We start from the raw sequence: 57,450 nt of genomic DNA on the forward strand, positions 1-57,450 counted from the left end.
GGCGGGCGGGGAGCTCGACATCGCCGACCTCGCGACCTTCGACCGGCTGACCACGGGCGAGCGCGCGACCGCCGGCCTCGCGTTCCACCGCGAGGTCGACTGTCTCGTGGACCTGGCGCACCTGGTGGCGACGGACTTCTTCGACCGGCCGCAGCTCTACCGCGACGTGAGCGACGAGCTCGCGGCGGACCTGGCCCGGCTGCGCGCCCGCTCCGGCTGCGACGAGCTCGTGCCGTCCCGGGAGCAGCGGGCCGCCGTCTACTCCGGGGTCTTCGGGCCCGCCGAGGCGACCGGCCCGGCGCCGTGCTTCGCCGGGATGCGGGACCAGCTGCTGGCCGCGGCGGCCGCCTTCGCCGAGCGGGTGTACGACACCGGCGCCGACATGCTGCGGGCGGCCGTGCGCGTCATGCACGTCTACCTCCGCGACTACCTGCTCGACGTGACGGGCGCCTCGGTGCGGTGGAGCCGTACCCAGGCCCTGCCCGCCGTGACCGAGGGCCTGAGCTACCGGATCCTGCGTGACCCCGGGATAGCGGCCCGGTTCGGCGTCAACCAGCCGCCGGCGCCGCAGTGGCCCTACCGGCCCGACGCCAACGGCGCCAAGCTGGTCGAGGAGGCGTCCGGGCAGCTGGGTGGCGGGCAGCGGATCACCCGGGGAATGTTCAACGACCGGCAGCAGGTGGCGCTGCGCGGCGCCGAGGGGCTGGCCGCCGTCATCGACTACGACGGCAACCCCGACCCGGCCCGCGTCGACGTCCTGATCCGCCGGTGCTACACCTGGTACGCCGCGCGGGGGCGGGTCCTGCACCTGCCGGAGCCGGCCCCGGCCCCCGTCGCCGCGGCCACCGACGGCAACCGGAGCCTGTACGACGGCGCGAGGGCCACGCTGCCGAGCATGCTGTCGTGATGAGGGCCCGCGGGTTCGTCCTCAACCGGGACACCGGCGAACCGCTGGCCGGCGTCAACGTCGTGGTCACCGCCGGCGCGAACGGCGACTCGCGGCCGGTCAGCCTGCTCACCACCGACGACGCCGGCTACGTGTCGTTCGACCTGGACGGCGCCGGGGCCGGCCCGGTCTCGCTGGAGGTGGTCGGGCAACCCGGGACGGCGGCCCGGCTGCCGGAGGCCGGGACCGCGGGCGGGACACCGGACGGCGCCGTGGTGCTGCGGGCGGACCCGGCCCGGCTCGACCGGGTGCCCCGCGCGGCGCGCCGGGGCATCCCGAGCCCGGACGGCCGCGACTGGGAGCTGTCGCCCGCCTCCTTCGTCACGCCCCGGACCCTCGCGCTCGGCGAGGACGACTGCACCGTGCCCGTCCGGTCGGCGCTGCCGCTGCAGCAGATCAGCTTCTTCCAGGTGGTCCGCAAGCCGGTCGCCGGGCCGGGCGTGCAGGTCGCCGAGATCGACCCGCCCCGGATCCTCGACCTGATCGGGCCGGTCAGCGCGGTCACCCCCGCGCCCGTGGCGCTGCCGTGCGACATCCTCGAGTACGAGCAGACGTGGCAGGACATCGGCGAGTCGCTCGGCACGATCCTCTACAGCCTGCCGCTGGCGCCGTGCGAGAGCGTCAAGATCGCCGTGATCGAGGCCGAGCGCAGCGACCAGGCGGCCCGCACCGACGCGGTCACCGCCGGCGAGAGCCTCGACCACTCGTTGTTCCGCGACCGGTCGATCGCCGAGACGGTCAAGGGCGTGCTGCGCGAGTCGCAGGGCGGATCGTCGTTCATGGCGGGACACGCGGGGGCGTACAGCGGGTCCTGGGCGAACGTGGGGAACTTCGGCGCCACGCACAGCCTGGGCTTCGCCACCACCAACTCGTGGGGCAAGCGGCAGCTCAAGGCCGAGTCGGCGCAGGACCTGCACGACACCACGATCCAGGCCACGGACGTCGTGCGCACCCTCAACAGCACCGTCATCGTGCAGGGCACGCAGGCCGAACGGCACCGGCTGGAGACCCGCACGGTCACCAACCACAACCACTGCCACGCGCTCACGGTGCAGTACTACGAGGTGCTGCGCCGGCTCAAGCTGACGACCCGGTACGTGCGGACCCGGCCGGGCGTGCTCATCCCGTACGCGATGCTGGTCCTCACCAAGCCCTATCCGACGGTCTCCGTGCACGACGACCAGATGGGGCATCCCTTCAAGGTCGTCGACGATCCGGAGCGCGGCGACCTCCATCTCGTCAACCGGCTGCGTCCCATGCTGGAGGGCGCCCTCGTCACCCCCGCCCTCGACGCCGGCTTCGAGGCCGTCCGGCGCCTGCTGTTCTACGACACCGCCGCCGCTCCACCACCGGCGACCACGACCCCGGACGCGGGCGGCGACTACGAGTTCACCCGGCTCAACGTCACCCTGACCCGGGGCCGCTGGGGCACCGACACCGACGTGGTGAGCCTGAAGGTGCGCCTCGCCGGCCTGCACGCGGGCGACATCCGCTACGCGCTGTTCTCCGGCGAGCGGCTGACCGACCGGATCGTGCTCAAGAGCTCCGAGCTCTGGGGCGACGACGAGGACCTCGACGCCGAGCCCAAGGCGATCGGGCCCTTCAAGCTCAAGCTCAACAGCCCGGCCCGCCGCTCCCACGTCGCGGAGTGCGAGCTGCACTTCGATCCCGGCCGGGGCGGGTCGGACTTCTCACTGCGCGGCTTCCGGGTGGCCGCCCTGCGCCCCGACGGGCAGGAGGACGTCCTCGTCGAGGAGGCCGTCGACCGCTACTTCGACGGCGCCGGGGTGGAACCCTTCGACATCCGCGCCCTGCCCGCCGCCCCGGCCGCGACCGAACCGGCGGCGGCCGACCCGGCCGTGGCGGCGGCCCAGCGCCGCGGCACCGACGTCTCCCTCGCCTGGGAGCTGATCACCCACCTGCACGAGCACCGCGACCTCTACGGCCCCCGCCTGGTGGCCATGATGGAGCCGATGTGGTTCGCCCAGGCGCTCGACCAGGCCTTCGGGCTGGACTCGCCCCGGGAGGACATCGACTCGCGCCCGCTGGCCGTCAGCGGGCAGTACCTCCTCTTCGCCTATCGCGGCGACGAGGCCGGCCCGGCCGGTCCGGAGCCCGCGGCCCAGCCGGAGCCGACCGTGGTGAGCCTGCCGACGCGCGGGATGATGGCCGAGGCGCAGCTGGGCACCTGCAACGCGTGCGAGAAACGCGACGTCACCCGCTTCTGGGACTGGCAGGAGTCGCCGTGCGAGCAGGCGCCCGCGATCGAGGGCGTCTCCCCGGGGTTCCGCGGGCAGGCCCCGGACGTGACTCCGGCGACCCTGCCGCCCGCGGTCGTCCAGATCTCCCAGCCGCCCACCGCCCCCGACCCGGTCGGCCTGGCGGCGGCGCTCACCCTGCTGGGCAAGGGCGACGCCTTCCGCGACATGGCGGGCACCACCGAGCTCCGGCAGCTGCTGTCCGGGCTGGCCAGCGGGGCCATCGACCTGGCGAAGGCCAAGGAGCTGGCCAAGGAGGTGCAGAACAAGCAGGCCGCCGCCCCGGCGACAGCCGCCCCGGCCGCCCCGGCCGCTCCCCGGACGCCGGCCGAGCGCTACGACGAGCACCAGGTGCTGCGGGCCGACGTGGACGCCGGCACCCTGACGCCCGAGGACGCCCGCCGCATCGTGCTCGCCGGCTGGTGGCGCGACCGGAGCCCCGAGCCGGCCGGCCCCGGCGCGGGAGCGGACGACCCGACGCTGGAGAGCATCCGGGCCAAGGTCGAGAGCCTGATCAAAGGGGGCCACGCCCTCGGTATGCACACCGCCGCGGACAACCTCGAACACTGGTACCGCGGCGGCGGCGTCCCGCGGCTCATGCCGAGTGACGTGCTCGTCAAGGAGCCGACCGTCGCCCGGCACCTGAGGATCAGTCATCTGGCCCGCTTCGCCCGGGGCGCCGAGGAGCGCCTGCGGTCGGGGACGCTCCAGGTGGGCGGCACCGCGAGAATGACCTGGCACGACCTCTACGTCTCGCCGGGCCTCACCGAGCTGTTCTGGGCGCTCGGCAGCTTCCAGCTGCAGTCGGAGGTCACCGTCGGCGCGCACGCCGTCCCCGGCGACCCGGCGGCCGTGCTCATCCGGGTCGGCGCGTGGCGCGTGCACGGCTGGGACGAGTACAACTTCGACGCGACCAAGGCGGCCTTCGTCCAGGGCTACGGCGACATCCAGGACGCCGAGCTGGACCGGCTCCGGGCGGCCGGCATCGCCCACGACTACGCCGTCACCGTCCTTCCCTTCGACGGCCTGACCGTGCTCGGCGCCCAGGAGTTCGCCGTGCCCAAGTGACGGTCAGCCCGGCCAGGTGACGGTCGTCGGGTAAGGCTCGCGCTGGGGCACGCCGGCGGCTCCGGTGCTGCTCACCCCTGACACCGTCAGTCCGGGGCGGTCACCGTGGCGGCCAGGTCCCGGATCGCGCCCGGCCCGTCGTTGCGGGCGGTCGCCACCAGGCGGCTCGTCGCGCCGGACTGCAGGCCGTCGGGGGCCGTGAGCGTGAAGTCGACGGCCGGCTGCTGCGCCACGGTGAGCGGGCGCCCGTCGTGCCGGATCGTCACGCGTTTCGCCGTGCTGACCGGCGCGACGAGGGTGTTCCCGGCGTACGACCACCGCACCGGCCGCCCGTCGACGGTGACACCGCGCGGCCGGAAGACCCCGGCGAACTCGACCGTGTACCGGCGGGCCGGGCCCGGGCCGATCGTCAGCGCGCCGGGCTCCGAGCGCCAGGCCGTCCGCGTGAAGTCGCCGGTGCGATAGCCGAGCCCGTCGCCCGCGTCGTCGTAGACCTCGCAGTCGCCGAGCCGTGCGGATAGATCGTCAGGCGCAGCTCGTCGCCGGGCTGGTGCGCCACGTTGACGCTGTCGTCGGGGGCTCGGGCGATGACGCCGCCCCCGCGCACGTACACGGGCATGTGGTCGGGCGTGGTGGCGACCGTGCGGGTGGCGGGGCCCCGGAACGTCGTACCGGTGAAGAAGTCGGTCCACACGCCCGGCGGGAACCAGACCTCGGCCGTGGTGCTCAGCCCGGCACCCGGTGCTCGCGGAAGGCCGGCAGCAGCTCGTTCTCGTAGTCGCCGGTGCTGTACGCCTGGTACTTCGAGAACCACGTGCCGAACGCCCACTTCGGCGGGAGCAGTGAGGGGCCGGTGAGCGTCCGCAGATCGGCCAGCCCCGGCCGTAGCCGAACAGATAGCCGTTCTGGTAGGTGCCCGTCCGCTGCGGGCGCGCCGTGACCCAGCCGTCCGCCGTGGTCAGTGCGGTGGCGGTGTCGTCCAGGAGGTACCAGCCGCCGCGGTTCAGCATCCCGGCGTGCAGCCGCAGCTGCTCGACCGGCCCGGCCTGCCCGTCGTAGTAGTCCAGCCCCGGTACCAGCCGCCGAGCGCGTCGTCGCGGGCCGGCGTGCCGAACTCTGGGTGCACGCTGCGGCCGGCGACCTCGAGGGTGGTGCTGGCCGGCGTGACCCCGCCGGGCGCCGCTGTCATCGTCCGATCATCCAAACTGGTCGATCCGCAGCCCGGGCCAGACCGTCTCGTCCAGGAAGTCCTCGACCGCGGTCGCCACCCGCCCCAGCACCTGGGCCGAGCCGGCCAGGCGCCCGGGGACGTACAGGCCGTGGTCGGCACCCTCGATCTCGGTCACGTGCGGAGTCAGCTCCCGCGCCAGCACGCCGTCCCAGCTCGGATCCGCTGTGCCGCCGACCAGCAGGAACGGCTCGGTGGCGGCGCGCAGGGCGGCGACCACGGTGGGCTCGAAGAACAGCGGCGTCAGCCAGACCGCCGGCAGGCCGCGCCGGGCCACCTGGGGCGCCGCGTAGGTGCCGAGCGACTTGGCCAGCACGACCGTGCTCGCCCCGGGCAGCTCCTCCGCCGTCCGGTCCAGCACGGCTGCCGCCTGCCGGTCCACCCAGGCCGGCCGCTCCTCCTCGGGCAGGTCGATGAGCTCCTGCGGCCGTTCCCACTGGTGGGCGACCCGCTCGGCCCCCGCCCGCTCGGCGGCGTCGCCGGCGAACATGAGCGGCGGCGCGTACGGGCCGAGGAACGCCCCCGGGAAGATCACTGCGGATCGATCATTCATGCCCGGAAGGATAGGGTGTGCCGCTGTCGCACCGCCCTGGGTGAAACGCGGGAATCGGCTAGATTTTCGGCCTGTCGACACAGGCGACAGCAACATCGCGTCGCAACGGGTGCTGCGGGCGACGGGGTTCACGGGCGGCGGGCAGGCGTATTCGCTGACTCTGTAGCACGCGCGCGCCTCGGCCGATCGGCCGAGCGAGCGAGCCCGGATCTCCGGCCCGCGGCGGATGGCCGCCGATGATCACGCACGAGACGCTTCCCCGGCGCCGCGGTCCCGTGGCGCGGTGCGGAACGGCGTCGCGGGATCGCGGCGCCGGACGGGGGAGAGCGACGATGGCGACGATCGTGCGGCCGGGGCGGCGGGCGTTTCTGCGCGGGGGCCTGCTGGCCGTTGCCGGAGCGGGGGTGGGCGCGCTGGGGGTGGCCGAGGTGCCGCGCTGGTGCGGGTGGGACAGGCCACCGCTCGGCGGCGGCTACGCGGCGGCCGCCGACACGCCCGATGCCGTCCGGCACGCCGGGGTGGCCGTGCGGTACTACGTCGAGACGACCGAGCCCGTCGTCGCTTTCACCTTCGACGACGGCCCGGGTCCCCGGTGGACGCCCATGGTGCTGGACACGCTGGCCGCGGCGGGCGTGCCGGCGACGTTCTTCATGGTGGGGCGGAACCTGCGCGAGCACGCCGGGCTGGTGCGCGACCGGCTGGCCGGGCACGAGGTCGGCAACCACTCGTGGTCGCATGACGACCTGGCCACGCGGGACCTGGCCGGGGTGACGAGCGAGCTGCGCCGCACCCACGACGTGATCGGCGAGGTCACCGGGCGGGCACCCACCCTGCTGCGGCCGCCGTACGGCCACCTGGGCGGCTCGACCCTGCTGGCCGCCGACTCGATGGGCTACGACCTCGTCCTGTGGTCGCAGCAGATGCGCGAGCGCCGCTACGCCGACGACCCCGCCGCCCAGGTGCGCGCCATCGTGGACGCGGCGCGCCCCGGCGACATCATCCTCGCCCACGACATCGGCGGCGACCACCGCCTCGTGGCCCTGCGTGGCCTGGCCGCCATGATCGACGGCCTGCGTGCCCGCGGCTTCCGCTTCGCCACCGTCTCCGGCCTGATCGCCGGCGCCGCGAACGGCCCGGCGGCCCGGCCCTAGGCCGGCGCCGCAGGTAATCGCGCAGCTCGCCGGTGAGCTTGCGCCGGTGCTCGAGGGCGTCCACCCCGCTGGGCGGCAGGGCGTCGGCGAAGACCTTCACCATCGCGTGGCGGACCGGTCTACGCAACGGTCCTAGGTCACGGTGGCGCAGATCGCGTACGCCGTGACCGTCCCGCCGAGGCCGACGTTGGTCGCGGTCCAGGCGGTCTGCGACGACGGGTAGCTGCCGCCGAGCTGGCCGCCGCTCATGTTGGCGCCGCCGCCGAGGACCTTCTTGCCGGTCGGGCAGGTGGCGACGGAGCTGGTGCTGCCGGCGGCGCCCGTCACCATCGTGTAGCCGCTCACCCCGTCGCTGCCGGCCGGGCCGGTGAGCCCCTGCGGCCCCGTCGCGCCGGTCGGACCCTGTGCCCCGGTCGCGCCGGTGGCGCCGGTGGCGCCGGTGGCGCCGGTGGCGCCGGTCGCACCTTGCGGACCCGTTGCTCCGGCAGCACCCTGTGGTCCGGTGGCCCCGGCAGCACCCTGTGGTCCGGTGGCCCCGGCCGCACCTTGCGCTCCGGTCTGCCCCTGCGGCCCTGTCGCGCCGGTGTCGCCCTGCACGCCCGTGGCGCCCTGCGGCCCCGTCGCACCCTGCGCGCCCGTGGCGCCGGTTTCACCCTGCGGCCCCGTCGCGCCGGTGTCGCCCTGAGGACCGGCCGGGCCGGTCGCACCGGGCAGGCCCTGCCGGCCCTCCGGTCCCATCGGGCCTTGCGGGCCGACCGCACCTTGCGGCCCCACGAGGCTCGCGAGAAACTCGGTCACCGTGCCGTCCGCGTTGCCGTCCAGCGACCGCCACGTGTCGAAGGCGGAGGCGCCGGTGTCGCCCCGGGCGCCCGTCGCGCCGACCAGCGAAGCCAGGAAATCGTCGAGGTTGCCGTCGTTCGTGTCGTGCCACAGGTCGAACGCGGACCTGCCGTCGAAGCCTCGCGGACCGGTCAGCGATGCAAGGAAGTCGTCCACGGTGCCGGAGTGACCGTTCGCCAGCCACAGCTGGTAGGCCGAGAACCCGTCGGCCCCGCGCTCCCCGACCAGGGACGCCAGGAAGTCACCGACCGTACCGCTGTGGCCCTCCTGCAGCCACGACGCGAACGCCGACAGTCCGTCGTTGCCGGCCGCGCCCCGGGCGCCCGTCGCTCCGGTCGCCCCGGTCGCACCGTTGGCGCCCTTGGCTCCCACGGCACCCGCCGCGCCGGTCGCCCCTGTCGGACCGGCCACACCGGCGACGCCTTGAGCCCCGGTCGCGCCGGCGACACCCCGCAACCCGGCGGCGCCGACCGGACCGACCGGACCGATGAGCCCCTGCGCGCCGAACGGTCCGATCAGGCCCCGGGGTCCCGCCGGGCCCGACGGACCCATCGGGCCGGTGGCGCCCCGGGGACCCATGGGCCCCATCGGCCCCGCCGGACCCGAGACGCCGAGAAGGCCCTGGGCGCCGGCCACGCCACGCAGCGCGTCGGCGCCACCCTTGCTGACCACCCGGTTCCAGGAGACCAGGGTCCCCTCCGGGCACCGGCGCCCACGGGCGTGGTCGACGACGCGCACGACGCCGGTCGCCTTGCTGACGCACGCGTAGACCGCATCTGCCGGCGCGGGGGCGGCCGATCCGGCCATCGCGGAGCCCGGCGAGCCGAGCACCACCGTCGCGGCCATGGCGGCACCGGCACCGGCCCGCATCATGGAGATCTTCATCGGGATCCAGCCTTGGGTCGGGGGTAGGCCGTCCTTCAAGGTCGGTGTCCGTGAGTGCGGTCTTATGACTTCTCGGGAGCGAACAGGTTGCCGGCGTGCCGGCCAGGACGTAGGTGCCCGCCCGGGGGTGTGAGGTTGCACTGCGCACCTCCCCGGGCCGGCCCGACGACGCGCGCCATCACCTGAGGCGGCTCCCGATCAGGTGCTCCACGACGCGGCGGGCGGCTTTGCGGCCGGCCCGCTGCGGAATGAGGCCCTCCTTGGCCACCCCCCGAACGGTGGCAACCACGACGCCCTCCGCCCGATCCCGGAGCACCACCGTGACGACAGCCGGGTTCAGGTTCAACGCGCCCGAACCCAGGACGGCCTGCGCCTCCGCCGTCCTCGCGCCCACGGCATCCAGGGTGCGGCCGACCAGCTCCCGGGCGGCCGGCAAGGACAGCGGAAGCTCCACCGCCGTCTCGAAGATGTCGGCCCGAATCCGGCGGGCCGCGAAGCGCGCACCCCACCCCGCGCCGCGCTTGGTGCTCTCACCCAGCGCGAACAACCCGGCGACCAGCAGTTCGTTCTCCACGGGGGTCAGACTCATGACCAGGCAGTAAAACACAGTGAGCCACCGTCGTCGCCGACAACTCAGGTCTGCCGCCGGCTGTGGCAGCCTCCGTCAGTGGTTTGCGGGCGAATATCAGCCCCGCTGCAGGAGTCGATGGACCTCAGGTCATCCGCATCGCCATCCGCAGAGTGGGGTGGGCGGCCAGCAGTCCGGGGCGTCAGCGCCGAACAGCAGCCAGCACACGACGGCGGTGGCGTAGTAGGTGCCGCGGTCGAGGTGGAAGCGGGTCCAGCCGGGGGGCGTCGTGGTCTCGCCGATGTCGAGCTCGAGCCGCCGGCCGGCTCGCCGGGCCGTCAACACGCTGCTCAGCATCGGAACCTGTGGTCAAGATCGCTGGTGCATGGTCAGGTGTCGATCGCTGCGGCATACTGCTGGTTCGGCGGACAGATCGGCACATGGGGGCGGAGGGCCCGTGCGGGAACCGTGGTGGGAGCGGGTTCATGAGGCGGCGCAGCTGCTGGCTTCGCAGGTGAATGCCGCGGTGGCCCGGGCCGCGCGGGACGGTGTCTACAGTCCGCCGCCCGGTGCGCCCGCACCCCGCCGCCGGCGCCGGCCGGCCTCGCTGCGGCATCTCGCCGAAGTCATCCGCGCGCACCGGCTCGCCCCGGGCATGTCCGTCGACAAGGACGACGTGGCGGCGGTCCTCGCCGGGGACCCGCGGGCCGTCAGTGACCCGGTGCTCGTCCTCGGGGTCGCTCGCGCCGCCCACCTCATCGCCGGGGTGCCGCTCGGCAACGCCGAGGCCGACCGGCTCGTCGTCGCGGCGGCGCACGTGGCGGCGCTGACCGAAACCGCGCGGGAGGCGGACGGGCGAGCGGCGACGCTCGTACCGGAACTCGTGCCCGTCGCTCACCATCCGGCCGAGCCCGTGATCATCGACGCGTCGTTCACCACGCGCCGCCCCGGCCGGCGCCGGGCGCTGGTCGCCGCCGTCCTCGGCCTCCTGGTGCTCGCCGGGTCCGCGGCTCTGACGGCCTCGCGCGGCACTCGCGAGCCGGAGCCGGAGGAGAAGCCGGCGCCCCCGGCGGTGACCGCGGCGACGCCCCTGGACCACGCCGACTCCCGCGACGACTACCTCAACCCGCGGCCGCTGCAGGACGCGCTCGACCACGGCTTCACCGGCATCGACGTCGACGTCGTCCTGCGCGACGGCGGGCTCCTGCTCTGCCATCACGTCGACGGCGACGCCTGCGCGGACCCGGGCGGCAATCCGATCACCGCGCGGCCCTTCGACGCGACCTATCTGCGGGCTCTGAGCTCCCGAGTGAGCGCCACCGGCGGCCGGGTGTACCCGGGCTTCCACCAGCCGGTCATGCTCTTCGTCGAGATCACGTGCGGGACGGACGCGGGCGGTTGCGCGCTGCCCGCCGATCGGGCCGCGGCGGCCGCCAGCCCGGACAACCCGCTGGTGGTCGCCCAAGCCGTCATCGACGCGCTGGTTCCGTACCGGAGCATGCTCTTCCATGTCGGCGCGGCGGTGCGGCACTGGGGTCCCGTGCAGGTCGTGCTCAGCGGGGACCACACGGGCGAGCAGTACCCGACCGCGGGCGGGGGCAGCGACTCGGTGCGCGGACTGATCGAGCGGCAGTCCGACCGGTACGCGTTCCTCGACGGCAGCCTCGGCATCGACCGCGACCAGCCCAACGCGGACCTGGTGCCGGTGATCACGTTCCCGAACCCGGACCCCGGCTGCACGCGACACGGCACCGAGCCGATCCAGCACCAGCACTGGGACCACATCATCGCGGCGCAGAGCACCGGGCACCACGTGCGGGTGTGGGATCCGGACGACTGCCCGGAACGCGGCGACTTCTGGACGGACGCGCTCTACGGCGGCGTCGACTATCTGAGCAGCAGTCACGTGACTCTGCTGGGCGACTGGCTCACCACCACGGCGGCGGGCGGCGGTGGCGGTCGGTGTGAGGTGCCCGGTCCGATCGGCGCGGAACGGTTCGTCGGGCAGTACTGCACGCTGGCCACCGGCGACGTGCCGGTCATGACCGGGCCCGACCCCAATTCCGCCCGCGCCGGGACGCTCGCGAAGGGCGGCTCGACGTGGTTCCTGGGTCAGCAGCCGGGGCAGCCGTACAGCTTCCAGGGCCGGCACAACTTCTGGTGGGCGTACACGCGGGCGGACAACGGCAAATGGGGCTGGGTCTCGCTGGTCCACTTCGCCGACGGCGTCCTCGACCAGCCGGCCGACGGGCTGCAGTACAGCTGTTACGACGTACGCCCGGGGGAGAGCGACGACTGCCACCCCCTGTGACCCGCGGCCGGGGCCGCACCGCCCCCGTGAACAGTGCGGACCCGCCGCGTCCATGCCTCGATGGTGGCCGCCCCGGCGCCGTCGATCAACAGCGAACTGTCCCCGGATCGGGCCTATCTGTCTTGCTCAGACAGATAACTGCAGCGGCGTGGTGGGCTCGCGGTGGGGCATCGACGGGGCGATCGTGCCCTCGACGAAGATGGCGTGCCACAGGCAGAACATGGCGACCGTCCAGACCTTGCGGGAGTGGTCGGCGACGCCGGCGCGGTGCTCCTGGAGGAGCTTCTGGGCGTAGCCGAGGTCGAGCAGGTGGCCGGCCTGGGAGGCGTCCATGACCGCGCCGAGCCAGTCGCCCACGGCGCCCTTCAGCCACACGCGCGTGGGGGTGGGGAAGCCGAGCTTGCGGCGGTCGCGGACGGACTCGGGGACGATGCCGCGCATGGCCTCGCGGAAGGCCATCTTGGTGCCCTTGGAGTTGTGGGGCAGCTTCAGCTCGGTCGGCAGGCCCGCGGCGGCCTGGTAGACGGCCTGGTCGAGGAACGGGACACGCAGCTCCAGCGAGTGGGCCATGGACATCCGGTCGGCCTTGGCGAGGATGTCGCCGGGCAGCCACGTGTGCAGGTCCACGTACTGCATGGACGCCGTGTCGTCCACGTCGGCCGTCTCGGCGTACAGGTGATTGGTGATCTCGGTGTGCGGCAGCGCGGTGAAGCGCATCAGCGCGGCCTTCTCCTCCGGGCCGAAGATGCGCGCGTTGCCCCAGTAACGCTCCTCGATCGGGGTGGTGCCGCGCTCCAGGAAGCTGCGGCCCTTCATGCCCTCGGGCATCACGTGGGAGAGGTTGCGCAGGCCGCGCTTCATGCTGGGCGGCAGCTTGCCGATGCCGGCCAGGGACAGCGGCTCGCGGTAGATCGTGTAGCCACCGAACAGCTCGTCGGCGCCCTCGCCGGACAGGACCACCGTCACGTGCCGGGAGGCCGTACGGGCGAGGAAGTAGAGCGGGACCAGCGACGGGTCCGCGACCGGGTCGTCGAGCAGCTGGACGATCCGCGGCAGCTCGCGGATGACGTCCTCCTCGCCGATCAGCGTCGGGGTGAGCCGCACGCCGAGCTGGTCGGCGGTGTGCTGGGCGATGTCGATCTCCGAGTACGCCTGGTCGTCGAAGCCGGCGGTGAACGCGTGCAGGTCCGGCTTGACCTCGCGGGCCAGCGCGACGATCGCGGACGAGTCGACGCCGCTGGACAGGAACGCCCCGACCGGCACCTCGGCGTGCATGTGCTTGCGGACGCTGTCGCGCAGGGCGGCCTGGATGGCGTGCTGGGCCGCCTCGGGCTGCAGGGCGAGGGGCCGCAGCGACGGGCGGAAGTAGCGTTCCATCCGGATGCCGCCGCCGGGCGTCCAGGTGAGCCGGTGCCCGGGCTGGACCCGCTTGACCTGGCGGTGCAGCGTCAGCGGCTCGGGGACGTACTGGAAGGTCAGGTAGTGCGCGAGGGCGTCGGTGTCCAGCGCGGCGCCGGAGTTGCCGCTGAAGGGCAGCAGGGCCTTGCGCTCGCTGGCGAGGAAGATGCCGTCCGAGGTCTCGAGCACGTAGAGCGGCTTGATGCCGAACTGGTCGCGCGCCGCGTGCAGGGTGCCGGTCCAGTGGTCGTACGCGACGAAGGCGAACATGCCCCGCAGCCGCGGCAGCGCGTTGGCCCCCCAGTAGTGGAACGCGGCGGCGAGGACCTCGCTGTCACCGTGCGTGGCGAAGGTCGCCTGGTGCTCGCGGACCAGGTCGGCGCGCAGCTCCCGGTAGTTGTAGATCTCGCCGTTGAAGACAAGGGTCCACCGGCCGGCGTGCGGGCCGTCGGCCGGGTAGTGCACCGGCTGGGCCGCCTCCTCGCGGTCGATGATGGCCAGGCGCTTGAAGCCGAAGGCCATGCCGTCGCGCATCTCGACCCGGGTGTCGTCGGGCCCCCGGTGGTGCATCAGCTCCAGCGCGGCCGGGAAGGCGGCGGGCTGCCCGGCGCCGGGGCGGCTGCTGATGAACACGGCAAGACCACACATCGCGTACTCCTGTCGTCGGCGACTGCGTGGCGGAACAGTAGAAACTCACCTGTGAGGAACTTGTGAGGAAGCCGTGCGGTTTCCCGGGGCCGTGGAAACCGGTCCGGATCTTCATCGGTTCTCCACATTTCTTGACGCCGCGAGTGAGAATCCCCGCGTGACCGCACGTATCCTCATCGCCGACGACGACCGCAAGCACGCCGAGCTCCTGCGCCTCTACCTGGAGCGGGAGGGGCACCAGGTGCTCACCGTGGGTGACGGCCGGGCGGCGCTCGAGGTGGCCCGGGCCCGCCGGCCCGACCTGGTCGTGCTCGACGTGATGATGCCGATCGTCGACGGCCTGGACGTGTGCCGGATCCTGCGGGCCGAGTCCGACGTCGCGATCCTGCTGGTGACGGCCCGCTCGGCGGAGAACGACATGCTGCTCGGCCTCGACATCGGCGCCGACGACTATCTGGCCAAGCCGGTCAGCCCGCGCGAGCTGACCGCCCGGGTGCGGGCCCTGCTGCGCCGCGCCGGCACGGCCGACGGGCCGTCGAGCGTGCTGCGCGTAGGGGACCTGGAGGTCGACCCCGGGCGCTTCGAGGTCCGCGTCGGCGGCGCCCCGGTCGCGCTGACGGCCAAGGAGTTCGGCATCGTCGAGCTGCTCGCCCGCGAGCCCGGCCGGGTCTTCACCCGGGGGCAGATCATCGACAAGACCTTCGGCTTCGAGCAGGACGTCTCCGAGCGTACGGTCGACGCGCACGTGGTCAACCTGCGCCGCAAGCTCGAGGAGAACCCGGCCGAGCCCCGCTACGTGCAGACCGTCTACGGGCGGGGGTACAGGATGGCCGAGCAGTGAGTTTCCGGCTGCGCATCTTCGTGCTCGTCATGGTGGTGGCGGTGACGGCGATCGGCGCGACGGCGTGGCTGACGCTCAGCCTCACCTCCCGCGAGTACGAGCGGGCGCAGCGCGACGCCGTCCGCCACGAGCAGGAGTTCGCCGACGAGGTGCAGAGCTTCGGGCTGCTGCGCGGCGGCTGGCCCGGCGTCGACGTGCTGGTCGCCGACCTGTCCGGCCGCTACCGGCTGCACGTCCAGCTGCGCACCGAGGACGGCGTCGTGCTGGCCGACTCGGACACGATCGCGGGCCGCACCGCCGCCCCGGTGCAGGCCGCCGGCATCGGCATCGACCCCCGCCCGCAGCTCGACCCCGGGATCGCCGCCGCGGCCGCCACGCCCGGCGCGGACGCCCCGAAAGCCCTCTTCACCGGCTCGCAGTCCGGCTCCCCGGCGACCCGGATGATCCGCCAGGCCGCCGAGTACCGCGCCGCGCTCCTGGCGGCCCGCTGCATCGCCGACGCGCAGGACGAGCTGACCGAGCCGCTCGGGCTCGCCCGGGCTCCGTACCTGTCGCCGGAGCAGCTGCGCGATCACCCGGACTGCGCCCGCGACGCCGAGACCAAGGTGCTGCGCGACGTCGCCTGGCTGCGGCAGCTCAGCACCCAGTGGTCGAGCTGTGCCGCGGCCACGCCCACGGCCACGTGCCTCTATCTCACGTTCACGCGCGGGGTGACGAGCTTCTCGGCCGTACCGTTGCAGCTCTATCTCGGCGTGCAGGCGGACACCTCCACCGACGCCCTCGGCCGGCCCGCGCTCCTCGGCGCCGCCGGGCTGGTGCTGCTCGCGGCCCTGGGCACCGCGCTGATCGCCCGGCAGATCAGCCTGCCCGTGCGCCGGCTCACCGACGCGTCCCGGCGGCTGGCCGGCGGCCACCTCGACACCCGCGTGCCCGCCGACGGCGGCAGCGAGCTGGCCCGCCTGTCCGCCTCCTTCAACGCCATGGCCGAGGCGGTGCAGCGCAGCGAGGAACGCCAGCGCCGGCTGGTCGCCGACGTCGCCCACGAGCTGCGGACGCCGCTGTCGAACCTGCGCGGCTATCTGGAGGGCCTCTCCGACGGGGTGATCGAGCCCAGCCAGGAGCTCTTCGCCTCCCTGCACGAGGAGACCCTGCTGCAGCGCCGCATCCTCGACGACCTGCAGGTCCTCGCGCTGGCCGAGGCGGGCGACCTGCAGTACCACCGGGTCCCGGCCGACCTGGCCGAGCTGGTCACCACCGCCGCCACCGCGCACCGGGCGGTCGCCGCCGAGGCCGGCATCGAGCTCACCGTCGACGCCCCGCAGCCCGTCGACGCGGTCGCCGACCCCGACCGGCTGCGCCAGGTCCTCGGCAACCTGCTCAGCAACGCCGTCCGCTACACCGACAGCGGCGGCACGGTGTCGGTGCGGGTCTTCGCGGCGGGCGCCGACGCCGTGCTCACGGTCCGCGACACGGGCGTGGGCATGAGCGCCGACGACGTCGGCCGGGTCTTCGACCGCTTCTGGCGCGCGGACCCGGCCCGCCAGCGGGCCACCGGCGGCACGGGCCTGGGCCTGACCATCGCCCACCAGATCGTCACCGACCACGGCGGGCGGATCGAGGTCGCGTCCCAGCCGCATTTAGGAACAACTTTCACCGTACGCATCCCGCGCCGCCCCGGGTGACCGGCGGTTTCGTCGCCGCGTCGCGTGGTATGCCGCACCGGCGCGCACGCGTCGGGAGGAGGCGGGGATGCACATCTCCGAGGGGTGGCACGACGCCCTGGTACGCCTGGTGGCCGCCGGCCGCACGGCCCAGGGCGACGAGTTCGCGGCCGTGGTCGCGGGCGCGGCGGCACCGGTGGGCGTCGACATCCGGATCTACGCCGTCGACCAGCAGCAGCGGACCCTGCGACCGGTCGGCGCGCCCGGTGATCATCTGCCGGTGGACACCACGGAGGCCGGCCGGGCGTACATGTATGTGGAGCCGGTGTCCGGCGCCGCCCGGCTGTGGCTGCCCCTGCTGGACGGGGTCGAACGGCTCGGCGTCCTCGAGGTCGTGGCCCGCGACCCGGCGGTGGATCTCGACGACCCCGGCCTGCGCGCCGGCTGTGACCTGTTCGCCCAGCTGACCGGGCACCTGTACGCGGCCAAGGTGCCCTACGGCGACACGCTGAAGCGGGCCCGGCGCACCCGCGGCATGTCCGAGGCGTCCGAGCTGCTCTGGCAGCTGCTGCCCCCGCTGACCTTCGCGTCGGCGCGCGTGGCGGTCGCCGCCATCCTCGAACCCTGCTACGACGTCGGCGGCGACGGCTTCGACTACGCCGTCGACGGTGACACCGCCTTCTTCGCGCTGTTCGACAGCGTCGGGCACACCCTGCGGTCCGGCCTGGGCACCGCCACGGTGCTCGCCGCCGTCCGCGCGGCCCGCATCGCCGGCGCCGGCCTGCCCGCCCTGGCCCGGGCGGCGGACGAGGCCCTGGCCCGGCACCTGCCCGAGATGGGCTTCACGACCGCCGTGCTCGGCACCCTGGACCTGACGACCGGCCGGCTGCACTACCTCAACGCCAGTCACCCCGCGCCGATGGTCCTGCGCGACGGCACGGTCGTGAGCCGCCTCGACCGGGGCCGGCGCCTGCCGCTCGGCCTGGGCGACAAGGACCCGGAGATCGCCGCGCTGAGCCTCGAGCCCGGCGACCGGCTGCTGCTCTTCACCGACGGCGTCACCGACTCCCGCGGTCCCGACGGCGACCTCTTCGGCGAGGCCCGGCTGGCCGCCCTGGTCGGCCGGCACACCGCGGCCGGGCTGCCCGCCCCGGAGACGCTGCGCCGGCTGTGCCACGCCACCCTCGACCACTACGCCGGCCCGCCGGCCGACGACGCCACCATGCTCTACCTCGAATGGTCCCGGGACGCGGCCCGCCAGGTGACCCCGTGAGCCCTCACGGGCGCCGCACCATCCGCGCCGCCGCGGCGGCGATCGTCGTGGCGAAGAGCAACCCACTGAGGATCAACAGGTACGCGAGCCACGCCGTCCAGCCGCGCGCGTGATAGTTCGACTGCTGGCCGAGGTCGACGACGGGCAGGATGAGATCGGCGGTGTACGCCACGGCGACGAACGGCGGCGCCTTGGCGGCCTCGGCGGCGCGCGGCGGTTCGAGCCCGAAGACCACCGTGCCGAGCAGTACGAGCACGGCCAGCCAGGCCACCGCCCGGGCCGGACGGTAGCCGTACCCCACGGTCAGGTCCTGCAGCCGCCCCCACAGCCGGCCGGTGAAGGGCAGCTGTTCGCGCTGGTGCCGCTCCCCGGCCAGGAGGACCTCGCGCGCGTCGGCGTCGCGGCCGCTTTTCCGGTACGTGGCGGCGAGCTGGCCGTACGCCTGCGGGCTGTAGCCCTCCGGGGTGCGCCGCAGCCAGCTCAGCCGATCCCCGGCCTCGGACAGCGCGTCGTACGTGAGACCGCCGAGCCGGGTCTCGTCCGGCCACGTGACGGGATCGTCGCGCAGCAGGCCGATCCGCGCGTGCCGCAGGTCGACCGCGCCCGTGGGGGTCCGCGCCGGCAGCAGCGCGAGCTCCCGGGTCTGCAGGTGCCGCAGACCGAGCACCCCGTCGAGGTGGGCCCCCGCGAAGGAGAGCCAGCTGACGACCTGCGCGTGGTGCAGCGTGACGGCGCCGGTGGCGCTGAACCCGTCGCTCAGCCTCGCGAACGCCCCGACGCGCAGGTCGGTGGCGTGCAGGGCCCGCCCGCCCGGGTTGCTGAGCTGTGCCCCCTCCAGCCGCAGGGACCCGGCGATCTCGGCGTTCGTGAGGCGGACGAGCCCGTCGCAGCGGAAGCCGTCGTTCGCGCGGACGTCGCCGTCGACCCGCATCCGGATCCCGTCCAGCATCGGCACTTGAGGGTCGCCGCCGGGCTTGCCGATGTGGGCGCCGTCGAGGATCAGCTGGTTGCTGATCGACGCGCCGGAGAGCATGACCGGCCCGGTGATCCGCGACCCGGTCAGGCGCAGATGCGCGGCGAAGGTCGCGTTCGCGGCGCTCAGGCCGGGCAGCTCGCACTCGCGGATGCTGAGCTGCCGGATGCGCGAGCCGTAGAGCTGGACCACGTTGTCGAAGCGGCACTGCACCAGCCGGACCGGCGCCTCGACGTCCGCGTAGAGCAGCCGCAGCGTGCCCGTGACCCGGGCGCCGCTCAGCCGCAGGGCCGGCATCTCGCCCTCCGCGCCCCGGACGCCGCCCAGCAGCAGGAAGCGCAGGAAGGTCGCGCTCACCCGGGGGTCGGGGAGGCGCCGGACGTTGAGGAGGCGGCCGCGCTGGAAGGCTCGCTGGACGGCGAGCTCGGTGTCGGAGGGCACACCGCGATTGTGGCGAGGGCAGGCAAGAAGTGTCGGACCCGGCCGGTAGGTTCTCGGCGTGACCGCGAACATCGACGAGTTCTACCGGGACGTCGCCACCCTGGCGCTGGGCGTGGGGGAGAAGCACGGGTTCGTGCTCGGCGGCGGCGTGGCCTGGCTGGTCAACGGCCTCGTGCGGCGGCCCACCGAGGACATCGACCTGTTCACCGACACGGCCGGTGCCGTGGAGGCCGCGGCGGCGGACGTGACCGGGGCGCTGACCGCCGCCGGCTACCAGGTGTTCCGCGAGGTCGGCGACGAGATGTTCGCGGGCATGGACGAGGACCTGCGCGAATACCACGTCGCCGACGGCCGCAAGGCGCTGCGCCTCACCCTGACCCGCCTCGACCGCCGCCGGGCCCCCGTGGTGATGGACGTCGGCCCGGTCATGCACCTCGACGACCTCGTCGCCTCCAAGGTGTCGGCCCTGGTCAACCGGCGCGAGGTCCGCGACTACATCGACGTGGCGGCGGCGCTGGAGCGCTACGACCTCGACCGGGTGCTGGAGCTGGCCCGCTCCCTCGACGACAGCCTGATCGACGAGGACGTCGCCGACGCGGGCCGCTACCTGGATCGGCTCGACGACGCCCGGTTCGCCGTCTACGGGCTGTCCGCGGAGGATGTCGCCCGGCTGCGCGAGCGCCTGGCCGCCTGGCCGCGCTGACCACGCGTGCCTGGCGGCGCTGGCCGCGCCCGCGCTGCCCGCTCAATCCGCGCGCCGGGTTCCGTCGCGGCTGCTCCCGGGGCATGCTTCGGGCATGGAGACCCTGTACGACGCGGCGGGCGGCGGGGCGGGGCTGGTGCGGCTGGCCGAGGCGTGGCACCACCGGATGCTGGCTGACGAGGTCGCCGCCCACCCGTTCCAGCGCGAGATCCACCCGGAGCACACCGAGCGCCTGGCCGCCTACTGGGGCGAGGCCCTGGGCGGGCCGCCCGTCTACAGCGAGCGGTTCGGCGGCGAGACCCGCGTGGTGCGCATCCACAGCGGCAACGGGGAGCACGACGACATGAACCGGCGCGCGATCGCCTGCTTCGACCAGGCCCTCGACGACGCCGGGGTGCCGGCCCACGTCCGGGCCCCGCTGCACGACTACTTCGCCTGGGCGACCACCACGACCATGTACCGCTACCGCGACTCGGCCCGCGACGTCCCCGCCGGTCTCACGATCCCGCACTGGACGTGGGACGGCCTCGCGGGCTGAGATCGGCTACCGTGCCCCTCTCGTGAGCGGCCACGACCGGCGGCTCGGGCGGCCGGCGCGGACGCCCGGCATGGTGCTCGGCGTGTTCGGCGACAACGGCGGAGAGGTGGAGGCGGCGTGACGGGTCTCGAGCGGGGGACGATCGAGCGCGACGGGGTGAGATTGTCGTTCCTGATCGGTGGGGAGGGGCCGCCGGTCGTGCTGTTGCACGGGCTGGCCGGCAGTGCGGAGGAGTTCGCGCCCACGGCCCGGGCGCTGCTGCCGGACCACCGCGTCGTGGCCCTGGACCAGCGCGGGCATGGGCACAGCACCCGGCGTCCGGCGGATCTTTCCCGCCGGGCGTACGCGGACGACGTGGCCGCCGTGATCGAGCACGCCGGCGGCCCGGTGACGCTGGTCGGGCAGTCGATGGGCGGGCACACGGCGCTGCTGGTCGCGGCGTGGCACCCGGAGCTGGTAGAGCGGCTGATCCTGGTCGAGGCGGGGGTCGGGGGTACGGACGATCCGGATGCCGGGCGGCGCATCGAGGACTTCTTCGCCGGATGGCCGGTGCCCTTCGTGAGCCGGGAGGCAGCCGCCGAGCACCTGGGCGGGACCCCGATCGCGCACGCGTGGGCCGCGGACCTCGATGGAGACCTGCGGCCCCGGTTCGACGCCGACGTCATGGGCGCTGCGATCGCGCCGGTGCTCGCGGCGGCCCGCTGGGACGAGTGGGCGGCGATCACGGCGGCCACTCTGCTCGTACGCGGGGAAAGAGGAATCATCCCGCAGGCGGAGGTGGACCGCATGCTGGAGCTGCAGCCGGCTGCCCGGCTCGTCGAAGTCGCCGGCGCGGAACACGACGTGCACCTGGACCAGCCGGAAGCCTGGTACGAGATCCTGCGGACGGCGGCAACCGAGCGGCAACCGTAGGCGTCCCGTTCGGCAACCCACCGGGCGGATCTTGGTCTTCGCGAGGCCAGACACACCGGAAAGGCTCCCGACATGACCCTCAGGATCGGCTCCACCATCGCCGTGTTCGCCGCCGTGATCGGCCTCGCCGGTAGCGTCGTGGCTCCCATCTACGCCGCTTTCACAGGTTAGGCAAGGTCCCTTCCGGGCCCGGCAGCGCTCCCGCTGCCGGGCTCGGTGCCGTGAACGCCATAAGATGGTCAGATCATGAATCTCACCGACCGCCTCCCCGGCACCGCGGACCCCGACGCCGTCTTCGACGCCTTCCAGACCTGGGTCGGTGAGCAGGGCCTGACGCTCTATCCCCACCAGGAGGAGGCCCTCATCGAGGTCGCCACCGGGGCGAACGTCATCCTCACCACCCCCACCGGCTCGGGCAAGAGCCTCGTCGCGACCGGCGCGCACTTCGCGGCGCTGGCCGACAAGCGGACGACGTTCTACACCGCGCCGATCAAGGCGCTCGTGTCGGAGAAGTTCTTCGCCCTCTGCGCGATCTTCGGGGCGCACAACGTGGGCATGCTCACCGGTGACGCGAACGTCAACTCGGACGCGCCGATCATCTGCTGCACCGCGGAGATCCTGGCCAACCTGGCGCTGCGCGAGGGCAAGGACGCCGACGTCGGCCAGGTCGTGATGGACGAGTTCCACTTCTACAGCGAGCCCGACCGCGGCTGGGCGTGGCAGGTGCCCCTGATCGAGCTGCCGCAGGCGCAGTTCATCCTCATGTCCGCGACGCTCGGCGACACGTCGCGCTTCGTCGAGGACCTCACGCGGCGCACCGGGCGCACGACCGCGGTGGTCGACAACGCCGAGCGGCCGGTCCCGCTCCTTTTCTCGTACGCGATGACGCCGCTCCACGAGACGATCGAGGAGCTGCTCACGACCCACATGGCGCCGGTCTACATCGTGCACTTCACGCAGGCCGCCGCCCTCGAGCGCGCGCAGGCGCTGATGAGCATCAACATGGCGACCCGCGCGGAGAAGGACGCGATCGCCGCGGCGCTGGGCAACTTCCGGTTCAGCGCGGGCTTCGGGCGTACGCTGTCGCGCCTGATCCGGCACGGCATCGGCGTGCACCACGCCGGCATGTTGCCGAAGTACCGGCGGCTCGTCGAGACGCTGGCCCAGGCCGGCCTCCTCAAGGTCATCTGTGGCACGGACACGCTCGGTGTCGGCATCAACGTGCCCATCCGGACCGTGCTGTTCACGAGCCTGTCGAAGTACGACGGGGTGCGCACCCGGCTGCTCAAGGCCCGCGAGTTCCACCAGATCGCCGGGCGCGCGGGCCGGGCGGGCTTCGACACGCTGGGCACGGTCATCGTCCAGGCGCCCGAGCACGTGATCGACAACGAGCGCGCCCTGGCCAAGGCCGGCGACGACCCGAAGAAGCGCCGGAAAGTCGTCCGCAAGAAGCCGCCGGAGGGCACGGTCGGCTACGGGCAGCCCACCTTCGACCGGCTCGTCGAGGCCGCGCCCGAGCCGCTGACCTCGTCGTTCCAGGTGTCGCACGCGATGCTGCTCAACGTCATCGCGCGCGGCGGGAACCCGTTCGAGTCGATGCGGCACCTGCTCACCGACAACCATGAGGAGCCGGCCGCCCAGCGCCGCCACATCCGCCGCGCCATCGGGATCGCCCGGGCCCTGCTCGCCGGCGGCGTGATCGAGAAGGTCGACGGCACGTACCGGCTGGTCGAGGATCTGCAGCTCGACTTCGCCCTCAACCAGGCCCTGTCGCCGTTCGCCCTGGCCAGCCTGGAGCTGCTGGACAAGGAGTCGCCCGACTACCCGCTCGACGTCGTGTCGGTGATCGAGAGCACCCTCGAGGACCCGCGGCAGGTGCTCAGCGCCCAGCAGTTCAAGGCCAAGGGCGAGGCGGTCAACGCCATGAAGGCCGAGGGCATCGAGTACGACCAGCGCATGGAGCTGCTCGAAGAGGTCACCTACCCCAAGCCGCTGGCCGAGCTGCTCGACGCCGCGTACGAGACCTACCGCCGCGGCCACCCCTGGGTCGCCGACTACGAGCTCAAGCCCAAGGCCGTCGTCCGCGACATGTACGAGCGCGCGATGACCTTCACCGAGTACGTCTCGTTCTACGGGCTGTCGCGCTCCGAGGGTCTCGTGCTGCGTTACCTCGCGGACGCGTACCGGGCGCTGCGCCAGACCGTTCCCGAGGACGCGCGCACCGAGGAGCTCACCGACCTCCTCGAGTGGCTCGGCGAGCTGGTCCGCCAGGTCGACTCCAGCCTGCTCGACGAGTGGGAGCGCCTGCGCAACCCCGGTGCGACCCCCGAGGAGGTACGCCCCCTCGACGACAAGCCGCCGGCGGTCACCCGCAACGTGCGCGCCTTCCGGGTGCTCGTGCGCAACGCCATGTTCCGCCGCGTCGAGCTCTTCGCCCTGCGCCGCCCGGACCAGCTCGCCGAGCTCGACGCCGAGTCGGGCTGGACCGCCGAGCGCTGGTCGGACGCGATGGAGGAGTACTACGCCGAGTACCCGGTCGTGGGCACCGGCCCGGCGGCGCGCGGCCCGGCGTTCCTGCACCTCGACCAGGGCGCCGGCGTGTGGAAGGTCCGGCAGGTCTTCGAGGACCCGGAGGGCGACCACGACTGGGGCATCGAGGCCGAGGTCGACCTGGCGGCCAGCGACGAGCTGGGCGCGGCGTCGATCCGCATCACGGCGGTGGGCCCGCACTGATCCGGACGGCTCGGCCCGGGCCGCTCTCACATCGCCGGTCGTGCCCCCCGCGCGGGCTAGCGTCCGGCCCATGAGAGCTGTGCAGTTCGAGTCCTACGGCCCGCCGGGTGTGGTCCACGTCGCCGACATTCCTGAGCCGCACGCGGGCCCGGACACGATCCGCATCGCCGTCCGCGCGTCGGGCCTGTCGGCGGGCGACGCGCGGATCCGCTCGGGCGCGTTGCGGGAGGTCGTGCCGATCGCGTTCCCGTACCGGACCGGCTTCGACGCCGCCGGCGTGGTCGACGAGATCGGCGCCGGCGTGACGGGGGTGCGGGTGGGCGACCCCGTCTACGGCTGGACCACGTCGGCCGGCCGCACCGCCAACGCCGACTTCGCGGTGCTGACAGTCTGGGCCCCGAAGCCGCCCGCGTGGAGCTGGGCCAACGCCGGCGGCGCCGCGGGCGCGATCGAGACGGCCGTCCGCGTGCTCGACCGGCTCGCAGTAGCCCCCGGCCGGACGGTCCTGATCCAGGGGGCGGCCGGGGGAGTGGGCACGGTCACCGTCCAGCTCGCGCTGGCCCGCTCCGCGCACGTCATCGGTACGGCCTCCGCCCCCAACCACGACCGCCTGCGCACCCTCGGAGCCGTCCCCGTGACTCATGGCCCGGGCCTGCCCGACCGCGTCCGCGCGTTGTCCCCGGCCGGCGTGGACGCGGTGATCGACTGCGCCGGCGGCGCCCTGCCCGACCTCATCGCCATCGCCGGCGACCCGTCCCGCGTCGTGACCATCGCCGACCTCACCGCCGCCGACCACGGCGTCCACCTGTCCCGCGGCCCCCTCGCCGAGCACGCCCTCAGCGACCCCGCCGTGCCCGGCCTGGACCTGCATGTGGCAGCGGAATTCCCCCTCGGCCGAGCCTCAGCCGCCCACGCCCTGAGCGACACCCGCCACGCCCGCGGCAAGATCGTCCTCGTGCACTGACCCCCGGTGCTCCTCGATCAGGGCGAGCATCCAGCCCCGGCACCGGGTCAGCATGCCGGCGGCGTCGGCGAAGGCGGCCGGCCCGGGATCGCCCCCGTCCACCACCAGCCGGCGCAGATAGGACCGGGCGATCGTCAGCTGCGTGGCGGCCGCCTCGACCGCGTTGACCAGGTCGCCGGGTCCGCCGCGCACGGCCGCGCGGGCCCCGGCGAGCGGATCGCCGCCGCCCGGCCCGCCGACCCAGTCGAGCAGCTCCTCGACCTCCGCCGCCGCCACGCTCATCCGGCCCACCGCCGTCAATGTCTCCGCGCTCAGAGCAGTCATGCGGCCACCCTCGCACCTCACCAGCCCGCGGCGGCCGCGACACGGCGGGCGACTTCGGGCGGGGGTGCGTCGCCGGCTTCGACGGTCGTGTCCTCGACGGCGGCGTGGGTGAGGATGGTGTCGAGGTCGCCGGAGCGGGCCAGGTGCCAGCGGAGGGCGTCGGGGTCGTGGTGGTGGCGGGCGGTGAGCCGGTCGCGCACGACGGCGAGGCCGACGATCAGGCGGCAGACCCGCAGGGGTACGCCCACCGCCCGCGCGTAGTCCGCCCGCTCCTCGTGGCTCTCGACGACGCCGGCCAGCACGAGACGGCGGGCGCCCGTGGCGGCGTAGTTGCGGGTAACGGCGGCCACGTTGGCGAGGGCCAGGTCGTGCCGGAACGGGTCGCCGGGCGGGCTGGGCCAGGAGTGGCGGAGGCGGTCGATGTCGATGACCGCGTGCGGGACGGCGCGGCCGGCGAGCAGGTCGCCGAGGGCGTCCGCGACGGTTGTCTTGCCGGCGCCGACCGTACCGGTGATCAGGAGGGCTTGATCCACGACAGCAGGGTAGGCCCCGCCACCACGGCGGGGCCTGCCGATTTCGTCAGAGGGTGAGTGACCAGCTGGTCAGGGTGCCGGTGTCGAGCGACGCGGCGTCCTGGACCCGCAGCTTCCAGGTGCCGTTCGCCGTCTCGCCGGACAGGTTGACACCGAAATCCTTGTCGAGGTTGTCGGCGCTGCCCCCGACCCGGCTCTGCAGCGGATACACCGTGCCGTCCGGGGCGACCAGGCTGACGATCAGGTCACCCACGTACGTGTGGGCGATGTGCACGCCCACGCTGCTGGTGCTCGACGGCGTCGACGCGCACTCGCTGATGGCGATGCCGCTCTCCACGGTGGTGTTGTCCGGGATGGCGAGGGCCGGGCTGACGCTGCCCGAGCAGCCCGGCGCGCTGCTGACGCCGATGTCCAGCGTCTTGGCGTGGGTCACCGAGGGGGTGGTGGCCTTGATCGTGGCGGTGGCGACGCCCGAGCCGGCGGTCTCGCCCGCCGTCACGGTCACGGTCGTGGACTCGCCGGCCGGGACGGTGGCCGGGTCGAAGGTGACGGTGACGCCCGCGGGGACACCGGTGGCCGTGAACGCCACGGGCTCGGCGTCGCCGCCGGTCAGCGAGGTGGACAGCGTCACCGTGGCCGACGTGCCCGGGGAGACGGCGACCGACGACGCCGAGAGGGAGAGGGCGAAGTCGTTGCCGGTCGTCGAGCAGTTCTCGTCCTGGCCGGCCACGTTGACCGCGGTCCACGCCGCCTGCACCGCGCGGTACTCGGCGCCGCAGAGGCCGTACAGGTCGGTGGCGGCCGCGAGGGTGTAGGCGCGGGCCGTGTTGGCCGGCGTGGTGGTGTTGACGTAGCTGGTGTTGGAGACGAAGTAGCTGTCCAGCGCCCGGAACCAGATCTTCGCGGCCTTCTCGCGGCCGATCCCGCTGACCGGGTCGGCCGTGCCGCAGACCGGCGACGTCCCGAAGTCCGTCGCGCCGGTGCCCTCGGCGAGGTCGAAGAAGAAGTGGTTCGCGACGCCCGAGGAGTAGTGGACGTCGACGTTGCGCGTGTTCGTCGCCCAGCAGCCGTGCGAGGCGCCGTCGAGCGCCGGGTTGTACATGTAGCGCAGCGGGGTGCTGTCGCCGTTGATGTCGATCTTCTCGCCGATGTCGTAGTCGCCCGCGTCCTCGGTGCTGTTCGCGTAGAACTCGACCATCGACCCGAAGATGTCGCTGGTCGCCTCGTTGAGGCCGCCGGACTCCCCGGAGTACGTGAGGTCGCCGGGCACCACGTTCTCGGTGACGCCGTGCGACATCTCGTGCCCGGCGACGTCCAGGGCGACCAGCGGCTGCGCGTTGCCGGTGCCGTCGCCGTAGGTCATCTGGGCGCCGTCCCAGAACGCGTTCACGTACGCGTTGCCGTAGTGCACCCGCGACGGCACGCCCCGCCCGTCGCCGAAGATGCCGTTGCGCCCGTGCACGTTCTTGAAGTAGTCGAACGTCACCGCCGCCCCGAAGTGCGCGTCCACGGCCGCCGACGCGCGGTCCGCGGGGGCGCCCGTGCCCCAGGTGTTGTCGGCGTCGGTGAACGTGGTGCACGTACCGGAGGTGCGGTTGTTGAGGTCGCACGTGGTGCCGTTGCCGCGCGTCGGGTCGACCAGCGAGAAGCCCGTCGCCGTGGCGGTCGTCTCGACGGCCACCGGACCGGAGTAGATGCTGTTGCCCGTGCCGGCGACGTTCTCGATCTCGTCGTACGTGCCGACGACCGTGCCCGTGCGCGCGTCCGTGATCACGTGGAACCGCGACGGCGTCTGACCGTCGGGCTGCCATCCCGTCACGACCGTCTCCCACGACAGCCGGCCCGTGCCGCTGCTCGCGTCGACGAACAGCTCCGGCGTACCCGTGGCAGTGATCTTGCCCTTGAAGGTGGCCGTGGCGGTGCGCGCGGTCGCGGCCGCGCCGACCGCGGGGGTCGTGCCCAGGCTCAGGGGCTTGGCCAGGCCGACCGAACTGCCCGCGTACGTGCCGTCGGCGCGCGTCCGGATGACGATGTCACCGCCGGACACCCGCAGGCCCTCGTAGGTGCGCGTGTAGCGGGTGACGCCGCCCCGGGCGTCCTTCTTGCTGCTGTAGACCTGGTACGCGTCCCGGGCCGACCCGCGGATCACGGCGGCGTGCGTGTCCAGGGCCCGCCCGGCGGCGGCCTGCGGCGACGGGTCCGGTGCGGCCTGGGCGGCCGTGGCGGTGGCCGTCAGGCCTCCCGCGGCCAGGGCGGCGGCCCCGGCGAGCGCGACTGCTCTTCTCACGTGCGTCCTCCCCACGCGACGGACATTGGTGTCCGTCAATGAACAGCACTCTGCCGGTTATTTGTTAAGAACGTGTTTCGTTCTTGTCCATCGTTGTCAGGCGGACGTCCACCGTGGACCGGCCGCCGGACGGAGGCGCACCCGTGTCGATGAGCGGAGGCCGCTGTGCCCGTCCGGACATGGCGTTCCGGGGGCGCCTGGCATGGAATGGGCGGGGTCACACGCTCGAGAAGGGGAGGCGGGACCGTGTCCATGCTGGGAGCGCGACGATCGCGGGGCGACGGCACGCAGTACGCCCGGGCGACCCCGAGCCGGGTCGAGCTGACCGAGACCTATCAGATGGAGCAGGACATCTCGAAGAACAGGTCGCTGCGGCAGGTCGGTGACGGCGCCGGCCGGATCACGATCCGGGTGCCCTACGACGGCGCGGAGTTCTTCACCCGGCAGGCCGTGGCCGACGTGGAGCGGGCGCCGGCCGGCGAGCACCGGGCCACGATCGGGCACCTGCTGCTCTCGGGGCCGATGGGCACGACCGGGCTGCTGCCCGGTGTGCGTCCGCACGGGACCTCCGGGTCGCTGCCGCTGAGCGTGCCCGTGGCGACGGCGCACGGGCCGCTCGACCTGACCGGCGACCGGCAGGAGTGCCGCATCGACCACGACTACCGGCCCGAGGACCCGTCGATCTATCCCATCGAGCTCGGCGTCCGGATCGACGACCCGGACAGCATGACGGACTTGTCCGAGGCCGTGCTGGACCGCATGACCGAGGGGCGGGAAGAACCGTCGAGGATCATCGAACGGCTCCGGCAGCAGGGCGGCTTCAGCAACGAGCTGCTGCTGCTCCTCACCGTACGAGTCTCCCTCCCGGTCCGGCCCGGGAAACCGTACCCGCGGCCGGTCGTCAAGCACATGTCGATCGCCTGGCCGGCCCTCACCTCGTTGCGGAGCACGCAGTTGCTCCGGCCCGGCGGGCACGGCCGGCTCGAGAACGTGCCGGTCCGCTACAACCCGGCCCGGGGCCGGCTGGAGTGGCAGGACCTCCCCGTGCCGCAGGTGCCGGCCGAGGGCGAGCTGCGCAGTCAGTACGTCGCCTCGGTCCTTCTGGTGATCGGGCATCCGGGCGAGCTCTACCAGCAGCGCGAGCTCGAGGTCGAGACCAGGGTGGAGATCCCTGACCATCTGCTGTCCGGCCTGGACGCCCGGCTGTTCGACGCGACCGGGCGCCCGCAGGCCCGGCCGCCGAAGCTGACCACGCGGCTCCACACGCACGCGACGGTGTACCCGGACGACATCTTCGCCGTCCGGCGGTTCCTGCCGTACCAGCAGTTCGTCTTCGACGACGTCATCCCGGACGAGCGGCGGATCACCGACATCATGACCGTCCTGCGGCACGCCCGGTTCAAGGTCGAGCGGATCCCGTCGCCGGACCCCCAGGACGACCAGGCCCCGCACTGGCTGCTCGACGCCACGCGCAGCCAGGGGCCCGACGAGCTGCGCCTGGTGCTCGCGGTCGAGGGCCGGCACACCCGGCTGGCCCGCGAGCAGATCCTGGCCGGCGCGGTCAAGATCAGCGGCGGCAAGGAGAGCGGGCAGCTCAAGGTCTCCGTGCTCGGCAGCCTGCCCGTGCACCATCAGGCCCTGACCCGCGAGATGAACGCCCTGCAGCTGGCGCTGCGTGACCGGTTCCGCTTCCAGCAGACGTCGAGAGGGTGAGCGCAGCATGACCGAGGTCCTGGTCGACCACGCACCCCGGGTGCGCTGCCACGAGTGCGGCAGCGCCGCGGTCTTCTCGGTGTGCCACCACTGTCAGCGGCCGATGTGTGAGGAGCACACTCCGGACGTTCTCCAGCAGAGTGACGGCGTGTTGCGCAAATCCGCCGGCTCCGCCGAGGTACGCGCGATCAGCCGCGAGTTCGCCGGCCTGCACCTGGGCAGCGGCCTGCGCGAGGCCGTCCACCACTGCGCCGACCACGACCACCTGGTCAAGGACGTCCGGTGGCGGGTGGTCGGTGCCGGTGCGGCCGTCGCGGTGCTGGGCTTCCTCCTGACCTTCGCGTCCGCCGGCGTGGGCGTCACCCTGCTGCTGCTCGGTGCCCTCGTGGCCGGCGGTGAGCTCGCCTACCACCGGTGGGCCGCCGCGCGGCATCCCCGTCCGCCGGTGCCGATCGTTCCGCAGGTCAGCACCGTCGACCTCGTCGAGCAGCTCACCGGGTACGTCCGGTTGGAGCAGGACGGCTACACCACCACGGTGGACAATGTCGCCGGTGCGCTGACGGTCAGGATGTCCGCCAACGACGGTCACACCGTCCTGCAGGCGTACCGGCGGAAGTTCAAGGTCCCGGCGCCCGACCCGGTCGAGTTCGCCGGCGGGTTCCTGCTCCTGGAGGGGCGGGCCGGGCTCGCCTTCCGGGCCGGGCAGCCGGAGGTGCTCGGCGGGGGCGCCGGCATCTCGCTCGGTGGCTCGTCCGCCGGCGAGTACGGGCTGGTCCCCACCGATCCGGAGCGGCAGCACCGCGCGCACACGCTGGCGATCGACTACGAGGTCCAGGACGGGCGCAAGCCCGCGGAGATCCCCCTCTGGATCGTCCCGTCGCTGGTCCAGGGGTCGGACCGGCGGGCGATGGAGATCGACCTGCACTGGGCCGATCTCGGCCCGGACGGCGAGGAGCTGGAGCTGACCGGGTTCGAGCTGATCGAGCTGCGGGTCCCGCTCGCCTGGGGCGACGTGGACGGCGCTCAGCCCGCCGGGGTGGAGACCGGCAAGGACGGCGACCGGCGGCTGATCCGGTGGCAGCAGGTGGCCCGGCCGCGGGAGGAATCCGCTCGCAGCCTCACCCTGCGCCTCCAGTTCGAGCGACCGATCACGGAGGTCCCCGAGGCGGCGACCGGCGACCGGAGCAGGCTGACGCTGTCGGGGAACCTCCGTGCCACCTTCCGGGGGCTGCTCTCCGGAGTCACCGGCGCCACCGTCTATCTGCCCGGCGGCGGGCGGGGCAACCAGCCACAGGTCACCGCCGAGACGAAGGTGTCGGTGGCGTTCGACGTGAGCATCCGGTCGCTGCGCTACCAGGACGTGCGGGTGGTGCCGGACGAGAACCGGCCCGGCGACGTGGCGGCCCGGCGCACCGAGCCCGACGAGTTCGCCGGGGTGGTGCCCGACCCCCGTACGGTCGCGGAGCTGACCAACGGGATCAGCGCGGACAACTTCTACGTCAAGAGCGTCGTGGAGCATCTGCCGTTCCGGGACGACGGGCGCCCCAACGTGGTCAACCGGGTCTGGGACATCACCGGCCGGCTCTACCTCGGCGTGTTCCCGATCGACTTCGACATCAACCTGCGGGGCGAGGAGGCCGGTCCGGCGGGCGCGCTCACCGGCAAGACCGTCGCCCAGGTCACCGTCAAGGGCGCGTACGCGCTGGGCACGCTCGTCGACCGGGACGGCGACGGCCCCGGCACCGCGGTCGTCGAGCCGGACGGCCGCGGGGACGAGCTGCTGGAACGGATCGAGAGCACCTGGGCCGGGCTGCACGACCGGGTTGTCCAGCTGCTGGCCGGCCGGGCCTCCGGTGCGCGGGGGATCGGCGGGCCGCCGGAGGACGTCCTGTCCGGCGAGGTGCTCGACCCGGCCCGGGAGACCCGGAACGGCTCGGCCCGGACGGCGTGGACCGGCGCCGGACCGGAGGCCGTCGTGCTCGACATGCCGCCCGGTCCCGTCAGTGACGCCGAGGCCCGCCGCCGGGCGGCCGACGAGGCCGTGGTGAACGGAACGATCTCCGAGGAGACCCACCGCGGGATCATCGCGCGGATCGAGGCCGAGCTCGGCGGGCAGGAGGGAACGCGATGACCGTCCACTGCGGGATCAACGGCGAGGGCCTGGGCGAGCACCAGATCTTCCTGTGCCACCACTGCGGCATGCCGGTGTGCGAGGAGCACGGCCGGGTCGTCGCGGCCGACGACGCCTTCGCCGGGGCGCAGGCGGCCATGCACTGCCGCACCTGCGCCGACCGGTTCCACAAGGGTGCGGCGGCCCGGCAGAGCTGGAGCGGGCCGCTGATCCCGGGCCGGTACGCCGGGCGGGCGGCCCGGCCGTGATCGAGGTGTCCGTGCGCGGCGACCTGGTCGCCGGGCAGCGGTCGGTGCTGACGATCGCGCTCGCCAACACCGGCCGGGGCCCCTGCTCCGACGTGGTGTTCACGGTCGGGATGCCGCCCGGGACCGTGCTGCTCGGCGGCGTCGGCCGGGTGGTGCTCCCGGTGCTGCCGGCCGGCCGCACCCACACGTACGAGATCACCCTGCGCCCGCGCGCCGCGGGCCGGCTCGACCTGACCGGCACCAACTTCTCCTACCGCGACGAGAACGACGACCCGGTCCGCGTCACCGGCTTCCGGGTCCAGCTGCCGGTGCGGGCCGCCCCGGAGACGGCACCCGCCGGGCCGCTCGGCCGGCTCGGGGTCACCTGTGAGACGGCGGCCCTGCCGCTCGACGCCTGGGATCAGCTGCGCATCCTGGTGAGCAACGACACCGGCGTCCCGGTGCGGGAGGTGACGGCGGCGGTCACCGGGCCGTTCACCGGGGACGTCCCGCGCTCCCGGATCCCCGTGCTCGAGCCGGGGAAGCGGGCCCGGTTCACCTTCCAGGTGCGGCCGGACGAGGCCGGCCCGCACGTCCCGGTGACGGTGCGGACCGCGTACACCCATCGGGGATCGATCGGCACCCAGGAGGACCACCTCACCGTGACCGTGCGGCCGTCGCCGGCCTCCGCTCCGGAGCGGCAGACCGTGCTGTACCTCGCCGCGAACCCGCGCGGCCTGCCCCCGCTGCGCTCCGACGACGAGATGCGCCGGGTCAAGGAACGGCTGCAGTTGAGCCGGCACCGCGGCGAGTACCGGATCGAGGCCGCGCTCGCGGTCCGCTTCGACGACATCAGCCAGTCGCTGGTCGATCACGAGCCCGAGATCGTGCACTTCTCCGGGCACGGCGACCCCGACGGCAGCCTGCACGTCGAGGATGCCCGCGGCCGCAGCACCACGATCACCCCGGAGGGACTCGCCGCGCTGTTCGGCCTGCACAGCAAGACACTGCGCTGCGTCATCCTCAACGCTTGCTACAGCGAACGGCTGGCCCGGCAGCTCGTACCCCACGTGGGTCATGTCGTCGGGATGAGCGACGCCATCGGCGACCAGGCCGCCCTCGAGTTCAGCGTCGGCTTCTACCTCAGCCTCTTCGACGGCCGCTCGGTGCCGGACTCGTTCGCCCGCGGCCGCGCGCACCTGCTGAGCCGCCCGGGGCTCGTTGCCGAGCACCAGACGCCGGTGCTCTTCCCCGCGCCCTGAGAGCGCGGCAGGTCAGGCGCTGTTGCGGTAGTCGCGTGGTGGCACCCCGGTCCGGCGGTGGAAGGCACGGCTGAAGTCGGCCGGGCGGGAGAAACCCCAGCGGCGGGCGATGGCGGCGATGGTGAGGTGGCCGAGGCCCGGGTCGGCCAGGTCGCGGCGGGCCTGGTCCAGGCGGTGGGTCCGGATGTGGCCGGCGACGCCGACCGGGTGGTGCTGCTGGAAGATCCGGTGCAGGTAGCGGGTGGAGATCCGGTGAGCCCGGGCGATCGTGACCGGGGTCAGCTCCGGATCGTGCAGATTGTGCTCGATGAAGGCGATGACGCGCAGGTAGAGGGTGCGGGTCGGGGAGCACAGCGGCGGGTTGTCCCGCTCCAGATGGTGCGCCAGCACGGCGGTGGTCAGGTCCACCGCGACGGTCTCGAGGCGCAGGGCGTCGCGTTCGGTGCAGCGGGTGCGGCCGTCGGCCATCGAGGCGAGGAAGGTGGCCAGCAGGCGGCCGATCCCCTCGGTGCCGGGCAGCGAGACGGCGCAGAGCCCGGCCACCTGCCGGGCGGGCAGCGGCAACATCCGCCGGCCGAACTGCAGCACCACCGACTCCGCCCGCGAGCCGCCGCCGACCACCGCCTCGAACGGCCGGGAACTGTCGTAGATCACCAGGTCGCCGCAGCCGAGCACGGCGCTGGCGTCGTTCTGCGCGACGCCCTGCCGGCCGGCCCGGATGAGGCCGACCTGGTAGTACTCCGGGTCGGACCGGCGGATCTCGCGCGGCGTCCGCCGGGCCGCCAGCGCTGTGTAGGCCAGCGAGGTGATCTGCGCGTCGCCGAGCGGTGTGGCGCGGAGGTGAGCGGCGAACGCCCCGGGGTCGGGGCAGTCGATCGCCGTCGGCGCCAGCGAGGCGGCGGTGATCTCCCGCCAGGCCTCCAGACGGTCCGGCGGGGCGATCGTGGCACTGTCGAACACAGTGAGCATGGCTCCCGGTTTCCTCGACGCGCCCCTCACCGTAGCGAGGCCCGTCAACGTGCGCGGAATGCGCAGGACTGTGCGCCCGGTGCTAACGACAACGGCGCCGCGCGGTCCGAGACTTGGGGCACGGAAGGACCGGCCGGGCCGTCCACCCGACACCACAAACCGGGGGAGAAGAGCAATGAAGATTGAGCGTCCATGGCGGGCAGTGGCGGTCACGACCGCCGCCGCGTGTTGCATCGTCGGTGCCGCCCAGACCCCTGCGCTGGCGCATGACTATCAGGCGCCGATCCAGGCATCCGGAACCGGCTACTACTACGGCCGGATCGAGGTCCGGCAGAGTCACCATCGGATCCTGGCGTGCGACAAGAACGCCGACGGGGTCGGCGTCTGGGTCGAGTTCTACACCAGCGACGGCGTCTACCACACGCTCGACGACGCGAACGGATCCGCCGACCCGTGCGGTTCGTACACGAACAACGCGACGACCGTGACGCAGTTCCGCGGCTGGGCCCGCAACGGCATCAACACCGGCTGGCACACACCGTGACGTCCTTGACCGGGTGGCCGGCGCGGTGCGCCGGCCACCCGGTCGGCCGTCCCTACGGTGTGAGGGCGCAACGTGTCGGCGGGATGTCGGTGCGGTGTCAGCGGCGGCGCGCAGCATGATCGGCATGACTTCCGTACTCATCTCCGGGGCCGGCATCGCCGGGCCCGCCCTCGCGCTGTGGCTCACCCGGTACGGCTTCGACGTCACCGTGGTCGAAAAGGCGCCCGCGCTGCGGCCCGGCGGCCAGGCCGTCGACTTCAAGGGCGCCACGCACCGGACGGTGCTCGAGCGCATGGGCATCCTCGGCGACGTCCGGGCCCGGCAGACCGGCGGGGAGGACGGCACGGTGATCGACGCGGCCGGCCGGACGCTCGCGGTCGTGCCGAAGGAGTTCAGCGGCGGCGAGATCGAGATCGCGCGCGGCGACCTGGCCCAGCTGCTTTTCGACCATACGCGGGACGCCTGCACCTATGTCTTCGACGACACCGTCACGTCACTCACGGAGACGCCCACCGGGGTGGACGTGACCTTCGCCCGCAGCGAGCCCCGCACGTATGACCTCGTGGTGGGCGCCGACGGCATCCACTCGACCACCCGGCGACTCGCCTTCGGGCCGGAGCGGGACTACGTCCGGCACCTGGGTTACTACTACGCGCTGGCCGACGTGGACGTGCCCGGGGCGCCGCAGATGTACAACGAGCCCGGCCGCATGGCCAGCCTCGGCGGCGGGAAGGCGCCCGCATTCTTCGTGTTCGCGTCGGCGCCGCTGAGCTACGACCGGTTCGACAGCGAGCAGCAGAAGCGCATCGTCGCGGAGGCCTACCGGGGCGGCGGCTGGCGGATCCCCGAGCTGCTCGACCAGCTCCCCGAAGCCCGCGAGTTCTACCTCGACTCGATCAGCCGCGTGACCACCGACCGGTACTCGGCCGGCCGCGTCGTCCTGCTCGGCGACGCCGCGTACGGCAACACTCTTGGCGGGTACGGCACCGGGCTGGCGGTCGTCGGCGCGTACGTGCTGGCGGGGGAGCTGCACCGCGCCGGTGGTGACCACCGCCGGGCCTTCGCCGAGTACGAGGCCAAGTTCCGTGGCTACGCCAAGGTCTCGCAGCAGATCAGCGCCGGCCGTCTGCTGGCGCCCAAGACCCGGCTGGGCATGCGTGGCCGCAACGCCCTCTTCTCCGTCTCCGCGTTGCTCACGCCCCTGTTGAATCTGACCGAGCGGCTCGCGACGGACGACACCCTCGAGGATTACGACGTCAGGCCGCAGCCCGCGTGACGGCGCGCCGCAGCACGGGGTGCCGCTCCTCCCACGCCCGGCGGACGGCCCGGGGCAGGTTGAGCTCCGGCCACACCCGGGCCAGCGTGGGCCCGTGCAGGAAGTCGCGGAGCTCGCCGACGCGGATCGCCTCGCGCAGCACGTTCTCGTACATCCAGAGCAGCATGGTGGGCTGGCCGAGGTCGAAGCTGCGGTGCGGGTTCCACCAGAGGCGCAGCGGCAGCTCGACCCGGCCGGCTGTCGGCCCGGTCAGCTCGCTCAGCGTTCCGGCCACGACGACGGCCCGGTGCGGCCGGCTGAGCGGGACGGCGGGAGCGTCGTCGAGCTCGCGCTCGCGGGTGAACATGCGACAAGCGTAAACCGCCACCCCCCGCAACGCCTCACCGCCTAGGTTCCTAGGACGCCGTTCAGGATGTGCGGTGTCTATGTCAGCCGGGGCGACCTGCGCGCCGACCCCGCGACCCGGCCGGGCGGCGTCGCGGTCCGTGGTCCCGCGGCGGCGCGGCTCGGGATCCACACCGACTGGCCGGCGCCGGCCGCATCCACCCAGCGCGATCTGCAGGAGTATTGGGTGCCGTGGACGACCCCATGACGTGGTCGCCGGAGGGGCTGACCGCGTGGGCGACCTCGTGGAGCGGTCTCGGCGTGGCCCGGTTGCGGCACACGCTCGCCGCCGGTCGGGTCACCTCGAAGACCGAAGCCGCGGACTATGCCACCGCCACCTACGACCCGCGCTGGCATCGCATCGTGCGGGAGGCGCTGCGCATCCGCGTCGGCGGGCCGTCGCTCTACGCCAACCCGTGGCGCCGCCGCGCCGACATGCTCGGCTTCCTCCGCCAGACCTCGTCCTACACCTAGGTTCCTAGGATGCTTTACCCGGAGTGACGCTCGTATAGAGCAGAAACGACGGCTTCGCCGACGACTAACCGACCTGCTGCCCTCCGAAGGGGCGAGATCAGTTCAAGCGAGCGTTGACGACGAGGTCGTGGAGGGCGTCGACGGTGGTGGTCACTGCAGGCCCCTTTCTCGTACGGCCGTGAGGAGCGTGTCGATGCGGTCGCGGGCGGGTTCGTGGGGCAGGGCGGTGGTCGCGGCGGCGTCGGCGAGGTCGGCCTGCAGGTCGGTGGCCCAGGAGAGCACGTCGGGCCAGGGGGTGTCGCCTGTTTTGATCGCGAGGAGCCGGTCGCGCAGGGGTGTGACGTCGAGGAGGACGTCGCCGGTGCGCAGGACGTGGGCGCCGGCGAGGAGGAGGCGGATCATGTGCATGGCTTGTTTGTGGTTGGTGGCGCCGGTGCGGTCGCGGCCGGTGGCGACGCGTTTGAGCTGGTCGCGGGCGTACGCGCCGTAGGTGTCGGCGACGCGGCGGGAGAGGAAGGCGCTGCGTTCGCGGACGAGGAGTTCGCCGGGCGGGGTGATGAGTTCGGTGAGCGGGGACCAGAGGACTTCGAGGACGGTGGGGTTGGCCTGCAGGGCGAGGGTGCAGAACCGTTCGATCTCCCAGGAGAACTGTTCGTCGCGGGGGCCGTCGAGGTGGGTGGGCGGCTTGTCGAGGCGCCAGAAGTCGCGGGTGGGGGCGGCGTAGACGCCCCGGCGGTCGTGGTCGGAGCCGGGGCCGTGGAGGCCGTAGGCGCGGGAGCCGACCACGACCGCCAGGATCGTGTGCGGGGGGTGGGTCACAGGTCGAGGACGGTGGCGTCGATCTCGTCGAGCTCGCTCTGGGAGAGGCGGAGGGTTTCGAGGGCGAGGACGTTGTTCTCGAGCTGGGTGACGCTGCTGGCGCCGATGATGAGGCTGGTCATGCGGGGGTCGCGGAGGGCCCAGGCGAGGGCCATCTGGGCGAGGCTCTGGCCGCGGCGCTTGGCGATGTCGTTGAGCGAGTGGAGGCGGGCGAGGGTCTTGGCGTCGAGGGCGTCCTCGTTGAGGAAGCGGCTGGTGCGGATGCGGCTGTCGTCGGGGATGCCGTTGAGGTAGCGGTCGGTGAGCAGGCCTTGTTGCAGGGGGCTGAAGGCGATGCAGCCGGCGCCGGCGGTCTCGAGGGTGTCGAGGAGGTTGTCGCGTTCGGTCCAGCGGTTGAGGATCGAGTAGCTGGGCTGGTGGATGAGCAGCGGGGTGCCCAGCTCGGAGAGCACGCGCGCGGCTTCCGCGGTCTGGGCGGAGGTGTAGTTGGAGAGGCCGACGTAGAGGGCCTTGCCGCTGCGGACGATGGCGTCGAGGGCGCCCATCGTCTCCTCGATGGGGGTGTCGGGGTCGGGGCGGTGGTGGTAGAAGATGTCGACGTAGTCGAGGCCGAGGCGCTGCAGGCTCTGGTCGAGGCTGCTGATGAGGTATTTGCGGCTGCCGCGGTCGCCGTAGGGGCCGGGCCACATGTCGTAGCCGGCTTTGCTGGAGATGACGAGTTCGTCGCGGTAGGGCTTGAGGTCGGTGGCCAGGAGGCGGCCGAAGTTGGTCTCGGCGCTGCCGTAGGGCGGGCCGTAGTTGTTGGCCAGGTCGAAGTGGGTGACGCCGAGGTCGAAGGCGCGGCGGACGATGGCGCGCTGGGTCTCGAAGGGTTTGTTGTCGCCGAAGTTGTGCCAGAGCCCGAGGGAGAGGGCGGGGAGCTGGAGGCCGCTGCGCCCGGCGCGGCGGTAGGTCATGGTGTCGTAGCGGTTCTGGTCCGCGGAGTAGGTCACACACCACAGCCTACGAATAGGGGTCCTGACCATGATCACTGGTAGGTTGGGACTCAGCCGAACGACCCGTGCGGGAGAGACCGTCGACCTTTGACGGCGCCGAAGGGGCAAATCCTCCCCGGAACCTCTCAGGCAAAAGGACCGCGTGGGCAAGGCGACTCTGGAGTGCGCGCGCTGGGTATGACAGAGGGGGAGGGTTGACCGCTGACCCCCTGCCCCGGGAGCCGCACATGAGTTTCGCCCATCGCCACATCGGCCCGGATGCCGAGGCGCAGACCCAGATGCTGAAGGCCATCGGCCAGTCGTCGCTCGACGCGCTGATGGATGCCGCTATTCCTGAGGTGATCCGCTGGCACGGCACTCTCGAGCTGCCGGAGGCCGCCTCGGAGGAGGAGGCGATCGCGGAGTTGCGGGAGATCGCCGGCCGTAACACGGTGGCGACGTCGATGATCGGGCTGGGTTATTACGGGACGGTGACGCCGGCGGTGATCCGGCGCAACGTGCTGGAGAGTCCGGCGTGGTACACGGCGTACACGCCGTATCAGCCGGAGATCTCGCAGGGCCGGCTCGAGGCGTTGCTGAACTTCCAGACGATGGTGACCGACCTCACCGGGTTGACGACGGCGAACGCGTCGATGCTCGACGAGGGGACGGCGGTCGCGGAGGCGATGACTCTCGCCAAGCGGGCGTCGAAGAGCAAGAGCATGACGTACGTGGTGGATGCGGACACGTTCCCGCAGACGCTGTCGGTGCTGCGGACCCGGGCCGAGCCGCTGGGCATCGAGCTGGTGCTGGTCGATCTGGACGCGGGCGGGGAGCTGCCGGCGGAGTTCTTCGGGCTGCACCTGCAATATCCGGGGGCGTCGGGTGCGATCCGGGACCACGCGGCGCTGGTCGAGGCGGCCCACGCGCAGGGCGCCCTGGTGACGGTGGCGGCGGATCTGCTGGCGCTGACGCTGCTGCGCTCGCCGGGCGAGATCGGCGTGGACATCGCGGCGGGGACGACGCAGCGGTTCGGCGTACCGCTGGGCTTCGGGGGTCCGCACGCGGGCTACCTGGCTGTGCGCGCCGGGCTGGAGCGTTCCCTGCCGGGCCGGTTGGTGGGGGTGTCGAAGGACGCGGACGGCGCGCCGGCCTACCGGCTGGCGTTGCAGACGCGGGAGCAGCACATCCGCCGGGAGAAGGCGACGAGCAACATCTGCACGGCGCAGGTGCTGCTGGCGGTGATGGCGAGCATGTACGCGGTCTATCACGGCCCGTCGGGGCTGCGGGCGATCGCGACGCGGGCGCACGAGCTGGCCGGGGCCTTGGCGTCGGGTCTGCAGGGCGGCGGGATCGAGGTCGCGCACGAGGCGTTCTTCGACACGGTGACGGCGATCGTGCCCGGCAGGGCGGCCGAGGTCGTGGCGGCCGCGGAGGCCAACGGGGTGAATCTGCGGCTGGTGGACGCCGACCGGGTGTCGGTGTCGGCCGATGAGACGACCACGGTCGGGGTGCTGGGCAAGGTGCTGGACGCGTTCGGCATCCACGAGGGTGTGGAGGTGCACAACGGCATTCCGGCGGGGCTGCGGCGGGGCACGGAGTTCCTGACGCACCCGGTGTTCCACTCGCACCGTTCGGAGACGGCGATGCTGCGCTACCTGCGCAAGCTGTCGGACCGGGACTATGCCTTGGACCGGGGCATGATCCCGCTCGGGTCGTGCACGATGAAGCTGAACGCGACGACCGAGATGGAGCCGGTGACCTGGCCGGAGTTCGGCGACATCCATCCGTACGCGCCGGCGTCGCAGACCCGGGGTTACGAGGCGCTGGTGGTGCAGCTGGAGGGCTGGCTGGCCGAGGTGACCGGTTACGACGCGGTGTCGGTGCAGCCCAACGCCGGTTCGCAGGGTGAGCTGGCGGGGCTGCTGGCGATCCGGGGTTATCACCGGGCGCGGGGGGAGCAGCACCGGGACGTGTGCCTGATCCCGTCGAGCGCGCACGGCACCAACGCGGCGAGCGCGGTGATGGCGGGCATGCGGGTGGTGGTCGTGGCCTGTGACGACATGGGCAACGTCGACCTGGCCGATCTGGACGCGAAGATCGAGAAGCACCGCGACGCCCTGGCGGCGATCATGGTGACGTACCCGTCGACGCACGGTGTGTACGAGAAGGGCATCGCCGACCTGTGCGGCAAGGTTCACGACGCGGGCGGTCAGGTGTATGTCGACGGGGCGAACCTGAACGCTCTGGTGGGTTTCGCGCGGCCGGGCAAGTTCGGGGCGGACGTGTCGCACCTGAACCTGCACAAGACGTTCTGTATCCCGCACGGTGGCGGCGGCCCCGGGGTGGGCCCGGTGGCGGTGCGTGAGCATCTGGCGGCGTTCCTGCCGGGTGACCCGCTGGCGCCGGAGGCGGACACGCACGCGGTGTCGGCGGCGGCGCACGGTTCGGCCGGGATCCTGCCGGTCAGCTGGGCTTATCTGCGGATGATGGGCCCCGACGGGTTGAAGCAGGCGACGGCGGCGGCGGTGCTGGCGGCCAACTATGTGGCGGCGCGGCTTCGTGACCACTATCCGGTGCTCTACGCGGGCAACGAGGGCCTGGTGGCGCACGAGTGCATCCTGGACCTGCGCCCGATCACCAAGGCGACCGGGGTGACCGTGGACGATGTGGCGAAGCGGCTGATCGACTACGGCTTCCACGCGCCGACGATGTCGTTCCCGGTGGCGGGCACGCTGATGGTCGAGCCGACCGAGAGCGAGGATCTGGCCGAGCTGGATCGCTTCTGCGCGGCGATGATCGCCATCAAGGGCGAGATCGACAAGGTCGGGGCGGGCGAGTGGCCGGCCGGCGACAATCCGCTGCGCAACGCCCCGCACACGGCGGCGGCGGTGACGGCCGACGAGTGGGAGCACGCCTACCCGCGTTCGCTGGCCGGCTTCCCGGCCGGTGTGGACCGCACGGCGAAGTACTGGCCGCCGGTGCGTCGCATCGACGGCGCGTACGGCGACCGGAACCTGGTGTGCTCGTGCCCGTCGCCGGAGGCGTTCGAGGACTGAGGCGCTGACGGAGAAAGGCCCGCTACCCCGGGGGGAGGGGTGGCGGGCCTTTCTCGTGGTGCCTGGACCTGGCGTCGGCACGGGGGCGGGTGTGCCGGCGGTCCGGGCGTGCGGGGGAGCGCCTGCACGGAGGCGCCCGGGTGGCGTCGTCGCCGGGGCGGGCCCGGATTCGCGGGTGCCGGCTCGTGGGGCGCTGCCTCGCCTCGTCGTCGGGGCGGTCCGGCTGCGCGGCCAGGGTGCCCGGCCGCGTCGCCGGGCGGTTGCGGCGTCCCGTTGCGGTGATCGCGCTGGTGCGGCGTTCTCACCTGGAGCGATCTCACCGGCGGCGTTCTCGCCGTGGGCCGGGCGGGTGCTGCGGCCCGGAGCGGTGCCGGCGTCGCTGCCGGTGCGTGCGGCGTGGGTCCCGGCGCCGATGCCGGGGCGGGGTGGCGGCTCAGGCGGCCAGCGCGTGGCGGGCCGGGCCGCGGTGCGGCTCGATGAGGCGGCCGTCGGGCAGGAGCTCGCCGGTGTCCTCGAAGACGATCACACCGTTGCAGAGCAGGCTCCAGCCTTGCTCCGGGAAGGTTGCCACGACCCGGGCCGCCTCGCGGTCCACGGCCTCGGCGGTGGGGCAGGGGTTCTGGTGCTGGCACATCACGGGGTCTCCGGTAGGGGCTTGTGTTGAGCTTCACATCAACGGGGCCGAACACTACTCCTTCCGGAACGAGTCCGGGGGGAGCGGGTGACGGGCTCCGGTGACGCGAGGGCACTGTTCAGATGTTCCACGGTGGCGGCCGATACGGCCACTGTCGGACACACGTGCAACCTGACGGACGGGTTCATCCGGCCTCCGGCCTGCACGGTCACCGTCCGTCATGCCATGTCGGACGGTCGCGCCGCGGGGGCGGCGACCCGGTGAGCTTGGGGCACCGGGGCGCCGGGGCGACGGACTGATGGTGCGAAACTCCGCCGAACGGTCAGCGTGATCAACCCGATCGGCACCCCTCATCGCCACGCTGTGTTGCCGAGGAGCCTGTCTCCGTGACCGGTTTCGACAGTGTGGGTTGTCGATATTCGGGTGGGCGGACAGCTGGGCTTTCCCCGCTGTCGATCTCCGCCGTATGCGGCGGGCCGGCCCGGCTGGTGTCCGCGTGATCGTCGCTCTGGGTCACGGATCGGGAGCGGTCGAAGACGTCGCGTATGCGTACCTGTTCCGTCGCGAAATCTCTCCGGCGACCCCCCGCCCGGGCGTGTCGCGCCGGCCGGTCCGGCGCCCGGACCGGACTGGTCACGTCCCTACAGGGTGTCACCGGCACGGGGGTCGCCGGGGCGCCGTGGGTGCCAGAACCCGACAGATGTCGATGCGCCTGGGAGCGCTCTCGCGGTCCGGGCCGGTCCCGGCGGCGGCCGACGACCGCACCCGGCAAGCCGGACCAACCGCCCATGTGCGAACGCGTGGGAACATGTGCGGAGTTGTCCCGCAAGATCACACGGCGGCCGCTGTGACGGATCACCACCGGCGCAACCCTTGTGCCCGCCCCCACCGGGACGCTATGCGCGCCCGCGCGCCCGGTAGGTTGAGGACCATGACTGTGCGTCCCATCCGGATCTTCGGCGACCCCGTCCTGCGTACCCCGGCCGAGCCGGTCACCGCCTTCGACGACGAGCTGCGCGCCCTGATCGCCGACCTGGAGGACACCGTCCGCGAGCCCGGCCGCGCCGGGGTCGCCGCCCCGCAGATCGGGGTGAGCCTGCGCGCCTTCTCCTACAACGTCGGCGGCCGCGTCGGCCACATGATCAACCCGGTGCTCAGCGACTTCGACGGCACGCAGGACGACGAGGAGGGCTGCCTGTCGCTGCCCGGCCTGGGCTTCGCCACCCCGCGCGCCCTCGCCGTCACCGCGACCGGTTTCGACCAGCACGGCGCCCCGCTCACCCTGGCCGCCACCGGCTTCCTGGCCCGCGCCCTGCAGCACGAGACCGACCACCTCGACGGCCGCCTCTACATCGACACGCTCAAGGGCGACACCCGCCGCCAGGCCCTGCGCGAGCTGCGCCGCACCCTCCCGGCCCGCGCATGACCCCGGACCCCGCCCCCACCCCGCCCGGCACCACCCCGCCCGGCACCGCGCGGCCCGGCACCTCTCCGCCCGGCCTCGCACAGCGCGCCACCGCGGACTCCGGCACCGCAGAGCCCGGCGGCGCGGAGTCCGCCATCGCCCGTCTGGCCGGGGCGTCGCTGGCCGCGGGCGACCCGACGGGCTGGTTCGAGGAGCTCTACGCCGAGGCCGAGGCCGGCACCGCCGAGATCCCCTGGGACAGCGACCGCCCGAGCCGCCTGCTCACCGAATGGGCCGAGCACGGCGACGTCACCGGCGCCGCCCGCACCGCCCTGGTCGTCGGCTGCGGGCCCGGCCGCGACGCCGAGTACCTGGCCCGGCTCGGCTTCGTGGTGACCGCTTTCGACATCTCCGCGACGGCCCTGCGCACCGCCCGCCGGCGCCACCCCGACTCCCCGGTCGACTACGTGCACGCCGACCTGCTCGCCCTGCCCGCCGCCTGGCGCGGCGCCTTCGACCTGGTCGTCGAGAGCAACAACGTCCAGGCCCTGCCGGCCGCCGTCCGCCCCCGCGCCATCGCCGCGATCGGCCCCCTCGTCGCCCCGGGCGGCACGCTGCTCGTCCTGGCCGCCGCGCGCGACGAGGACAGCCCCGCCCCCGGCGGCCCGCCGTGGCCCCTGACCCGAACCGAGATCGACGCCTTCGCCGCCGAAACCGAGCACGCCGGTCTCACCACGATCGCCGTCGAGCGGCTCGCCGACCCGTCCGGCTCGTTCGTCACCCGCTGGCGCGCCGAATTCGCCGCCTCCTGAGACCCCGCTCAGAGCACCACGAACTCCGGCGGCGGATGGCGCAGGAAGTCGTGGTGCGAGATGTCCCACCCGTACGCGCCGGTCCGCGCGAACACCAGCACGTCACCCACCCGCAGCCGCCCCACCCGCTCCCCGCGCGCCAGCACGTCGCGCGGCGTGCACAACTCGCCGGCCACGTCCACCTCGGTGCCGGACACCGACGGCCGCTCCCACGGGTACGGCCACCCCGGCACCGGCAGCACTGTGAACGGATGGCTGTAGCCCCACGCCGCGGGCAGCCGGAAGTGATGCGTCCCGCCCCGCACCACCGCGAACCACCGCCCGTGGGTCCGCTTCAGGTCCAGCACCGTGGTCGCGTACCAGCCGGCGTCGGCGGCCAGGAACCGGCCCGGCTCGACGATCAGTGTCACCCCGGCGGGCACCCGCACGCCGCGCAGCGCGGTCAAATCCATGCTCGCCCCGCTGCGGTAGTCGACGCCCAGCCCGCCGCCGGCGTTGACGACGCGCAGCGGCAGCCCGTACTCGGCGGCGGTCGTGACCGACCAGTCGAGACTGTCGGTGAGGAAGCGGGCGTGCGCGCTGCCGTCGAGGTTGTTCGACACGGCGTGCAGGTGGAAGCCGATCACGCGCACATGCGGCGTGTCCAGGGCGAGGACCGCACCCAGCTGTGTCTCGTCGATGCCGAACGCGGTGGGCGTACCCGTCATCGCGTGGCTGCCCGGCGGCCCGGCGGCGGACCGGTTGATCCGCAGGCACACGTCGGCGACCACCCCCGCGGCGCCGGCCAGGGCGTCGAGGCGGCGCAGCTCGTGGGCGCTCTCCACGTTGATCTGCGCGCCGGCGCGCAGGGCGAGGGCCAGCTCGGCGTCGGTCTTGCCCGGCCCGCCGAACACGATGCTGCGCGCGCCGGCGCCGGCGGCCAGCTGCAGCTCGCCGCCGGAGGCGACTTCGAGGCCGTCGCACGCGCGCGCCAGGGCCTGGACGAGCGCCGGGTGCCCGTTGGCCTTCACCGCGTACAGCAGGGTGGTCCCGGCCGGTAGTGCGGCCCGTACCTCGGCGGCGCGGACGGCCGCGGCGGCGGGGTCGTAGACGTAGGCGCACACCGGCGCGGGCCGGGCACTCAGCGCGGCGGCGACGCGATCAGGCAGGGACATGCAGCGGATTCTCCACGGGCAGGTACTCGTCGCCGGCGCCGGCCAGCCGCATCCGGACCAGCGCTTTGTGCGGCACCCGCGGCGCGGTGAACGCGGCCCGGTCCTCGCGGGCGGCCGCGGCCAGCCACGGCGGCGGGCCCGAGGCCAGCACCGCGTCGTACGTCTCGTCGACCACCGCGCGCACGATGCGCCACGCCGCGGACTCGTCCAGGGCGTGCGACCCGCCCAGGCGCAGGACCAGCTCGCCGAGGTGCGCCTGGAACACCGTGTAGCCGATCTTGGCGCGCAGCACGTCCGCGTCGCCGGTGCCGACCACCGACCCCGGCCACAGCGCGACCCGGTGACCGGCCGCGGCCAGGCGCCCCGGGTGCAGCCGCATCCCCGCGAAGTCGCGCACGGCCAGCCGCACCGGCACCCCGCCGGCGAAGACGGGCAGGCAGTTCTGCAGGTGCGCCTCGAACGCCACCCCGTGCAGGGTCAGGCGCAGCAGCGGCGGCAGGACCAGCCGGGCGTACGCGTCCAGGAACGCCCCCGCCGCCGCGGCCCCCTCGGCCCGGCCCGTCGCCGCGGCGAACCGGCGCACCAGATCGCCCGCCACGAACGGCAGCGCACTGCCCGCCACCGCCTCCTCGCCCGCCGCGAGCCGCCCGGTCAGCCCGTCGCGCAGGATCGCCGACATGTCGCGTCCCGACCCGGCCGGCACCGCCGCGCCCGCCGTCTCGGCGAGCAGCAGCAGCCGCCCCGCGTCCGGGTCGCCGGCGACCAGCCGGTGCAGCAGAGCCGACACCGCCGGCCCGTTACGGGTGCTGGCCACCGAGATGCTGCGCCGCGTCGAGGTGACCTGGATGTCCAGCGACACCTTCACGTACCGGCGCCGCCCGTCGGCCCCCACCGGCAGCAGCAACGTGCGCAGCGCCGCCGTCGGCACCGCCTCCAGCTCCGCGTCCAGGATCCGCACCGCCCCGCCGTCGATCAGCTCCCGGTAGCGGCTGCGCAGCACGGCGTCGCGCTGCCACACGTGCACCGGCTGCAGCCGGAACCCGGCCGGCACCTGCGGCAGCCACGGGTACGCGGCCCGCAGCGCCGCCCCCACGTCGTCACCCAGATGCGCGTCGTCACGCACCGCCAGGAACCCGGCCCGCGTGTGCCCCGCCTCCAGGTCGTGGGCCAGCACGTCGGTGGTGTCCCAGCCCAGCCGGGTCCGCCCGCACGGGTGCAGGTTGTGCCCGGCCACGGCCAGCCGCTCCCCGGCGACCGCCCGCTCGTCGGCGTCCGCGCCGTCCGGCAGCCCGGGCAGGAACGGCTGACGCGCCACCGCCACCGCCAGGTTCAGCACGGCGTCCCGCAACTCCCGCGCCAGCCCCGCGGCCCCCGGCAGATGCGCCGGCACCAGCTCCGCGGGATCGTCGGCGCCGGCCCGCGCGTACTCCACCCGCCCGAACGCGTGCGCCCGCCCGCCCGGCACCGGCGGCACGAGGCGCTCGCGCACCAGCGCCCCGAGCAGCCGCCGCCCGACCGTGTCCGCCGCCCGCGGCAGCGCCGCCTCGAACCCGGCGAGCAGCTGCGGCGCGTGCACCGCCAGCGCGGCACCGGTGTGCGCGGCCGCGAGCGCGAGCCGCCCCGGCGCCAGACTCCTGGTCACGCCGCCACCTCCAGCGGGTTGGGCACGTACGCCCAGATGTCGTCGAGAGGATCCGCGGCCAGCCGCATCGCCGTGGTCGCCTTCACCGGCAACGGCCGCGTCAGCAGCGCCCGCGCGTCCGCCGTGCCCGTGGCGGCCACCGCCCGCCCCGTGACACCCCACAACTTCTCCGCGTCGGCGCCGCCACGGGCCAGCACCGCCACCAGCTGCCCGGTCACCGCCCCGAACAGCGCCGCGGCCAGCTTCGTGCGCAACTCGTCCCCATCGTCGCTGGGCAGGTCACCGGCCAGCGGCGGCACCTCCACCCCGGCCGCCGCCAGCCGCGCCGGGCTGATCCGCACCCCGCCGAAATCGCGGTACAGCACCCGCACCGGCCGCCCGCCGCGCAGCACCACCAGGGTGTTCTGCCCGTGGGCCTCCAGCGCGACCCCGCGGTCGAGCAAGGCCAGCAGCGGCGGCACCAGCAGGGCGGTCAGCTCCTCCCACCAGGCGTACGGCTCCCGCGCCACCTGCCACAGCACCGGCTTGCCGTCGTACGGGTCCACCGCCGCCAGCGCCGCGAGCGGCAGCACCACCTCACCGGGCCCGACCCGGGGCGCCTCGCGCCGCAGATGCGCCAGCCGCCGATCGGGCCGCCCGTCCACCAGCACCGCCCCCGCCCCGAACTCCGCCAGCACGTCGAACGCCGCCCCGCCGCTGGCGTCCCCCACGGAAGCCGGCCCTCCGGCGGCGCCTCCATCGGACGCCGGTCCTCTGGCCGCGCGTCCGGCGGGGGCGGCTGGGCCTCGGTCGCCGGAGCGCAGCGCGTCGAGTGCGGGCCCGGGCGCCGGCAGCCGGGCGATCATCGACCGCAGCAGCGCCGACAGCCGGGGTCCGTTGTGCACGGCCGCCGGGGACACGGTCCGCACCGCCGAGGTCATCTGGATGTCCACCGCCGTCTTGACGTGCTCACCGCCGGCGTCGACCGTGCGCAGCGACATCAGCGGCCGCACCGGGCCGGTCTCCCCGAGCCGGTCCAGCCACGGATACTCCCGCCGCAGCCGGTCGGCCTGCCACGGATGGGCCAGCAGCTCCGGCGGCCCGTCGCCGTGCCACCGTCCGGCGGGCACGCCCAGCCGCACCAGCCGCAGCGTGCCCCGGTGCTCCGGCGCGTAGGCGAGCACGCCGGCGACGTCGAGCCCGGTGCGGGTGCGGCAGCACGGGTGCAGCGGATGCCCGTCGGTGACCAGCTGTTCGAAGTCGGCGAGCGCCGCGGGGGAGGAGGGGTCCAGCAGGGGACGGTCGGAGGGTGGGCGCGGGTTCGCGTACGCGAGGGTGAGGTTGGCGACGCTGTTGGCCAGCTCCTCGCGCAAGCCGCGCGCCCAGCCCAGCCGCCCGGCGAGCTCGGCGGGGTCCCGCACGGCCTGCCCGTCGACGTGGACGGTCAGCCCCGGGGGCACCTGCGCGAACATCGCCGCCGCCCCGGCCGGGAAGCGCACCAGGGACGCACCCGGCAACGGCTCACGGTCCAGCGCGCCCAGCACCCGCGCCAGGATCTCGGCGCGGGCACGGGGCAGCGCGGCGTCGTACGCCTCGATCAGCTCGGGGCGGACGGCCGCGAGCTCGGCGCGGGTCTGGACGGGGTCGGCGGCAGGCACGCGCTCATTGTCCGGCAGCAGCCCCCAGTCCCTAACATCCTAGGATGCTCTAGGGGGTGTGCGCCGCCGTATCGGTGACGCCTCAAGCCAGAACCCAAAAGGAATCAACGACGACCCGCCAATTTCATTTGAGCTGGTCAGGTCAGGTGACCAAGGGGGTGGGCCGGGGCCGTCGGCGCCTCGGACGGCGGCGGTGCGGCGTGGGCGAGGTCACGCTGGGACGGGCGGCTCGCCGCGTCCGCTCGGGCAGGCGCCGGGCAGGAGATGCGCGGGTACCGCCGCGGGCTTCTCGCGTCGCCCGCGGCGGCCCCCCGGACCCGGTGCGGACGTCCCGGTCGGGAAGGTTGGGGACTTCCCGGACCGCCCCGGGTGGCCGGTTCCCCTCGCCACGCCGTCCCGCTGACCGCGGCGGCGTGGTGAACCGGTCCAGTGTGGACGAGCGGGCGGGTTGATCGGCAGCGCCGGGCGGCCCGTGGGGTCGGTCCTTTCGCCCGATGGACCCCTGACAGATGTCATGGAGAGGTGATGACGTGCGGCCTGTCCGCGGGCCGCCGGGCGCGGGCAGGCTGGTGGCATGACGGTGGAGCTGGACGGTGTGGTGAAACGCTTCGGCGCGGTGACCGCGGTCGACGGGCTGGATCTGCGGATCGGCGCGGGCGAGGTGGTGGCGCTGCTGGGGCCCAACGGGGCGGGCAAGACGAGCACGGTCGACATGATGCTGGGCCTGTCCGCGCCCGACGCGGGGTCGGTGCGCGTCCTGGGGCGCGCGCCGCGCGAGGCGGTGGCCCGGGGACTGGTCTCGGCGGTGATGCAGACGGGCGGGTTGCTCAAGGACTACACGGTGGCCGAGACCGTGCGGCTGACGGCGGTGCTGTTCGGCCGCTCGCGCCGCGACGTCGACGCGGTGCTCGAGCGGGCCGGCGTCGCCGAGATCGCCGGCCGGCTGGTGGGCAAGTGCTCGGGCGGCCAGCAGCAGCGGCTGCGGTTCGCGATGGCGCTGCTGCCCGACCCGGAGCTGCTGATCCTCGACGAGCCGACGACGGGCATGGACGTGTCGGGGCGCCGCGACTTCTGGGAGGCGATCCGCTCGGACGCGCGCTCGGGCCGCACGGTGATCTTCGCGACGCACTATCTGGACGAGGCGGACGCCTATGCCGACCGGGTGGTGTTCGTGCGCCGCGGCCGGGTGGTGGCCGACGGGTCGGCGGCGCAGGTCAAGGCGATGGTGTCGGGCCGCACGGTGCGCGCGGCGTGGCCGGGCGCGGACGAGGCGGCGCTGCGGGCGCTGCCCGGCGTCGACGAGGTCGAGGTGCGCGGCGACACGGTGACGGTGCGCGGCAAGGACTCCGACGAGGTGGCCCGGTTCCTGCTGACCCGCACCCCGGCGCGCGACCTGGAGATCGCCTCGCACAACCTGGAGGAGGCGTTCCTGGCCCTGACCGCGGACGACGCGGGCACCGCGGGCGGGCCCGGCGCGGACATCGGGCGCGGGCAAGGTGGTGCGCTCTCTGCGGGCGGCGGGGTTCTGATCAGCGGCGACGAGCGGGAGGCGACCCGATGACCACGATCACGGCGGACGAGCGGCGGGGCCCGGGCGGCGGACGGGGGCCGGGCGAGCGGAGGGTGCCGCGGTGGGGCGGTTTCTCGGCCGGGATGCTGGCCCTGGAGCTGCGGCGGATGGCTCGCAACCGGCGCACGGTGGTGTTCACGGTGATCATGCCGCCGGTGTTCTTCCTGCTCTTCGGGTCGAACGCCGACTATCGCAGCACCCGCGCCGGCGAGGGCAACCTGACGGCGTTCGTGCTGGTGAGCATGGCGGTCTACGGGGCGATGCTGGCCTGCACGGCCGGGGGTGCGATGGTCTCGGTGGAGCGGGCGGTCGGCTGGTCGCGGCAGCTGCGGCTCACCCCGCTGACGCCGGCCGCCTATGTGGCGGTCAAGCTGGTCCTGGCCATGGTCGTCGGGGCGGTGTCGGTGGTGGCGACGTTCGTGGTGGGGTCGTTCGCGGGCGCGGACATGCCGGTGTCGGCCTGGGTGGGGTGCGGGCTGCTGGCCTGGGTGTGTGCCCTGGTGTTCGCGGCGTTCGGGTTGTTCATGGGCTACCTGCTGCCCAGTGAGAACGTGATGCAGGTGCTCGGCCCGGTGCTGGCCGTGCTGTCGTTCGCCGGCGGGCTGTTCGTGCCGGTGGACAGCCTCGGGCACGTGTTCGCGACGGTCGCGCGGTTCACCCCGGCCTACGGGGTGGGCGTGCTGGCCCGGGCGCCGCTGGCGCACGAGGGGGAGCTGTGGGTGGCGGTGCTGAACGTGGTGGCGTGGACGGCCCTGTTCGCGGCGGGCGCGATGTGGCGCTTCCGCAAGGACACGGCCCGCGTGTGATGCCCGGCCGGGACTCAGAGGCGGGGCGCGACCGCGAGGTGGTCGTGCGGCGCGACCGCGGCCGGGCTCGGGAGCACGAGGAGCGGGGTCAGGGCGCGGGCGGCGGGCGGGACCGGGGGTCGCGGGTGCGGTCGGTGCGGCTCGGGTGGCTGTTCGCCGCGGTGTGGCTGTTCTACCTGGGGGAGAACCTGTCGGCGCTGCGCGCGGCGGACGGGTGGCGGCGGGACGCGGGGCTCGCCGCCCTGGCCTTGTTCGCGGTGACCTATCTGCTGGCGGTGCGGTTCATCGGGCCGCGGATGCTGCGGTGGCGCGGGTCGGTGCGGGTGTGGCTGATCCTGGCGCTGATGCTGGGGCTGACCGCGGCGCAGGTGCCCGGGGCCGGCTTCCACGCCCTGACCTGCCTGGTCTATGTGGCGGCGCTGGCGATGATGGGGCTGCCCTTCGCGCAGGGCGTGCCGGTCGCGGTGCTGCTGGTGGTCACGGCCGAGCTGCTGGCGTGGCGGGTGCCCGGCTGGGAGGACAACGGCTACGGGCTGGCGGTGCTGCTGTCCTCGGCGGCGACGTTCGGGTTGCGACTGGCCGGGGAGCGCCAGCTGCGGCTGCGGGCGGCGCAGGGCGAGCTGGCGGTCATGGCGGTGCAGCAGGAGCGGGCGCGGATCGCGGCGGACCTGCACGACATCCTCGGGCACTCGCTGACCGTGGTCACCGTCAAGGCGGAGCTGGCGCAGCGGCTGCTCGACGTCGACGTGGAGCGGGCCCGCGCCGAGCTGCGCGACCTGGAGGTTCTCGCCCGCGACGCGCTGGCCGACGTGCGGGCCACGGCGCTGGGGGTGCGGGGGATCAGCCTGCCGGGGGAGATCGCGGCGGCGCGCGAGGCCCTCGCGGCGGCGAACGTGGAGGCGGTGCTGCCCGGGGCGGCCGACGAGGTGCCGTCGCGGGTGCGGGAGCTGTTCGCGTGGACGATCCGGGAGGCGGTGACGAACGTGGTGCGCCACAGCGGGGCGAGCCGGTGCGAGGTGCGGCTGACCCCGGGCAGCGTGGAAGTGATCGACGACGGGTGCGGCGTGGCGGCCGGGGACGGGGACGGTCAGGGGTTGCGGGGCCTGCGGGAGCGGGCGGCGGCGCTGGGTGGCCAGGTGAGCGCCGGGCCGCTGCCGGGAGAGGGCGGCTTCCGGGTCGAGGTGCGGGCATGATCCGGGCGGGACGGCAGGACGGTTCGACGGTGGGGGTGCGGGTGTGATCCGGGTGTTGCTGGCCGACGATCAGGCGCTGGTGCGCGGGGCGATGGCGGCGCTGCTGGACATGGAGGCCGATCTGCGGGTGGTGGCCGAGGTCGGGCGCGGCGACGAGGTTCTCGCGGCGGTGCGCGAGCACCAGGTGCAGGTGGCGCTGCTCGACGTGGAGATGCCCGGGCTGGACGGGATCGCGGCGGCGCGGCAGGTGCGGCGGGAGGTGCCGCAGTGCCGGGTGCTGATGGTGACCACGTTCGGGCGGGCGGGATATCTGCGGCAGGCGATGGCGGCCGGGGCGGGCGGGTTCGTGGTCAAGGACACCCCGGCGCGGCAGCTGGCCGACGCGGTGCGGCGGGTGCACGAGGGGCTGCGGGTGGTCGATCCGGCGCTGGCGGCGCAGTCGCTCGCGCTGGGCGACTCGCCGCTGACCGAGCGGGAGACGCAGGTGCTGCGGGCGGCGCGGGAGGGCGGCACGGTCGCCGACGTGGCCCGCGAGCTGAGCCTGTCGGAGGGCACGGTGCGCAACCACCTGTCGTCGGCGATCGGCAAGACGGGTGCGCGGACCCGGGCCGAGGCGGTGCGGCTGGCCGACGACAACGGGTGGCTGCTGAAACTTTAGGACTTCTTGAGCTGCAACCCGCCTGCACCCGGATGAGACCGGATTTTGCACCCTGAGCAGCGAAAAGTTCCCCCTGTCAGCCGGTGAGGGGTCACCGGGCGACGGATTGCGAGGGGGACTTTCATGGACGCGCTCATCCGCGAGAACATGCCGCTGGTCGGTCACATCGTGCGGGAGATGCTGTTCAAGGTGCCGGCACACGTGCACCGCGACGACCTGGCGTCGGCCGGTTACGCGGCGCTGGTGACGGCGGCCAAGGCGTACGACTCCTCGCGCGGCATCCCGTTCGGCAAGTTTGCGGCGGTGCGGGTGCGCGGGGCGCTGCTCGACGAGCTGCGCGCCATGGACTGGGCCAGCCGCTCGGTGCGGGCCCGGGCCCGGCGCGCCGAGGTGGCCCGGCAGGAGCTGACCGCGCAGCTGGGGCGCACGCCCACCGCGGAGGAGCTGGCGCAGCTGCTGGGCGTGGCCGTGTCCGAGCTGGCGACGGTCGACGACGACGTGCAGCGCGCGGCGGTGCTGTCGCTGCAGGGCTTCGCGGCCGGCACGGCCGAGGACATGGTCACCGAGCAGGCGCTGAACCCGGAGGAGATGCTGCTGCACCGCGAGCGCATCGGCTACCTGCACGACGCGGTGGCGGTGCTGCCCGAGCGGCTGCGGTTCGTGGTCGAGGCGTCGTTCCTGCGCGAGCGGCCCCTGGCCGAGGTGGCGGCCGAGCTGGGTGTGACCGAGTCGCGGGTGTCGCAGCTGCGCACCGAGGCCCTCGCCCTGCTCAAGGACGGCCTGACCCGGCACCTGGAGCAGCAGGACCCGGCGGCGGGCAAGGGCGACGGGGTTGTGGCCCGGCGGCGGGCGGCCTACGCGGCGCAGCTCGCCGGCCGCTCGACCATGGCGACCCGCCTGGCGGTGACCGACGCGCAGGGCGTGCACGTGGCGGCGAAGTACGCGGCCTGAGGGCACCCCTCAAAGAACAAACCGGACAAAACCACTAAACCCGGGTCAGCACCCGCGGCCCGGCGGCGGTGATCGCGACGGTGTGCTCGGAATGGGCGGTGCGCGAGCCGTCCGCCGAGCGGATCGTCCACCCGTCCCCGTCGAACATGATCTTGTCGGTGGTGGCGCACAGCCACGGCTCGATCGCGATCGTCAGGCCCGGCTCGAGCAGCATGCCCCGCCCGGCCCGGCCGTCGTTGGGCACGTGCGGGGCCTCGTGCATGGTGCGGCCCAGCCCGTGCCCGCCGAACTCGACGTTCACGCCGTAGCCGTAGCGGCGGGCGACCGCCCCGATCGCCGCGGAGATGTCGCCGAGGTGCCCGCCCGGGCGGGCGGCGGCGATGCCGGCCTCCAGGGCGACCTCGGTGGCCTCGATCAGGTGCAGGTCGGCCGGGTCGGGCCGGCCCACGACCACCGACACGGCGGCGTCGGCGACCCAGCCGCCGATGCCGACCGCCATGTCGATGCTCAGCAGGTCCCCCTCGGCCAGCACGTGCGGGCGGGGCAGCCCGTGCAGGACGGCGTCGTTGACCGACAGGCACAGCACGTTGCGGAACGGGCCGTTGCCGAACGACGGCGCGTAGTCCCAGTAGCAGGACTCGGCGCCGCGCGCGGCGATCCGGGCGCGGGCGGTGTGCTCGAGCTCCATGACGTCCAGGCCGACGGCGGCGGTGGCCTTCAGCTCGCGCAGGAGCTCGCCGACGAACCGGCCGGCGACGGCCATCTTCTCGATCTCGGCGGCACTCTTGAGCTCGATCACCGGCCCACTGTAATTCGGTTGCGGCGCCGGGAGGAAACGGGCATCGTGGCGGGCGTGTGATACCGACCCGGCCCCGGCCGCAGCCCAGCGCTGACGGCAGACGGGGCCGCCGTGTCCGGACGTCACCACTCCACGGAGGCACCCCCTCGTGCTGAAAGCTGTTTCCCTCGCCCACTCCCACGACGGCGACCTGCTGTTCTCCGGCTTCGACCTGGTGCTCGGCCCCGGCGACCGGGCCGGGATCGTCGGGCCCAACGGCGCCGGCAAGACCACCCTGCTGCGGCTGCTCACGGGTGAGCTCACCCCCACCTCCGGCTCGGTGACGCGCGGGCCTGGCACCCGGGTCGGCTACGTGCCGCAGCAGCTGGCCGGGGCGCACGGGACGGTCGGCGAGTTCCTCGGCGCCGGCCTCGGCGAGCTCCACACGATCACCGGGCGGCTGCACGCCCTGGAGGCGGAGCTCGCCGTCGGGCGGGACGTCCTCGACGCGTACGGGGAGGTGCAGGAACGGTGGACGGCCCTGCGGGGCTGGACCGCGCAGGCCCGCCTCGACGAGGCCCGCGAACGGCTCGGCATCGCCCACCTCGGCGACGACCGGCGCCTGGACAGCGTCTCCGGCGGGGAACAGGCGCGGCTGCTGCTGGCCCGGGCCCTGCTCGACGACCCCGGGGTGCTGCTGCTCGACGAGCCCACCAACCACCTCGACGCCGAGGGCGCGGCGTGGCTGGGTGACTGGCTGGCCGCGTACCCGGGAGCGGTGCTGACCGTCAGTCACGACCGCGCGTTCCTGGACGCGGCCGTGACGCACGTCATCGAGCTCGACGGCATCCACGACGAGCCGCAGGACTATCCCGGCGGCGGCTACAGCGCCTACCGGCAGGAGAAGACCCGCCGCTGGGCGCGGCTGTTGCTCGACTACGAGGCCCAGGAGAAGGACCGGGTGCGCTGGGAGGCCGACATCGAGCGCACCAAGGGGTACGCCCGGCACGTAGAGACGACCGTGCGCTCCGGGGTCGAGGCGCCGCACCTGCGCCGCGTCGCCAAGAAGGTCGCGCAGAAGGCCAAGGCCCGGGAGCGGCGCCTGCGCCGGCAGATGCAGTCGGTGCGCTGGATCGAGCAGCCCCGCACCCGCCCGCCGCTCACGCTCGCCTTCCCCGCCGACGGCCGGCCCGCCGGCGAGATCGTGGCCGCGGTCAGCGACCTGAGCGTGCGCCACGGGGACCGTACCGTGCTGGACGGGGTCAAGGCCGAGGTCCGCCGGGGTGACCGGATCCTGATCACCGGCCGCAACGGCGCCGGCAAGACCACCCTGCTGCGCGCGCTGGCCAACGAGCACACGGCGGTGCTGCCGCAGACCGACGCCGGGCTGCGCACCGCGCAGACGGTCATGGACCATTTCCGCTCCCGGGTCCCGGTGTACGCCGACGACGCCGAACGCCTCCTGACCGCCCACCAGTTCGGGGCCGACCAGTGGGACGCCACCCTGCGCTCGCTGTCGGCCGGGGAGTTGCGCCGGCTGCTGCTGGCCGTGATGGTCAACTCCCCGGCGCGGGTGCTGCTGCTCGACGAGCCGACGAACTTCCTCGACTTCGACGCGCTCGACACGCTCGAGGCGGCCCTGCGCGCGTACCGGGGAACCGTGGTCGTGGTCACGCACGACCGCTGGTTCGCCGACGCGATCGGGGCGACGACACGCTGGCATGTCGCCGGCGCTCAGGTGCGCGTGAGCTGAAATCATGGGGGCATGAGCGGTCTGGTGCCCCGGCAGAGTCATCCCGGCACGGTCGCCGTCGGGGGCAGCGCCGAGCAGGTCACCGAGGCGTGGCTGGCCAACCGGCGGCTGTCGCCGCACACCCGGGAGGCGTACCGGCGCGACGTGGGCGGCTGGCTCGCCTGGTGCGCCGAGCGGCAGCTCGACCCGCTGCGGGCCTCGTTCCTGGACGTCAACGCCTACGCGCGGGGCCTGGAAGCCGCGCTGCTGGCGCCCTCCACGGTGGCGCGCAAGCTGTCGGGGCTGTCCAGCTGGTACGACTTCCTGCTCAAGCTGCGCGCCGTCGACGCGAACCCGGTCGGCGGGGCGGACCGCCCGTACGTGTCGCGCGACCACTCGTCGACCGTGGGCCTGACCGCCGAGGAGGTCGACGCGCTGCTGCTCGCCGCGGGACGCGAGAGCGGGGCGACCGCGGTGCGGAACCGGGCCGCACTGACCCTGCTCGCCGACCTGGGCCTGCGCGTCGGCGAGTTGTGCAGCCTCGACGTCGCCGACCTCGGCGTCGAACGCGGGCACCGCAGCCTGCGCTTCGTCGGCAAGGGCGGCCGG

51 protein-coding genes and 1 riboswitch (2 of these 52 only partly in view) are annotated in these 57,450 nt (G+C 73.7%); of the genes, 30 read left to right on the forward strand and 21 right to left on the reverse strand.

The genetic code is table 11. The features are described from left to right. Positions 1-907 carry the 3' portion of a hypothetical protein gene (locus RAN62_RS04930; protein WP_305783252.1) on the forward strand. It extends 59 nt beyond the left edge of the window, so the window shows 907 of its 966 coding nt (coding positions 60-966); the start codon falls outside the window, past its left edge; its stop codon occupies positions 905-907. After that, complete coding sequence (locus tag RAN62_RS04935; RefSeq protein ID WP_305783253.1) at positions 907-4,272, forward strand: carboxypeptidase-like regulatory domain-containing protein; 3,366 nt, start codon at positions 907-909, stop codon at positions 4,270-4,272. The genes RAN62_RS04930 and RAN62_RS04935 overlap by 1 nt, the downstream gene beginning before the upstream one ends. Before the next feature lie 86 nt (positions 4,273-4,358). On the opposite strand, the gene RAN62_RS04940 is transcribed toward RAN62_RS04935, so the two are convergent. From RAN62_RS04940 to RAN62_RS04950, 4 genes are all read right to left on the reverse strand, one after another. Next, positions 4,359-4,595, reverse strand: coding sequence for a hypothetical protein (locus tag RAN62_RS04940; RefSeq protein ID WP_305783254.1), 237 nt, complete (start codon positions 4,593-4,595; stop codon positions 4,359-4,361). Positions 4,596-4,681: 86 nt separating this feature from the next. Continuing rightward, the gene (locus RAN62_RS41060; protein ID WP_369077139.1) at positions 4,682-5,101 is read right to left on the reverse strand and encodes a glycoside hydrolase family 31 family protein; all 420 of its coding nucleotides are present in this window, start codon (positions 5,099-5,101) and stop codon (positions 4,682-4,684) included. Positions 5,102-5,275: 174 nt separating this feature from the next. Continuing rightward, positions 5,276-5,461 carry a hypothetical protein gene (locus tag RAN62_RS04945; protein WP_305783255.1) on the reverse strand — a complete coding sequence of 62 codons (186 nt, stop codon included), beginning with the start codon at positions 5,459-5,461 and terminating at the stop codon, positions 5,276-5,278. Between the two features lie 7 nt (positions 5,462-5,468). After that, the gene (locus tag RAN62_RS04950; RefSeq protein WP_305783256.1) at positions 5,469-6,053 is read right to left on the reverse strand and encodes an alpha/beta hydrolase; all 585 of its coding nucleotides are present in this window, start codon (positions 6,051-6,053) and stop codon (positions 5,469-5,471) included. Between the two features lie 332 nt (positions 6,054-6,385). Here RAN62_RS04950 and RAN62_RS04955 point away from each other — a divergent pair, with 332 nt between their 5' ends. Then, complete coding sequence (locus tag RAN62_RS04955; RefSeq protein ID WP_305783257.1) at positions 6,386-7,204, forward strand: polysaccharide deacetylase family protein; 819 nt, start codon at positions 6,386-6,388, stop codon at positions 7,202-7,204. 132 nt (positions 7,205-7,336) lie between these two features. Here RAN62_RS04955 and RAN62_RS04960 read toward each other — a convergent pair whose 3' ends face one another. From RAN62_RS04960 to RAN62_RS04970, 3 genes are all read right to left on the reverse strand, one after another. Further along, a complete protein-coding gene (locus RAN62_RS04960) occupies positions 7,337-8,929 on the reverse strand; it encodes a collagen-like domain-containing protein (protein WP_305783258.1) in 1,593 nt (530 codons plus the stop codon). A 178-nt stretch (positions 8,930-9,107) separates the two neighbouring features. After that, positions 9,108-9,518: a hypothetical protein gene (locus RAN62_RS04965; RefSeq protein WP_305783259.1), complete on the reverse strand. Its 411-nt coding sequence runs from the start codon at positions 9,516-9,518 to the stop codon at positions 9,108-9,110. Between the two features lie 129 nt (positions 9,519-9,647). Beyond that, complete coding sequence (locus tag RAN62_RS04970; protein WP_305783260.1) at positions 9,648-9,842, reverse strand: hypothetical protein; 195 nt, start codon at positions 9,840-9,842, stop codon at positions 9,648-9,650. Between the two features lie 112 nt (positions 9,843-9,954). On the opposite strand from RAN62_RS04970, the gene RAN62_RS04975 reads away from it, so the two are divergent. After that, entirely contained in the window at positions 9,955-11,808 is a 1,854-nt protein-coding gene (locus RAN62_RS04975) for a PI-PLC domain-containing protein (RefSeq protein ID WP_305783261.1), read from the forward strand. A 126-nt stretch (positions 11,809-11,934) separates the two neighbouring features. Here RAN62_RS04975 and asnB read toward each other — a convergent pair whose 3' ends face one another. Further along, positions 11,935-13,854 (reverse strand): asparagine synthase (glutamine-hydrolyzing), encoded by a 1,920-nt coding sequence (asnB, locus tag RAN62_RS04980; protein ID WP_498371874.1) that lies wholly within the window; start codon positions 13,852-13,854, stop codon positions 11,935-11,937. 157 nt (positions 13,855-14,011) lie between these two features. Between asnB and RAN62_RS04985 the strand changes: the two genes are divergently transcribed. The 3 genes from RAN62_RS04985 to RAN62_RS04995 all read left to right on the forward strand — a co-directional run bounded on the left by RAN62_RS04985 (position 14,012) and on the right by RAN62_RS04995 (position 17,629). After that, positions 14,012-14,695 (forward strand): response regulator transcription factor, encoded by a 684-nt coding sequence (locus RAN62_RS04985; protein ID WP_305783263.1) that lies wholly within the window; start codon positions 14,012-14,014, stop codon positions 14,693-14,695. Then, a complete protein-coding gene (locus RAN62_RS04990) occupies positions 14,692-16,377 on the forward strand; it encodes a sensor histidine kinase (RefSeq protein WP_305783264.1) in 1,686 nt (561 codons plus the stop codon). The genes RAN62_RS04985 and RAN62_RS04990 overlap by 4 nt, the downstream gene beginning before the upstream one ends. 67 nt (positions 16,378-16,444) lie before the next feature. After that, positions 16,445-17,629, forward strand: a complete 1,185-nt coding sequence (locus RAN62_RS04995) for a PP2C family protein-serine/threonine phosphatase (protein ID WP_305783265.1) — start codon at positions 16,445-16,447, stop codon at positions 17,627-17,629. Between the two features lie 4 nt (positions 17,630-17,633). Here RAN62_RS04995 and RAN62_RS05000 read toward each other — a convergent pair whose 3' ends face one another. Then, a complete protein-coding gene (locus RAN62_RS05000) occupies positions 17,634-19,043 on the reverse strand; it encodes a hypothetical protein (protein ID WP_305783266.1) in 1,410 nt (469 codons plus the stop codon). Between the two features lie 58 nt (positions 19,044-19,101). On the opposite strand from RAN62_RS05000, the gene RAN62_RS05005 reads away from it, so the two are divergent. From RAN62_RS05005 to RAN62_RS05025, 5 genes are all read left to right on the forward strand, one after another. Continuing rightward, entirely contained in the window at positions 19,102-19,746 is a 645-nt protein-coding gene (locus tag RAN62_RS05005) for a nucleotidyl transferase AbiEii/AbiGii toxin family protein (protein ID WP_305783267.1), read from the forward strand. A 94-nt stretch (positions 19,747-19,840) separates the two neighbouring features. Next, a complete protein-coding gene (locus tag RAN62_RS05010) occupies positions 19,841-20,284 on the forward strand; it encodes a globin domain-containing protein (protein WP_305783268.1) in 444 nt (147 codons plus the stop codon). A gap of 117 nt (positions 20,285-20,401) precedes the next feature. Next, on the forward strand, positions 20,402-21,196 hold the full coding sequence (locus RAN62_RS05015; protein WP_305783269.1) for an alpha/beta fold hydrolase: 795 nt from the start codon (positions 20,402-20,404) through the stop codon (positions 21,194-21,196). Between the two features lie 246 nt (positions 21,197-21,442). Beyond that, positions 21,443-23,929 carry a DEAD/DEAH box helicase gene (locus RAN62_RS05020; RefSeq protein WP_305783270.1) on the forward strand — a complete coding sequence of 829 codons (2,487 nt, stop codon included), beginning with the start codon at positions 21,443-21,445 and terminating at the stop codon, positions 23,927-23,929. Positions 23,930-23,999: 70 nt separating this feature from the next. After that, positions 24,000-24,893, forward strand: a complete 894-nt coding sequence (locus RAN62_RS05025) for an NADP-dependent oxidoreductase (RefSeq protein ID WP_305783271.1) — start codon at positions 24,000-24,002, stop codon at positions 24,891-24,893. On the opposite strand, the gene RAN62_RS05030 is transcribed toward RAN62_RS05025, so the two are convergent. From RAN62_RS05030 to RAN62_RS05040, 3 genes are read right to left on the reverse strand one after another with little or no spacing between them, the layout of a single operon-like run. Then, on the reverse strand, positions 24,831-25,217 hold the full coding sequence (locus RAN62_RS05030; protein WP_305783272.1) for a hypothetical protein: 387 nt from the start codon (positions 25,215-25,217) through the stop codon (positions 24,831-24,833). The two genes, RAN62_RS05025 and RAN62_RS05030, sit on opposite strands and share 63 nt — an antisense overlap. A 17-nt stretch (positions 25,218-25,234) precedes the next feature. Beyond that, a complete protein-coding gene (locus tag RAN62_RS05035) occupies positions 25,235-25,750 on the reverse strand; it encodes an adenylyl-sulfate kinase (protein ID WP_305783273.1) in 516 nt (171 codons plus the stop codon). Positions 25,751-25,796: 46 nt separating this feature from the next. After that, entirely contained in the window at positions 25,797-28,037 is a 2,241-nt protein-coding gene (locus tag RAN62_RS05040; RefSeq protein ID WP_305783274.1) for a M4 family metallopeptidase, read from the reverse strand. A gap of 246 nt (positions 28,038-28,283) precedes the next feature. Between RAN62_RS05040 and RAN62_RS05045 the strand changes: the two genes are divergently transcribed. From RAN62_RS05045 to RAN62_RS05060, 4 genes are read left to right on the forward strand one after another with little or no spacing between them, the layout of a single operon-like run. Further along, positions 28,284-29,750 (forward strand): hypothetical protein, encoded by a 1,467-nt coding sequence (locus tag RAN62_RS05045; RefSeq protein WP_305783275.1) that lies wholly within the window; start codon positions 28,284-28,286, stop codon positions 29,748-29,750. A 7-nt stretch (positions 29,751-29,757) separates the two neighbouring features. After that, entirely contained in the window at positions 29,758-31,881 is a 2,124-nt protein-coding gene (locus RAN62_RS05050; protein WP_305783276.1) for a hypothetical protein, read from the forward strand. Then, positions 31,878-32,129, forward strand: a complete 252-nt coding sequence (locus RAN62_RS05055) for a hypothetical protein (protein ID WP_305783277.1) — start codon at positions 31,878-31,880, stop codon at positions 32,127-32,129. The genes RAN62_RS05050 and RAN62_RS05055 overlap by 4 nt, the downstream gene beginning before the upstream one ends. Further along, positions 32,126-33,370, forward strand: coding sequence for a CHAT domain-containing protein (locus RAN62_RS05060; RefSeq protein ID WP_305783278.1), 1,245 nt, complete (start codon positions 32,126-32,128; stop codon positions 33,368-33,370). The genes RAN62_RS05055 and RAN62_RS05060 overlap by 4 nt, the downstream gene beginning before the upstream one ends. Before the next feature lie 12 nt (positions 33,371-33,382). Here RAN62_RS05060 and RAN62_RS05065 read toward each other — a convergent pair whose 3' ends face one another. Further along, the gene (locus tag RAN62_RS05065; RefSeq protein WP_305783279.1) at positions 33,383-34,339 is read right to left on the reverse strand and encodes an AraC-like ligand-binding domain-containing protein; all 957 of its coding nucleotides are present in this window, start codon (positions 34,337-34,339) and stop codon (positions 33,383-33,385) included. A gap of 175 nt (positions 34,340-34,514) precedes the next feature. On the opposite strand from RAN62_RS05065, the gene RAN62_RS05070 reads away from it, so the two are divergent. Both RAN62_RS05070 and RAN62_RS05075 read left to right on the forward strand, forming a co-directional pair. Then, on the forward strand, positions 34,515-34,883 hold the full coding sequence (locus RAN62_RS05070) for a hypothetical protein (protein ID WP_305783280.1): 369 nt from the start codon (positions 34,515-34,517) through the stop codon (positions 34,881-34,883). A gap of 124 nt (positions 34,884-35,007) precedes the next feature. Further along, the gene (locus RAN62_RS05075; protein ID WP_305783281.1) at positions 35,008-36,159 is read left to right on the forward strand and encodes an FAD-dependent monooxygenase; all 1,152 of its coding nucleotides are present in this window, start codon (positions 35,008-35,010) and stop codon (positions 36,157-36,159) included. Here RAN62_RS05075 and RAN62_RS05080 read toward each other — a convergent pair. Beyond that, positions 36,140-36,505: a hypothetical protein gene (locus tag RAN62_RS05080; protein ID WP_305783282.1), complete on the reverse strand. Its 366-nt coding sequence runs from the start codon at positions 36,503-36,505 to the stop codon at positions 36,140-36,142. The two genes, RAN62_RS05075 and RAN62_RS05080, sit on opposite strands and share 20 nt — an antisense overlap. Before the next feature lie 66 nt (positions 36,506-36,571). On the opposite strand from RAN62_RS05080, the gene RAN62_RS05085 reads away from it, so the two are divergent. Further along, entirely contained in the window at positions 36,572-36,751 is a 180-nt protein-coding gene (locus RAN62_RS05085) for a hypothetical protein (RefSeq protein WP_305783283.1), read from the forward strand. Beyond that, the gene (locus tag RAN62_RS05090) at positions 36,736-37,017 is read left to right on the forward strand and encodes an aminoglycoside adenylyltransferase domain-containing protein (protein WP_305783284.1); all 282 of its coding nucleotides are present in this window, start codon (positions 36,736-36,738) and stop codon (positions 37,015-37,017) included. The genes RAN62_RS05085 and RAN62_RS05090 overlap by 16 nt, the downstream gene beginning before the upstream one ends. A gap of 150 nt (positions 37,018-37,167) precedes the next feature. Here RAN62_RS05090 and RAN62_RS05095 read toward each other — a convergent pair whose 3' ends face one another. Together RAN62_RS05095 and mgrA are read right to left on the reverse strand one after the other, a co-directional pair. After that, positions 37,168-37,836, reverse strand: coding sequence for a nucleotidyltransferase domain-containing protein (locus tag RAN62_RS05095; RefSeq protein ID WP_305783285.1), 669 nt, complete (start codon positions 37,834-37,836; stop codon positions 37,168-37,170). Continuing rightward, a complete protein-coding gene (gene mgrA, locus RAN62_RS05100; RefSeq protein ID WP_438874468.1) occupies positions 37,833-38,828 on the reverse strand; it encodes an L-glyceraldehyde 3-phosphate reductase in 996 nt (331 codons plus the stop codon). Before mgrA ends, RAN62_RS05095 begins: the two co-directional genes overlap by 4 nt. A gap of 61 nt (positions 38,829-38,889) precedes the next feature. Next, a riboswitch (glycine riboswitch) is annotated at positions 38,890-38,982 on the forward strand. A 76-nt stretch (positions 38,983-39,058) separates the two neighbouring features. On the opposite strand from mgrA, the gene gcvP reads away from it, so the two are divergent. Beyond that, a complete protein-coding gene (gcvP, locus tag RAN62_RS05105; RefSeq protein ID WP_305783287.1) occupies positions 39,059-41,869 on the forward strand; it encodes an aminomethyl-transferring glycine dehydrogenase in 2,811 nt (936 codons plus the stop codon). Positions 41,870-42,302: 433 nt separating this feature from the next. On the opposite strand, the gene RAN62_RS05110 is transcribed toward gcvP, so the two are convergent. Next, a complete protein-coding gene (locus RAN62_RS05110; protein ID WP_305783288.1) occupies positions 42,303-42,503 on the reverse strand; it encodes a DUF5999 family protein in 201 nt (66 codons plus the stop codon). Between the two features lie 931 nt (positions 42,504-43,434). Here RAN62_RS05110 and def point away from each other — a divergent pair. Then, on the forward strand, positions 43,435-43,929 hold the full coding sequence (gene def / locus RAN62_RS05115) for a peptide deformylase (RefSeq protein WP_305783289.1): 495 nt from the start codon (positions 43,435-43,437) through the stop codon (positions 43,927-43,929). Next, on the forward strand, positions 43,926-44,720 hold the full coding sequence (locus RAN62_RS05120; RefSeq protein ID WP_305783290.1) for a class I SAM-dependent methyltransferase: 795 nt from the start codon (positions 43,926-43,928) through the stop codon (positions 44,718-44,720). Before def ends, RAN62_RS05120 begins: the two co-directional genes overlap by 4 nt. A gap of 8 nt (positions 44,721-44,728) precedes the next feature. Here RAN62_RS05120 and RAN62_RS05125 read toward each other — a convergent pair whose 3' ends face one another. Genes RAN62_RS05125 through RAN62_RS05135 form a run of 3 tightly spaced genes read right to left on the reverse strand, consistent with a single transcriptional unit; the run spans position 44,729 to position 49,153 of the window. After that, positions 44,729-45,874: an alanine racemase gene (locus RAN62_RS05125; RefSeq protein ID WP_305783291.1), complete on the reverse strand. Its 1,146-nt coding sequence runs from the start codon at positions 45,872-45,874 to the stop codon at positions 44,729-44,731. Further along, a complete protein-coding gene (locus RAN62_RS05130; RefSeq protein WP_305783292.1) occupies positions 45,861-47,516 on the reverse strand; it encodes an IucA/IucC family protein in 1,656 nt (551 codons plus the stop codon). Before RAN62_RS05130 ends, RAN62_RS05125 begins: the two co-directional genes overlap by 14 nt. After that, entirely contained in the window at positions 47,513-49,153 is a 1,641-nt protein-coding gene (locus RAN62_RS05135) for an IucA/IucC family protein (protein ID WP_305783293.1), read from the reverse strand. Before RAN62_RS05135 ends, RAN62_RS05130 begins: the two co-directional genes overlap by 4 nt. 574 nt (positions 49,154-49,727) lie before the next feature. On the opposite strand from RAN62_RS05135, the gene RAN62_RS05140 reads away from it, so the two are divergent. From RAN62_RS05140 to RAN62_RS05160, 5 genes are all read left to right on the forward strand, one after another. Then, entirely contained in the window at positions 49,728-50,714 is a 987-nt protein-coding gene (locus RAN62_RS05140; RefSeq protein ID WP_305783294.1) for an ABC transporter ATP-binding protein, read from the forward strand. Next, entirely contained in the window at positions 50,711-51,529 is an 819-nt protein-coding gene (locus tag RAN62_RS05145; RefSeq protein WP_305783295.1) for an ABC transporter permease, read from the forward strand. The genes RAN62_RS05140 and RAN62_RS05145 overlap by 4 nt, the downstream gene beginning before the upstream one ends. A 44-nt stretch (positions 51,530-51,573) precedes the next feature. Then, entirely contained in the window at positions 51,574-52,722 is a 1,149-nt protein-coding gene (locus RAN62_RS05150) for a sensor histidine kinase (RefSeq protein WP_305783296.1), read from the forward strand. 43 nt (positions 52,723-52,765) lie between these two features. Continuing rightward, positions 52,766-53,380, forward strand: a complete 615-nt coding sequence (locus RAN62_RS05155; RefSeq protein WP_305783297.1) for a response regulator transcription factor — start codon at positions 52,766-52,768, stop codon at positions 53,378-53,380. A gap of 123 nt (positions 53,381-53,503) precedes the next feature. Continuing rightward, positions 53,504-54,331 carry a sigma-70 family RNA polymerase sigma factor gene (locus RAN62_RS05160; RefSeq protein ID WP_305783298.1) on the forward strand — a complete coding sequence of 276 codons (828 nt, stop codon included), beginning with the start codon at positions 53,504-53,506 and terminating at the stop codon, positions 54,329-54,331. 34 nt (positions 54,332-54,365) lie between these two features. On the opposite strand, the gene map is transcribed toward RAN62_RS05160, so the two are convergent. Beyond that, on the reverse strand, positions 54,366-55,130 hold the full coding sequence (gene map, locus RAN62_RS05165) for a type I methionyl aminopeptidase (RefSeq protein ID WP_305783299.1): 765 nt from the start codon (positions 55,128-55,130) through the stop codon (positions 54,366-54,368). A 148-nt stretch (positions 55,131-55,278) separates the two neighbouring features. On the opposite strand from map, the gene RAN62_RS05170 reads away from it, so the two are divergent. Next, positions 55,279-56,862 carry an ABC-F family ATP-binding cassette domain-containing protein gene (locus RAN62_RS05170; RefSeq protein WP_305783300.1) on the forward strand — a complete coding sequence of 528 codons (1,584 nt, stop codon included), beginning with the start codon at positions 55,279-55,281 and terminating at the stop codon, positions 56,860-56,862. Between the two features lie 12 nt (positions 56,863-56,874). Beyond that, a protein-coding gene (locus RAN62_RS05175; RefSeq protein ID WP_305783301.1) for a tyrosine-type recombinase/integrase crosses the window boundary here: on the forward strand, positions 56,875-57,450 show its 5' portion. 399 nt of this gene lie beyond the right edge of the window; only the first 576 of its 975 coding nucleotides appear in the window; its start codon is at positions 56,875-56,877; its stop codon lies beyond the right edge, outside the window.

It is taken from the genome of Symbioplanes lichenis (genome assembly GCF_030709675.1).
Classification (GTDB): Bacteria; Actinomycetota; Actinomycetes; order Mycobacteriales; family Micromonosporaceae; genus Actinoplanes; species Actinoplanes lichenis.

Coding starts and splice junctions, on each gene's coding strand:
- def (WP_305783289.1), top strand. CDS start 43,435: ATGACTGTGCGTCCCATCCGGATCTTCGGCGACCCCGTCCTGCGTACC.
- RAN62_RS04995 (WP_305783265.1), top strand. CDS start 16,445: ATGCACATCTCCGAGGGGTGGCACGACGCCCTGGTACGCCTGGTGGCC.
- RAN62_RS04955 (WP_305783257.1), top strand. CDS start 6,386: ATGGCGACGATCGTGCGGCCGGGGCGGCGGGCGTTTCTGCGCGGGGGC.
- RAN62_RS04950 (WP_305783256.1), bottom strand. CDS start 6,053: ATGAATGATCGATCCGCAGTGATCTTCCCGGGGGCGTTCCTCGGCCCG.
- RAN62_RS04935 (WP_305783253.1), top strand. CDS start 907: ATGAGGGCCCGCGGGTTCGTCCTCAACCGGGACACCGGCGAACCGCTG.
- RAN62_RS05020 (WP_305783270.1), top strand. CDS start 21,443: ATGAATCTCACCGACCGCCTCCCCGGCACCGCGGACCCCGACGCCGTC.
- RAN62_RS05075 (WP_305783281.1), top strand. CDS start 35,008: ATGACTTCCGTACTCATCTCCGGGGCCGGCATCGCCGGGCCCGCCCTC.
- RAN62_RS05030 (WP_305783272.1), bottom strand. CDS start 25,217: ATGACTGCTCTGAGCGCGGAGACATTGACGGCGGTGGGCCGGATGAGC.
- RAN62_RS05160 (WP_305783298.1), top strand. CDS start 53,504: ATGGACGCGCTCATCCGCGAGAACATGCCGCTGGTCGGTCACATCGTG.
- RAN62_RS05010 (WP_305783268.1), top strand. CDS start 19,841: ATGGAGACCCTGTACGACGCGGCGGGCGGCGGGGCGGGGCTGGTGCGG.
- RAN62_RS04945 (WP_305783255.1), bottom strand. CDS start 5,461: ATGACAGCGGCGCCCGGCGGGGTCACGCCGGCCAGCACCACCCTCGAG.
- RAN62_RS05120 (WP_305783290.1), top strand. CDS start 43,926: ATGACCCCGGACCCCGCCCCCACCCCGCCCGGCACCACCCCGCCCGGC.
- RAN62_RS05025 (WP_305783271.1), top strand. CDS start 24,000: ATGAGAGCTGTGCAGTTCGAGTCCTACGGCCCGCCGGGTGTGGTCCAC.
- asnB (WP_498371874.1), bottom strand. CDS start 13,854: ATGTGTGGTCTTGCCGTGTTCATCAGCAGCCGCCCCGGCGCCGGGCAG.
- RAN62_RS05085 (WP_305783283.1), top strand. CDS start 36,572: ATGTGCGGTGTCTATGTCAGCCGGGGCGACCTGCGCGCCGACCCCGCG.
- RAN62_RS05065 (WP_305783279.1), bottom strand. CDS start 34,339: ATGCTCACTGTGTTCGACAGTGCCACGATCGCCCCGCCGGACCGTCTG.
- RAN62_RS05055 (WP_305783277.1), top strand. CDS start 31,878: ATGACCGTCCACTGCGGGATCAACGGCGAGGGCCTGGGCGAGCACCAG.
- RAN62_RS04965 (WP_305783259.1), bottom strand. CDS start 9,518: ATGAGTCTGACCCCCGTGGAGAACGAACTGCTGGTCGCCGGGTTGTTC.
- RAN62_RS05140 (WP_305783294.1), top strand. CDS start 49,728: ATGACGGTGGAGCTGGACGGTGTGGTGAAACGCTTCGGCGCGGTGACC.
- RAN62_RS04960 (WP_305783258.1), bottom strand. CDS start 8,929: ATGAAGATCTCCATGATGCGGGCCGGTGCCGGTGCCGCCATGGCCGCG.
- RAN62_RS05050 (WP_305783276.1), top strand. CDS start 29,758: ATGACCGAGGTCCTGGTCGACCACGCACCCCGGGTGCGCTGCCACGAG.
- RAN62_RS05125 (WP_305783291.1), bottom strand. CDS start 45,874: ATGTCCCTGCCTGATCGCGTCGCCGCCGCGCTGAGTGCCCGGCCCGCG.
- RAN62_RS05080 (WP_305783282.1), bottom strand. CDS start 36,505: ATGTTCACCCGCGAGCGCGAGCTCGACGACGCTCCCGCCGTCCCGCTC.
- RAN62_RS05145 (WP_305783295.1), top strand. CDS start 50,711: ATGACCACGATCACGGCGGACGAGCGGCGGGGCCCGGGCGGCGGACGG.
- RAN62_RS05070 (WP_305783280.1), top strand. CDS start 34,515: ATGAAGATTGAGCGTCCATGGCGGGCAGTGGCGGTCACGACCGCCGCC.
- gcvP (WP_305783287.1), top strand. CDS start 39,059: ATGAGTTTCGCCCATCGCCACATCGGCCCGGATGCCGAGGCGCAGACC.
- RAN62_RS05110 (WP_305783288.1), bottom strand. CDS start 42,503: ATGTGCCAGCACCAGAACCCCTGCCCCACCGCCGAGGCCGTGGACCGC.